General features: G+C 55.0%; 49 protein-coding genes and 2 tRNA genes (1 of these 51 running past the window's edge). 27 read left to right on the top strand and 24 right to left on the bottom strand.

The genetic code is table 11. The features are described 5' to 3' along the window. Window positions 1-147 precede the first annotated feature (147 nt). The 11 genes from ABQ298_08225 to ABQ298_08275 form a co-directional block, all read right to left on the bottom strand. Window positions 148-678 (bottom strand): CBS domain-containing protein, encoded by a 531-nt coding sequence (locus ABQ298_08225; GenBank protein MEQ9824356.1) that lies wholly within the window; start codon window positions 676-678, stop codon window positions 148-150. Further along, on the bottom strand, window positions 653-1726 hold the full coding sequence (locus ABQ298_08230; protein MEQ9824357.1) for a succinylglutamate desuccinylase/aspartoacylase family protein: 1074 nt from the start codon (window positions 1724-1726) through the stop codon (window positions 653-655). The genes ABQ298_08225 and ABQ298_08230 overlap by 26 nt, the downstream gene beginning before the upstream one ends. Further along, window positions 1726-2910, bottom strand: coding sequence for a 30S ribosomal protein S6--L-glutamate ligase (gene rimK, locus ABQ298_08235; GenBank protein MEQ9824358.1), 1185 nt, complete (start codon window positions 2908-2910; stop codon window positions 1726-1728). The genes ABQ298_08230 and rimK overlap by 1 nt, the downstream gene beginning before the upstream one ends. Window positions 2911-2938: 28 nt before the next feature. Further along, window positions 2939-3391 (bottom strand): RimK/LysX family protein, encoded by a 453-nt coding sequence (locus ABQ298_08240; GenBank protein MEQ9824359.1) that lies wholly within the window; start codon window positions 3389-3391, stop codon window positions 2939-2941. Window positions 3392-3465: 74 nt separating this feature from the next. After that, window positions 3466-4524, bottom strand: a complete 1059-nt coding sequence (gene moaA / locus ABQ298_08245; GenBank protein ID MEQ9824360.1) for a GTP 3',8-cyclase MoaA — start codon at window positions 4522-4524, stop codon at window positions 3466-3468. Beyond that, the gene (gene moaC, locus ABQ298_08250; GenBank protein ID MEQ9824361.1) at window positions 4521-5009 is read right to left on the bottom strand and encodes a cyclic pyranopterin monophosphate synthase MoaC; all 489 of its coding nucleotides are present in this window, start codon (window positions 5007-5009) and stop codon (window positions 4521-4523) included. The genes moaA and moaC overlap by 4 nt, the downstream gene beginning before the upstream one ends. A 21-nt stretch (window positions 5010-5030) precedes the next feature. Continuing rightward, a complete protein-coding gene (locus tag ABQ298_08255; protein MEQ9824362.1) occupies window positions 5031-6245 on the bottom strand; it encodes a molybdopterin molybdotransferase MoeA in 1215 nt (404 codons plus the stop codon). A gap of 4 nt (window positions 6246-6249) precedes the next feature. Next, window positions 6250-6774: a molybdopterin adenylyltransferase gene (gene mog, locus ABQ298_08260; GenBank protein ID MEQ9824363.1), complete on the bottom strand. Its 525-nt coding sequence runs from the start codon at window positions 6772-6774 to the stop codon at window positions 6250-6252. A gap of 41 nt (window positions 6775-6815) precedes the next feature. Beyond that, a complete protein-coding gene (locus ABQ298_08265) occupies window positions 6816-7049 on the bottom strand; it encodes a MoaD/ThiS family protein (protein ID MEQ9824364.1) in 234 nt (77 codons plus the stop codon). Window positions 7050-7084: 35 nt separating this feature from the next. Then, complete coding sequence (locus tag ABQ298_08270) at window positions 7085-7471, bottom strand: molybdenum cofactor biosynthesis protein MoaE (protein MEQ9824365.1); 387 nt, start codon at window positions 7469-7471, stop codon at window positions 7085-7087. A gap of 43 nt (window positions 7472-7514) precedes the next feature. Continuing rightward, on the bottom strand, window positions 7515-8525 hold the full coding sequence (locus ABQ298_08275; protein MEQ9824366.1) for an XdhC family protein: 1011 nt from the start codon (window positions 8523-8525) through the stop codon (window positions 7515-7517). Between the two features lie 313 nt (window positions 8526-8838). On the opposite strand from ABQ298_08275, the gene ABQ298_08280 reads away from it, so the two are divergent. The 4 genes from ABQ298_08280 (at window position 8839) to ABQ298_08295 (ending at window position 17332) form a co-directional block, all read left to right on the top strand. Then, a complete protein-coding gene (locus ABQ298_08280; GenBank protein ID MEQ9824367.1) occupies window positions 8839-9801 on the top strand; it encodes an acetylxylan esterase in 963 nt (320 codons plus the stop codon). 203 nt (window positions 9802-10004) lie between these two features. Continuing rightward, on the top strand, window positions 10005-11639 hold the full coding sequence (locus ABQ298_08285; protein ID MEQ9824368.1) for a glycoside hydrolase family 9 protein: 1635 nt from the start codon (window positions 10005-10007) through the stop codon (window positions 11637-11639). A 187-nt stretch (window positions 11640-11826) separates the two neighbouring features. Further along, window positions 11827-15879 (top strand): ATP-binding protein, encoded by a 4053-nt coding sequence (locus ABQ298_08290; protein ID MEQ9824369.1) that lies wholly within the window; start codon window positions 11827-11829, stop codon window positions 15877-15879. A gap of 232 nt (window positions 15880-16111) precedes the next feature. Next, a complete protein-coding gene (locus ABQ298_08295; GenBank protein MEQ9824370.1) occupies window positions 16112-17332 on the top strand; it encodes a substrate-binding domain-containing protein in 1221 nt (406 codons plus the stop codon). 41 nt (window positions 17333-17373) lie between these two features. Here ABQ298_08295 and pepT read toward each other — a convergent pair whose 3' ends face one another. The 4 genes from pepT to ABQ298_08315 form a co-directional block, all read right to left on the bottom strand. Beyond that, window positions 17374-18606 carry a peptidase T gene (pepT, locus tag ABQ298_08300; protein MEQ9824371.1) on the bottom strand — a complete coding sequence of 411 codons (1233 nt, stop codon included), beginning with the start codon at window positions 18604-18606 and terminating at the stop codon, window positions 17374-17376. A gap of 131 nt (window positions 18607-18737) precedes the next feature. Further along, entirely contained in the window at window positions 18738-20873 is a 2136-nt protein-coding gene (locus ABQ298_08305) for a TonB-dependent receptor (GenBank protein ID MEQ9824372.1), read from the bottom strand. Between the two features lie 16 nt (window positions 20874-20889). Then, window positions 20890-21828 (bottom strand): EamA family transporter, encoded by a 939-nt coding sequence (locus ABQ298_08310; GenBank protein ID MEQ9824373.1) that lies wholly within the window; start codon window positions 21826-21828, stop codon window positions 20890-20892. A gap of 97 nt (window positions 21829-21925) precedes the next feature. Continuing rightward, window positions 21926-22315, bottom strand: coding sequence for a hypothetical protein (locus ABQ298_08315; protein ID MEQ9824374.1), 390 nt, complete (start codon window positions 22313-22315; stop codon window positions 21926-21928). Between the two features lie 212 nt (window positions 22316-22527). Here ABQ298_08315 and ABQ298_08320 point away from each other — a divergent pair, with 212 nt between their 5' ends. Continuing rightward, complete coding sequence (locus tag ABQ298_08320) at window positions 22528-24171, top strand: rhamnogalacturonan acetylesterase (GenBank protein MEQ9824375.1); 1644 nt, start codon at window positions 22528-22530, stop codon at window positions 24169-24171. Between the two features lie 85 nt (window positions 24172-24256). On the opposite strand, the gene ABQ298_08325 is transcribed toward ABQ298_08320, so the two are convergent. Beyond that, window positions 24257-24556, bottom strand: coding sequence for a Dabb family protein (locus tag ABQ298_08325; protein MEQ9824376.1), 300 nt, complete (start codon window positions 24554-24556; stop codon window positions 24257-24259). A 70-nt stretch (window positions 24557-24626) separates the two neighbouring features. Here ABQ298_08325 and ABQ298_08330 point away from each other — a divergent pair, with 70 nt between their 5' ends. From ABQ298_08330 to ABQ298_08340, 3 genes are all read left to right on the top strand, one after another. Then, window positions 24627-25616 (top strand): hypothetical protein, encoded by a 990-nt coding sequence (locus ABQ298_08330; protein ID MEQ9824377.1) that lies wholly within the window; start codon window positions 24627-24629, stop codon window positions 25614-25616. Between the two features lie 147 nt (window positions 25617-25763). Next, on the top strand, window positions 25764-26795 hold the full coding sequence (locus tag ABQ298_08335; GenBank protein MEQ9824378.1) for a LacI family DNA-binding transcriptional regulator: 1032 nt from the start codon (window positions 25764-25766) through the stop codon (window positions 26793-26795). A gap of 228 nt (window positions 26796-27023) precedes the next feature. After that, window positions 27024-29402 (top strand): glycoside hydrolase family 9 protein, encoded by a 2379-nt coding sequence (locus ABQ298_08340; protein MEQ9824379.1) that lies wholly within the window; start codon window positions 27024-27026, stop codon window positions 29400-29402. Window positions 29403-29460: 58 nt separating this feature from the next. Here ABQ298_08340 and ABQ298_08345 read toward each other — a convergent pair whose 3' ends face one another. Both ABQ298_08345 and ABQ298_08350 read right to left on the bottom strand, forming a co-directional pair. Then, on the bottom strand, window positions 29461-30627 hold the full coding sequence (locus ABQ298_08345) for a polysaccharide deacetylase family protein (GenBank protein MEQ9824380.1): 1167 nt from the start codon (window positions 30625-30627) through the stop codon (window positions 29461-29463). Window positions 30628-30718: 91 nt separating this feature from the next. Continuing rightward, entirely contained in the window at window positions 30719-31810 is a 1092-nt protein-coding gene (locus ABQ298_08350; GenBank protein MEQ9824381.1) for a crosslink repair DNA glycosylase YcaQ family protein, read from the bottom strand. A gap of 204 nt (window positions 31811-32014) precedes the next feature. On the opposite strand from ABQ298_08350, the gene ABQ298_08355 reads away from it, so the two are divergent. Both ABQ298_08355 and deoC read left to right on the top strand, forming a co-directional pair. Beyond that, a complete protein-coding gene (locus ABQ298_08355; protein MEQ9824382.1) occupies window positions 32015-32785 on the top strand; it encodes a GntR family transcriptional regulator in 771 nt (256 codons plus the stop codon). A 15-nt stretch (window positions 32786-32800) separates the two neighbouring features. Beyond that, window positions 32801-33571 (top strand): deoxyribose-phosphate aldolase, encoded by a 771-nt coding sequence (gene deoC / locus ABQ298_08360; protein MEQ9824383.1) that lies wholly within the window; start codon window positions 32801-32803, stop codon window positions 33569-33571. A 66-nt stretch (window positions 33572-33637) separates the two neighbouring features. Here the strand turns inward: deoC and ABQ298_08365 are convergent, their stop codons facing one another. Then, window positions 33638-34678 (bottom strand): alpha/beta hydrolase, encoded by a 1041-nt coding sequence (locus tag ABQ298_08365; protein ID MEQ9824384.1) that lies wholly within the window; start codon window positions 34676-34678, stop codon window positions 33638-33640. A gap of 257 nt (window positions 34679-34935) precedes the next feature. Further along, window positions 34936-35009: transfer RNA gene (locus ABQ298_08370), tRNA-Gln, on the bottom strand. A gap of 158 nt (window positions 35010-35167) precedes the next feature. Here ABQ298_08370 and pyrH point away from each other — a divergent pair. The 4 genes from pyrH (at window position 35168) to dgt (ending at window position 39076) form a co-directional block, all read left to right on the top strand. Next, window positions 35168-35911 (top strand): UMP kinase, encoded by a 744-nt coding sequence (gene pyrH / locus ABQ298_08375; protein MEQ9824385.1) that lies wholly within the window; start codon window positions 35168-35170, stop codon window positions 35909-35911. A 42-nt stretch (window positions 35912-35953) separates the two neighbouring features. Continuing rightward, window positions 35954-36514, top strand: a complete 561-nt coding sequence (frr, locus tag ABQ298_08380; protein ID MEQ9824386.1) for a ribosome recycling factor — start codon at window positions 35954-35956, stop codon at window positions 36512-36514. 96 nt (window positions 36515-36610) lie between these two features. Further along, window positions 36611-37744 carry a glutamate 5-kinase gene (gene proB, locus ABQ298_08385; protein ID MEQ9824387.1) on the top strand — a complete coding sequence of 378 codons (1134 nt, stop codon included), beginning with the start codon at window positions 36611-36613 and terminating at the stop codon, window positions 37742-37744. A gap of 15 nt (window positions 37745-37759) precedes the next feature. Continuing rightward, on the top strand, window positions 37760-39076 hold the full coding sequence (gene dgt / locus ABQ298_08390; protein MEQ9824388.1) for a dGTP triphosphohydrolase: 1317 nt from the start codon (window positions 37760-37762) through the stop codon (window positions 39074-39076). 42 nt (window positions 39077-39118) lie between these two features. On the opposite strand, the gene ABQ298_08395 is transcribed toward dgt, so the two are convergent. The 4 genes from ABQ298_08395 to ABQ298_08410 form a co-directional block, all read right to left on the bottom strand. After that, window positions 39119-39847, bottom strand: coding sequence for an ion transporter (locus tag ABQ298_08395; GenBank protein MEQ9824389.1), 729 nt, complete (start codon window positions 39845-39847; stop codon window positions 39119-39121). Window positions 39848-39936: 89 nt separating this feature from the next. Then, window positions 39937-40113: a hypothetical protein gene (locus ABQ298_08400; protein ID MEQ9824390.1), complete on the bottom strand. Its 177-nt coding sequence runs from the start codon at window positions 40111-40113 to the stop codon at window positions 39937-39939. A gap of 22 nt (window positions 40114-40135) precedes the next feature. Next, entirely contained in the window at window positions 40136-41563 is a 1428-nt protein-coding gene (locus ABQ298_08405) for a hypothetical protein (GenBank protein ID MEQ9824391.1), read from the bottom strand. A gap of 281 nt (window positions 41564-41844) precedes the next feature. Further along, window positions 41845-41918, bottom strand: a tRNA-Gln gene (locus ABQ298_08410). Window positions 41919-42151: 233 nt separating this feature from the next. Between ABQ298_08410 and ABQ298_08415 the strand changes: the two genes are divergently transcribed. The 13 genes from ABQ298_08415 to ABQ298_08475 form a co-directional block, all read left to right on the top strand. After that, complete coding sequence (locus ABQ298_08415; GenBank protein MEQ9824392.1) at window positions 42152-42688, top strand: DUF4199 domain-containing protein; 537 nt, start codon at window positions 42152-42154, stop codon at window positions 42686-42688. Window positions 42689-42835: 147 nt separating this feature from the next. After that, entirely contained in the window at window positions 42836-44680 is a 1845-nt protein-coding gene (typA, locus tag ABQ298_08420) for a translational GTPase TypA (protein MEQ9824393.1), read from the top strand. Between the two features lie 246 nt (window positions 44681-44926). Continuing rightward, window positions 44927-46171, top strand: coding sequence for a PAS domain-containing protein (locus tag ABQ298_08425; protein ID MEQ9824394.1), 1245 nt, complete (start codon window positions 44927-44929; stop codon window positions 46169-46171). Next, on the top strand, window positions 46164-47858 hold the full coding sequence (locus ABQ298_08430; GenBank protein ID MEQ9824395.1) for a response regulator: 1695 nt from the start codon (window positions 46164-46166) through the stop codon (window positions 47856-47858). The genes ABQ298_08425 and ABQ298_08430 overlap by 8 nt, the downstream gene beginning before the upstream one ends. Window positions 47859-48248: 390 nt before the next feature. Next, entirely contained in the window at window positions 48249-48899 is a 651-nt protein-coding gene (locus ABQ298_08435) for a cytochrome c3 family protein (protein MEQ9824396.1), read from the top strand. Between the two features lie 24 nt (window positions 48900-48923). Next, window positions 48924-52283 carry a TAT-variant-translocated molybdopterin oxidoreductase gene (locus tag ABQ298_08440; GenBank protein ID MEQ9824397.1) on the top strand — a complete coding sequence of 1120 codons (3360 nt, stop codon included), beginning with the start codon at window positions 48924-48926 and terminating at the stop codon, window positions 52281-52283. Between the two features lie 35 nt (window positions 52284-52318). Then, complete coding sequence (gene nrfD / locus ABQ298_08445; protein ID MEQ9824398.1) at window positions 52319-53770, top strand: NrfD/PsrC family molybdoenzyme membrane anchor subunit; 1452 nt, start codon at window positions 52319-52321, stop codon at window positions 53768-53770. 7 nt (window positions 53771-53777) lie between these two features. Continuing rightward, window positions 53778-54320 (top strand): DUF3341 domain-containing protein, encoded by a 543-nt coding sequence (locus tag ABQ298_08450; protein MEQ9824399.1) that lies wholly within the window; start codon window positions 53778-53780, stop codon window positions 54318-54320. A gap of 14 nt (window positions 54321-54334) precedes the next feature. Then, window positions 54335-55000, top strand: coding sequence for a cytochrome c (locus tag ABQ298_08455; protein MEQ9824400.1), 666 nt, complete (start codon window positions 54335-54337; stop codon window positions 54998-55000). Beyond that, window positions 54997-56292 (top strand): hypothetical protein, encoded by a 1296-nt coding sequence (locus tag ABQ298_08460; protein ID MEQ9824401.1) that lies wholly within the window; start codon window positions 54997-54999, stop codon window positions 56290-56292. The genes ABQ298_08455 and ABQ298_08460 overlap by 4 nt, the downstream gene beginning before the upstream one ends. A 2-nt stretch (window positions 56293-56294) precedes the next feature. Continuing rightward, complete coding sequence (locus ABQ298_08465) at window positions 56295-56582, top strand: hypothetical protein (protein MEQ9824402.1); 288 nt, start codon at window positions 56295-56297, stop codon at window positions 56580-56582. A 5-nt stretch (window positions 56583-56587) separates the two neighbouring features. Then, complete coding sequence (locus ABQ298_08470) at window positions 56588-56794, top strand: cbb3-type cytochrome oxidase assembly protein (protein MEQ9824403.1); 207 nt, start codon at window positions 56588-56590, stop codon at window positions 56792-56794. A gap of 50 nt (window positions 56795-56844) precedes the next feature. Further along, window positions 56845-57671, top strand: the 5' portion of a protein-coding gene (locus tag ABQ298_08475; GenBank protein ID MEQ9824404.1) for a cbb3-type cytochrome c oxidase subunit I. It continues 631 nt past the right edge of the window; only the first 827 of its 1458 coding nucleotides appear in the window; its start codon is at window positions 56845-56847; its stop codon lies off the right edge, out of view.

Consider the following 57671-nt stretch of genomic DNA (forward strand, 5'->3'; position numbering starts at 1 on the left):
GGTGCAGTTTTCTCTGCCTTCTTCAGTAGCATGCCCGCATTCTAAGTCCCGTATCGCGGAATTCAAGCCTCAGCCATGGTATTCCGAAATCATGCAAGGGAGCCGCAAACCCGTTTGCCGCCCGGAAGAGTGCTGTCAGAACCCTGTTTACACCCCATAATCGCCACCGGTGATGTAGCGTTCGAGGTGGTTGATGCTCTGAGCCTGGGCATTCAGCACCGACTTGAGCACATCGCCGATGCTCACGATCCCGATGAAGCGGTCCTCCTCCATCACTGGCAGGTAGCGGATGCGTTTTTCGGTCATCAGCTTCATGCAATCCTCCACCGACATGGATGGCGGCACGACCAGTAGCTTGTCCAGCATGGTATCGCGAACGGGAGTTTCACGGGAGGCACGTCCCATCAGGATAACCTTGCGCGAGTAGTCTCGCTCGGTAAACAGTCCTACCAGCTTGTTATTTTCCATGACGAGGATGGCGCCCACATCATGCTTGTCCATCAACTCCAAAGCTTCGAATGTCGTTTTGTCGGGGGAGATCGTGATGCTGACGTGGGGAATTTTTTGATCCAGAATATTGCGCACCGTGTTCATGCGAACAACTAACCACCGGGCATGTTCAAAATCAAGCAGTCTTGCGACATAAACCCCGTCAAGCTCCACCTGCGCTTTCACCATCCACCACATCCACGTTGGTCGCCAGTTCCTGCTCGACGCGCAGGTGTGGATCCCGTGGTCCCTGCTCCAGTTTTTTTCGAAAACGCACGAGCGAGCGCTTGGGTACCAGTCCGATGTGACAGATGGGTTCGCCGGGCTTGATGGCAGGCATGGTGGTCATGCCAATCACGATACCGTCGTGTTTTGAGTGCAGCACATTCTGCTCCTGCCCCAGAATGCTGTAGTTGGTTGCGATGGGTTGGCCGTCTTCCACAAACTGACCGGGGCTGACATGAAACTTGAGTATGCCCCCTACCGCAGCCCGCACCCAGGTGGTTTTGCGAATCAGTGCCTGATACGGTGGCTCGACGGCCTTGCCTTCGAGCATGCCAAAGCGGATGAGCACATTGCGGATGCCCTGCACTCCCAGCTGCAGGATGCCCGGTTCCACTTTCCAGGGTTCGCCCGCTTCGAGGATGATCGTTGGGCAATCACGTTTGGTGCACTCCCTTCGAAACGAACCCACCGGCCCTTTGCCATCGATCACGAGGGCACAGCCAAACGCATTTGCGAGCCGTTTCACATCTGGGCGGGAGAGGTCGGCACGTACGTTTGGGTAGTTGGTGCGATGAAAGGCCGCTGTGTGCAGATCGATCCCAAAATCACAGTTGTCCGCAAATTCCGTGATCAGACGGTGGGCCACCCGACTGGCCAGGCTGCCGTTGGGGGAACCCGGAAAACTGCGGTTGAGATCCCGGCGGTCCGGCAGGTAGCGCTCATGTGCTTCAAATCCAAAGACATTGACCACAGGCGCCAGAATCAGACTCCCGCGCAGCAATTCAATGGGCGAACCGAACAAAAAGTCGTGAATGATGCCGGTTCCGTTGATTTCATCACCATGAATGGCTGCCGTCACAAACACAACGGGCCCCGGGGCAATCGAGCGAATGACCCGAAGCGGCACTCGCACAGGTTCCCCAAAATAGGTTTCTGAGATCTGCAGGCGGAGATCCCGGCTCTCGCCAGGGTTGACCACCTCACCCGCAATATTCAAGGCATGGGAGGGCATCAGTTTTTGGGATTGGGTTTACGTCTCGATTTTTTGCGTCGGCTGTGAGCGTGTTCGGGCAGGAACGCACGAAGCGCGTTCATGTTTCCATAACACATGAGCACATCGCCAGCCATGATTTCACGGTCAAAGCGCGGATTGGCAATTTGCTCACCGCCCCGAACGATGCGAAGCACCACGATGTCGAGCTCACGCAATCCACTTTCAGAAATGGTGCGCCCGACCATGTCGGAATGGGGCTGCACTGTGAACTCTGAGATGGTATAACCCCGTGTCAGGGTGAGGCGCTCGCGCACATCAAAATTGCCAAACTGGATCTGGTCCTCCATGAAACGGATCAACTCACCGGCAATGTCCATGCCAGTGGCAGCTTCGATGCCCTCGAGTCCGGGAGAGGAGTTGACCTCCATGATGACTGGACCATCCTTGCCTTCGAGCATGTCCACTCCCGCAACGTTGAGATTGAGAATCTGAGCCGCACGCACAGCGGTTCGTTCGTATTCCGGGTCGAGCTGAACCACCTGCGTGGTCCCACCCCGGTGCACGTTACTGCGAAATTCCTGGCCCGCCGCAGTGCGCCGCATGGCAGCCACCACCTTGTCGCCGATCACAAATGCACGGATGTCGCGTCCCTTGGATTCTGAAACAAAATTCTGCACAAGCACATCCTGCTTCACACTGCTGAGAGTCTCGATGATCGCTTCTGCAACCTTGTTGCTCTCCGCGAGGATGACACCGATGCCCTGTGTGCCCGACAACAGTTTGATCACCACCGGTGCGCCTCCCATGGAATGGATGGCGTGCAGGATGTCTTTGGGGGAGCGAACAAAAGCGGTGTGGGCAATGCCCAGGTCGTGACGACTGAGTGCCTGCAGGGCCGCCAGTTTGTCCCGGGATGCCAGGATTGCCGAAGCTGTGTTCACGCAGTAAGATCCCATTTGTTCGAACTGCCGCACAACGGAACTGCCAAAGGAAGTGATGGAGTTCCCGATCCGGGGGATCACGGCATCGTAGTGCCGGATGCGCCGACCAGCATAGGTCAAGTCGGGGCCACCCTGTTCCAGATAGAGCGCGAATTTCAAGGTATCGAGCACCTTGACCTTGTGTCCACGCTCAGCAGCAGCCTGCTTGAGCCGAACCGTGGAGTAAAGCCGTGGTCCCCGGGAGAGAATGGCGATGTGCAAAGGTTTCATAGGCGATGAGTCATGCATTTCAGCGAGCTGCGATGCGTGTGGTCAATCGATCCCGCACCCGATAGCGCGACGCTGCGTCCACCCAGAATCTTCCCTCAAGTGCCCGGCGACCCAACAGCATCCGGCAGGTCATACCAGCGCGATTGCTGAGACTCAATTCGACGGGAAAGGTATGCGAACCGATACGCAGATGAGTGCTGACAAAAAATCGCTCAGCCTTCAATCCATTGCTCGATTTCACGTGTCCGATGTGGGTGATCGGCGCGCGTACGCGAAGGAACCGGCTGCGGTCGCGCCGATGCAGCATGAGATTGAACTCGACATGATCATCATCAATCTGACGGATTTCCGTGGCATCGAGGCTGGACCGTCGTGCACCCGTGTCGGATTTGACGACCAGGTGGGAGATTCCCCAATCCGGCAGGTCGACGGTTTCTTTCCATCCGATGAGCATGGGTTCTGGGTGTGACATGGTTTTGGTTCCTCAATGTGGGCAGCTTCCACTGATCGCGCAAACCTGGAACGCATTCGCAGGCAACAATTTCCTCAACCGCCGATATAGGACATTTCCACGCGATGGGCCGGGGAGGTTGTTTCTGTGCGAGCCGCGTCGCGTTGTTCCGAATAGCGGTCACTGCGTTGCAGCCAGACTTCGCGCAATGTGTCGATTACGGCATCCGGTGCTTGATCGGGTGCCAGACTCGGACGCAGATCAGTTCCATGATCACTGAACAGGCAGGTGTAGAGTTTGCCATCCGCCGAAATGCGTGCCCGCACACAACCCCCGCAAAACGGGCGGGTGATCGATGCAATCACGCCCCAGCGACAGTTTGCATGGGATTCCAGTTCATACCTACGCGCGACAGCGCTCCACTCGCATGGCAGTGCACGCACCGGTCCCATTTCTGTGGTAATGCGTTCAAGGATTTCAGATTCGGAAAAAACCTGAGAACGCTGCCACCCATTGCTCGCACCCACATCCATGTATTCAATAAAGCGGACTTCCACGCCTCGCTGCATGGCAAGCTTCAGCAGGGGCAGGATCTGATCGTCATTTACGTTTCGTCGAATCACGCTGTTGATCTTCACCTTCACTCCGGCATCGATGCTTGCATCGAGTGCGGCCAATACCCTTTTCGGATCGCCATATCCTCCCGACATGCGGGAAAATGTGGCAGCATCAAGCGCATCCAGACTCAGGTTCACGCGTTGCAATCCCGCGCGCTTCAAGTCACGCACCCGGTCGGCAAGCAGCAGTCCATTGGTAGTCAGGGCGATGTCACGGACCCCCGTTTCCGCAGCAATGCGTGCGATCAGGATATCGAGCTTGCGGCGCAGCAGGGGTTCGCCTCCGGTGAGTCGCACCTTCTCCACCCCAAGCGTTTCTGCAGCACGGATGATGCGAAGGATCGCATCAAAGGAGAGCAGTTCGCGCTGTTTCAGAAACGGGTAATTTCGGCCAAAGCGCTCTTCGGGCATACAGTAACGACAACGCATGTTGCACTGGTCGATCAGAGAAATGCGCAAATCCCGCATGGTCCGCCCCAACTGATCGTGGGGAGCCGTTGCAGGCAGTGTGTCGGGTTCTGTGGTTTTGGGATTCACCGGGTCTTGTCGATGTTGGCCTTTCCTCCAGACTTCTTCAGAATTTCAATGGAATGCATCACCATGTCCTGCCCGGCACTCTTGCACATGTCATACACGGTAAGCAAGGCGACAGACACTCCGGTTAGCGCCTCCATTTCCACTCCGGTCTTGTGTGTCAGGCTCACCTCACAAGTAAGCTCAAGTTCACAATTTTCCAGAAAGCGATGTGTGAAGTGGATCGACTCCACCGGTAGTGGATGGCAAAATGGAATCAGGTCCGCCGTGCGCTTGACGGCCTGTGTGCCCGCGATGATGGCAGTGTGCAGCACGGAACCCTTGGCGGTGACAAGTTCGCCGGTCAAAGGTTGCAGATCCAGGTTTTCGGGCAATCGGATGCGTCCGCGTGCCACGGCGGAACGATGGGTCGTGCTCTTGTGCCCCACATCGACCATTCGTGGAGTTCCGTCGGGCTGCAGATGGGTTAATTCAGGTGTTTGGCTCATTTCGGTCGGCATGGAATGAACTCAAGTATTCCAGTTGAGGAATTCGAGTGCAGGATGGGGGTCCGATGAACGTTCATTTACAGGGGGGAGGATGAGCAGTCCATCGGAATGGATCACGCTCACCATGTCTCCGGAAGTATTGGTCGGCACGGGGCGAACCCGTATATCGCCCTGCGGCGAACGTTCCATGCGAACTGGCAACAGGCGGGTTTTTTCGGAGTCGTCTGGACCCGGTTCCGCCAGGGGAACCCAGCTGTCCCCAAGTGGGAAACCCGACTGATATTGGAAAATCAGGCGTAGATAGAGGCGACTGCAGACAAGGGATGAGACTGGATTGCCAGGCAAGCCCAACAAACCACACCCCGACGCATGCTTTGCAAAGAGCAGGGGGCCTCCGGGTTTTTGTCGAACCTTGTGAAACAGGATTTCAAAACCGCAGTGCCGTACGCAATCGGGAATGTGGTCAGCCTTGCCCATGGATACCCCGCCCGAGAACACGACCCAGTCCACTTCGCCCAACAGGCGATGCAGCGTCGTCTCAATCACACCAGGGTCGTCGGGCAGGTGAATGCAGGCGTGCAGAGACAGGCCCGCTTTTGCGCATTCAGCCGCGACCACACGGTCATTGCTGCGACGAATCGACTGTGCTCCCGGGATCTCCGACACATCGACCAACTCATTTCCGGTCGAGACAAAGGCAATGCGGGGGAGCCGCTTCACCTGCAACTGAGTGGCACCGACACTCGCACAGAGGGACCATGCTGCTGCGTTCAGCAGGGTGCCTTCTGGAATCAAGGGGTCGCCAGTGCGACAGTCACTGCCCTTTCGGTGAACCATTTGCCCAAATTCCACTGTTGAAGAGGGCAGGAGGTGAAATTCGGATGACTTGCCCTGCAGCCACTCGATCGGGATGACTGTGTCAGCCCCCTCAGGCAGTTGTGTCCCCGTCATGACCTGCACGCAGTCACCGGAATCTTTCAGGCGCAGCGGTGTCTCTCCCGCAAACTGCACCCCACGAACGTGCCAGCATTGCTGCCCTTCCCGATACTGAATGGCAATGCCGTCCATGGTGACGCGATCAAACGCAGGCTGGTCGCGATCCGCGCAGACTGGTGTGGCCAGAACCCGACCCAGTGCCCGGTCGAGTGGGACCGCTTCGGTTCCCAGCGTCGTCACATGCTTCCCTATCAACTCCCGTGCCCGTACGAGGGAAATGTTGCGTTCCGGTTCAGCCATGATCTCAGTCTGGTTTGGGAGCGAAGGCCTGCATCACGGATGCATTCACTTCCATGCTTCCGCCACCGATCAGTTTGATCGCGTAGGGTATGGCAGGAAATACAACCTGCAGGCACTCTTCAATAGCTTTCGGTTTGCCCGGAAGGTTGACAATCAGACAGCGGCCACGGATTCCCGCAGTCTGTCGGGAAAGAATGGCGGTGGGAACAATTTTGAGACTCTCCATGCGCATGGCTTCACCAAATCCCGGCATCATCTTGTCACACACCGCTTCAGTCGCCTCAGGAGTCACATCACGGGGCGCGGGGCCTGTGCCTCCGGTGGTCAGGATCAGGCTGCAACCCTGATCATCCACCATTTTGATCAAAGTGGCCTCGATCTGCGCCTGTTCGTCAGGCACGACGGCATAGATGCACTGCCACGGGGAACACAGGTAGCGCTCAAGCAGTCCGCGCGCAATTTTGCCGGGAATGTCTTCATAGACTCCGGCGCTCGCACGGTCGGAAACGTTGATGATGCCAATATTCATGTTTGCTCTGCTGCAACCCGGGTTGCTCGCCCGTGCAAGACTCAACCGCCCGACACCGGGGGGATGAGTGCCACCTCAACGGCATCCCCGATCGGAGCGTCCCAATCGTGGATGCGTTGATTGACTGCGACCCGACAGAACTGCAGTTCCGACGCATCACCGCACACGCGTTCAATCACGTCGAACACGCGCTCGGCGGGGTCAAATTCAAAGGCTTTCTGTTCAAACCCAACGAGGGTTTTTGCTTGTGCCCAAGCGAGTAGAGTTGCTTTCATTGCGTTGTAAAATCTCCTGCAAACCAAGTCTGTTTTTAATAAGTTGCAACCTTCCAGATCGGTACCTCCTGTTTCAGCTCATCCATAAACGCGATCAGTGCGGCAAAGGCTTCCTTGCGATGGGCAGACCAGATGCGCACCCGAATCGCCTGGCAACCCACGTCCACCGAGCCGATGCGGTGAATCACCTCTGCAGCGAGAAATCCGTGCTTCTGTTGCAGAACTTCCAGACGCTCCCGCATGACGTTCTCCGCCATTGCAGTATAGGCTTCGTAGCGAATCCCGGAGATCTGGCTTCCCTGTTCTTCCGGGCGAATCACGCCCGCAAACTCCACCAATGCTCCATGTCCGGACACTGCTTCGACAGTTGCCGGGCTTTCATAGCTTTCGATCGCTTGCTCGATGAGGTGAATTTCTATCATGGATGCATGCTAGCTTGCACAACTGTGCATGGCGCGCAAGGCGTCACGGGTGAATCGGTTGGCATGCATCCCTCAGCCTGCCTCCGTTTCGTTTGGCAAAGCTTGCCTGAACCTCGGCGATCATGCTGAGCGCGATCTGTTCGCGGGTTTCCGATCCGATGTCGAGTCCGATGGGGCAGTGCAGCTGATCTGCCGCAAGCACCAGGGAAGCATCCCCGAGGTCCATCAAATGATCGAACAGTTCCGCGCGCCGACGGGCTGAGCCTAACATGCCGACGTATGCAAAGCCCGCGTTGAGCACTGCCCGTGCATAGCTGATATCCCGCCCCAAGTGGTGAGTCATGATCACGACTGCGGTGGCAGAGTCGGGCTGGAGGTGCTTTAACAGACTGTCGGCCTCCACGTGAAGCACTTGCACAGCAGGATCCCCCGTGGCAATCCATCCCCTTCGCTGCGCCCCGGGGACCACCTGAATGCACTGCCATGACAGGGATTTTGAAAGATTCACAACTGCGGAAACATCGGTGTGCGCGCCGACCAGCACGATGCGCTTGCGCAGGCCCAGGCTTTGCCGAAAGCCGACACCTTCATCATGGCCTGGGTGCCGAACCTGATCCAGCAAACGCGTTGCACCGGGCTGGCCATCACTTCCACCAGTCACCAGTGTGATGGGCTGGCGTTGCTCCACCGACTGTAGAATGCCCTGTATGCACGCCATCCAGTCCGGGTCCTCCGGCTCCACACACTCGATCCAGAGTGTAATCGTGCCCTGGCATCCAAAAATGGGCCGCGTATCAATGGTATGCTCGGCAAAGCGCTGACCAGACTCCTGCATCCCACGAGCGAGATCGGCGAGATCCTGCTCCAGGCAGCCCCCACTGATCGTCCCCAGGGTTGAACCATCCCGCAGGACAAGCATGCGTGCGCCTGGCTGACGATAGCTCGAACCCGTCTTGCGCACCAGCGTCACCAATGCCACCGCCTGGCCGGGATTTTCCAGCACTCGTTTAGCAATGGCATGCAATTCCGACGGATCGTGGACGATGGCCTTCATGGTGTTGGGTCAGTCCAATTCAATTGGATTGGATTTTCCACGGAAATCCAATCAACGCAAGCTGGCGCAAAGCATCGGTCCGGGATTTACTGGCAAACGCCGAATTCCCCGGGAGTTTACAGCCCACAGTCGACGGTCTCATACTGGTTCTGGTTTTGTTCACTGAACAGAAACGTAGGGTCTTCGCTAGCCGGAGACCTCCGTTACCTCACAAGATGCGGCATCGTGGTGAACGCGATTCCTACGGAAACGTGATTGATGATCAGTGCTTTTGGTTTTGCGGGGTTGTGGAATTGTGTTAGAACCGTGCCCCATGCCAGCCTTTGATTTTCCGCTAGAAACGCTGAAGCAATACCAGGGAAGCAACCCGCGACCCTCAGATTTTGATGCCTACTGGGCACAGGCCCTGCAGGAATTGCACGCCGTGGACGCCCGGGTGGAACTGATTCCCTGCGAAACGTTCAGGCCGCGGGAATCGCAGGCCTTTGACCTGTGGTTCACTGGCGTAGGGGGTGCACGCCTTCATGCCAAATACCTGCGACCCCGCTCTGCAAAGGCCGCGCCAGCGGTGCTTCGCTTTCACGGATACTCCGGCTCCGCCGGAGATTGGTCGGATGGTCTCGCACTGAGTGGTGAAGGCCTGTGTGTGGCGTCGCTGGACTGTCGCGGACAGGGAGGGTGCTCCGAAGATCCGGGTGGAGTGCGAGGCATGACCCTGCGCGGGCACATCGTTCGTGGGTTGGAGGACCCTGACCCGCGCAAGCTGATGTATCGCTCGCATTTTCTCGACACCGTGCAGCTGGCAAGAGTGGTGGCGGCACTGCCCGAGGTGGATGAAACCCGAATGGGTGTGGTGGGAGCTTCGCAGGGTGGAGGACTGGCGGTGGCTTGCGCGGCTCTGGAGCCACGCATTCGGCGGGCGGTGGTGGTGCATCCCTTTTTGAGTGACTATCTGCGGGTCTGGCAGATGGATCTTGCAAAGGATGCCTACGAGGAGTTGCGGTATTTTCTGCGGATGCGGGACCCCATGCATGAACGGGTGCAGGAATTTTTCACGCGCTTGGGATACATTGATGTACACCATCTTGCGGATCGGGTAAAGGCGCGCACGACGTTTTTGATCAGCCTCATGGACATGATTTGTCCGCCCTCCACTCAGTTTGCGGTCTACAACCGTCTTCAATGCGAGAAGCAATGTCGAATCTACCCGGACTACGCGCACGAGTATTTGCCCGGACTTAACGATGTGGTGCTGAAGGAAATGTGGGGTCTGTGACTGTACGCGTGAGTCCGGCCTCACGATTGGGGGTGCCGGAAGCGGCAAAAGCATGCGGATTCAACTGACGCGGATGTTATGCATTCACAAGCATATTCCTGGCATTGCCAGCGGAGTGATGCTGACTAAATTGCGAACCCTGTGAACGAAGTGCACCCTGTGCACGTGAATGAAACCCTGAAAGAATGATCATGAATCGATATATGCAGAGAATCCGAATGCGCGCTCTGGGCGCGGTTTTCATTTCATTGTGGTTAGTCCTAAACCTTTGGGCGGAACCGCATGCCATTCGCCTCAATTCACTGGGATACTATCCCTCTGCGGCCAAAGTGGCCACCGTTGCAGTGGGTGACGCCATCGAATATTCGATTGTGAATGTGGAGGATGGGGAAACGGTCTTTCATGGAAATCTGACACCTTTGGGTGCGGAACATCCAGAACTCAGTGTGGCGGATTTCACTGAACTGGTGACAGAAGGAAACTATCAACTGAGGGTGGGTGACCACGCATCAGGGGCATTTCGAATTGCTTCAGATGTGTACACCGATGCCTTCCGGACCGTGGTGAGAGCCATGTATCTTTGGCGCTGTGGCACGGCTGTTGAAGGGGAGCACAATGGCGAAGTGTTCCAGCATGCAGCGTGTCACCTCGAAGATGGTTACATGGACTACGTGACAGGCAAACATGAATACCGTTACAGCCTTGGAGGGTGGCACGATGCGGGAGACTACAACAAATACGTTTCAAATGCGGGCATTACTGTGTTTTCGATGCTGCGCGCCTGGGAGGAGTTTCAGGAGCAGGTCGAGACCGTTGAGCTGAATCTCCCCGAGAAGGGTGGACCGATCCCGGAGTTGCTTGCGGAGGTAAAGTGGGAACTGGATTGGGTGCTCACCATGCAGGAACCGGATGGTCGTGTGCTGCACAAGCTGAGCACGTTGCGATTTGGTCCCTTCATCAACCCGGAGGACGAAAAGGAACCGCGTTATTTTACCCCGTGGGGGTCAACCTCCACCGCAAATTTTGTGGGCATGATGGCGATGGCTGCCAGAATCTATGAACCCTACGATGCACGGTTTGCGGAGCGTTGCCTGGTGGCGGCCCTCAAGAGCTACGACTATTTGGTCCAGCACCCGGACTACGTTCCAGCAAACATGGAAGGGTTTCACACGGGACCGTATGAGTCTCCGGACGCGGATGATCGCCTGTGGGCGGCGGCGGAGCTGTGGGTCACAACGGGGCAGGCATCAATTTTGGCGGATGTTGAATCCCGGATTCGTGCGGATGCGATGCAATTTGATACCGATTTTGACTGGGGCAATTTAAGGAATTTGGGGCTGATTGCCTATGTCTTTGCGGAGCGCGATGGACGGAACCCGGAACTGGTGGAGGCGCTGCAGCAGGATCTAATCGCAGCGGCTGACCGCATTGTGCAGACCGCTCAGGCACATCCGTACTCCAGGCCGTTGGGGGATCGCTACTACTGGGGCTGCAACGGCACTGTCGCGCGGCAGTTGCATGTGTTGCAGTCGGCGATGCGTGTGCAGGCCAAAGCGGAGTATGAGCACGTTTCCCTCGATGCGATCCATCACCTCTTTGGGCGCAATGTGCATGGGCGCTCCTATGTGACCGGGCTGGGATTTCGTCCGCCGCAGCATCCGCATGACCGCCGCATTGCGGAAGATGGAGTCGATGCACCCTGGCCGGGCTACCTCGTGGGAGGTGCGAATCCGACGGCGCAAGACTGGCTTGACGAGATCGGCAGTTACCGGACGAACGAGATTGCGATCAACTGGAATGGTGCGCTGATTTATGCTCTTGCTGCAGTGTTGCGTTGAGAGCTTGCTCTGAAGATCCCCTGGGAAAGTCAGCAGGCGAATCCCCGGGGTCGACCGTATCGAACTGAACTGCATGGGCTGTGAATTGCCTGTAAATGTTCGGCGTTCATTGCAATTCCTGCTTGGGCTGCAGGAAACCCTGTCGAACAAGAAGTAACCCACCGCGTGGGATGCAAAGGGTCCGACCATGTATCGTTTTTCCAGTCGAACAGACCGCCGCTACTCGAAGCGGTGGTATGCAGACTCGCTCACAGTTGTGATCGGGGTCGGAATGGCGTGCCTGCTTGCTGGAGTTCTGGGTGCTGAGGAGTCTGAGCAGACTGATTTTCTTCAGGCTCGCACGGAAATTCACCGCATCACATCGTCCGACTATCGCGGCCATCCGTCCAATGCCATGGTTCTGGAAGGTCCCAACGGATTTGTCTACAGCCTGACTGAAAATGGTGTATTCGAGTTCAGCAGCAGTGGCAGCCGCCGCATTCTGGACGGAGGCTACAACATTGGGGCATTTGATGAATCGGGAAACCTGTGGTTGGCCGGATTTCGTTCTTTGGTTCGGGCATACCGTACGGAAACCACGGGTTGGCAGTTTGAGAATCTGTATGACGTGATTCGGGATTTTGATTCGGATGGCCACCTGGTGCATTCGATTCTGTTTCGGGATGGCGACGTTTACATCGGATCATTGGATCAGGTATTGCGGTATCGATCCGGGATGCCAAAAGCGGAAATCGTCTTTGAGCACACCTACATCGCTCGCATGTATTGGATGGGCGATGCACTGATTCCGGTGGGTGCGGACAGCACGGTGCTGCGCTATGACGGGAATCGCCTCGAAGCGGTACCCGATACAGAGGTGCTCTATGATACGAACACCCCGGTTGCCAGCGGCCAGCTGGACAATGGAGACCTGATCATTCTCACTTCGGGTGGACGGGTGTGGCAGTTTGATGGAGCGGAGCTGACGCAAGCATCCTATGCCCGCTATACGGGAGATCCAAGCTACGGAGTCAGTTCCATCGTAGTGACTGAGAGTGGTGCACTGCTGATTGCGACGCGCGGTGATGGGCTGTGGATACTGGATGATGAACAATGCCGCAACCTGCGTCAGGAGCATGGATTGGTGAACAATCTGATCAATCGTGTGACCGTGGCCAGTGACGGCACGGTATGGGCGGCGCACAATCGAGGCATCAGTCATTTTAAATTCCCGGAGCGCACGTGGTTCCTGGGTGAAACTCAGGGGCTGGAGGGCAATGTAACGGATGTACTGCTCACCGATACCCACGGCTACATCCTGACCTCGGTGAGCGTATATGAGGTGGACGTGAACGAACTTCGGCATGGATTCAGTGGACGCATGGCTTTCAGGCGCCTTCCCTTTCCATCGGGTCGGACGGGCACCATTGTGAATGGACGTGCACTGATTGGTACCAGTGATGGACTGATGGTCGAAACCGCCACGGGTTGGGTGCGCAAGGGGCAGGGCGATTGCAGCATCGTCATTCGGTCACAGTCATCGAATTGGGTCTATTTTGGAGGATACTCGGGGCTCTATGCCATGTCATGGACCGGAACGGACCAATGGACACCAGAGGTCAAGGTGCTGGATCGCATCAATGTGGTACACGGACTGGGAGAGGATGCGGATGGGATCCTTTGGATTCGCATGGGTCTTGGAAAAGTGGGCAGACTCATCCCGCCCCACGATGGCCGAACCACGGAATGGCTGCTTGAGGAGTTGAGTGAAGAGGCGGGCGTTGCCAACATGTGGATCAATCCTCTCATCATTGAAGGACGCTGTTACATTCCATCCCCCTTGCTGAAGGTCTGGGATGAGGAACAGCGCAAATTTGTCGAGCAACAGCAGTGGCACTATTTTGGAGGAATGGGACCCTTTGCCTTCACTCAGGAGGTATGGAGTGCCTCTCATGGTTACCAGGTTGCCTACTCGGATCTGATAGCCAACGTCGTTCCCAAGCCGATTGGGGATTATGATGAATCCCTTGAGTTCTTTGGGCAGGATCTCGAAAACCGGGCTACCAGCTTTCGGGAATCGGGAAATCTGCGTATGCTTGGGTTTACGGGTGGGGTGATTTTGGAACGTCTGGATATCGAATCGGACTACGAGCCAAAGCCGCTGGAAGTGGTGGTTTCCAGGGTTTCGGATCCAGGAGGCGACAATGTCTGGGCATCGTATTTCAAGGGCGATTCGAAGCTTGGCGAATCGGCCCGACGGGTGTTGGACCCCGAGCACCGGGATTTGAGGTTTGAGTTTACGACGAACCCGCAATTTCTGATCGAGCGCAATGTTTATCGCTTTCATCTGGAAGGATATGAAGAACCCAGCGAGGCATGGGTGTCGACCCGGTCGAAGGATTACACCAATTTGCCTCCGGGCCGGTACCGTTTTGTGATTGAGGCGATGGACTACCACAACCGACAGGCCGGACCCATTGCGTTTTCCTTTGAAATCAAGGCACCCTGGTATCTGACACGAGTGGCCTACGCGGCCTATGGGCTGTTGGCAATAGTACTGATTTATCTCGCGGTGCGCTGGCGTGAGAACAAACTTCGAACTCGCAACCAGTGGTTGACCCGCGTGGTCGAAGCTCGCACGGAGGAAATCCGACAACAGGCTGAGGAGTTGCGAGCGAAAAACGAACACTTGAAGCAGGCACTGGAAGTGTCCCATCAGCTCACGGAGGAATCGAAGGCTGCTTCGCGTGCAAAGAGTCGCTTTCTTGCTTCGATGAGCCATGAGATTCGCACGCCCATGAATGGAGTGATCGGCATGTGCTCCCTGCTCGAGGAAACCAAGCTCGACCGTGAACAGCATGGCTTTCTCCAGACGATCAAATCGTCGGGACAGCATCTGCTCACAATTCTGAACGATATTCTGGATTTTTCCAAAATCGAAGCGGGCAAGATGGAATTATTGGAAGCTCCCTTTGACATGCAGGAGATCGCAGCGACGGTGGTCTCTCTGTTTGCACCGCTGGCGCGGGAAAAAGGGATTGAACTGTCGCTGTATTGCGACCCGGTTATCCAGCGCAAGCGCATGGGCGATGCCGCCCGGCTGCGGCAGATTTTTCTGAATTTGCTCAGCAATGCGATCAAGTTTACCGAGAAGGGCTTTGTGCGGGTGCGCATCAACAGCATTGATTCAAGCCAGCAGCAGGATTGGCTGCGCATTGAGGTGGAAGATTCTGGAGTCGGAATTCCGTTTGAGAAACAGAACCAGCTGTTCGAACCCTTTTCGCAGGTGGACGACGGCAGCATGCGGAAATTGGCGGGATCGGGCCTTGGACTTTCGATTTGCCGCAACCTGACGGAAATGATGGGTGGGGATATCTTTGTGTTCAGCCTGCCTGGGAAAGGTACGATTTTTGGCATAGAGATTCCCCTGCCCGAGCAGGAGGACGATGTGCAGGAATGGCAGGTTCCGTCGCTGCAAGGCATACGGGTCGGTGTGATGTCCAGGGATGAATTCCAAAGCACCACCCTTGAGGCATACCTGGCACACTGTGGGGCGAAGGTCACGGTCTGGGAATCGGAAGTGCAATTTCGGTCAGATGGAGACAGGGATACTGTGGAGGTCGACTTTTGCATCGTGGACCACGCAGATGCCTTTCCTTCACCGGACATGTTGTCCCATTTCAAACAGCAATTTCCCGATACTCCAACTTTGCATCTCACTCACGATCTTGAGCCATCAAATGCGAATGTGCAGGGGATGCGTCTGATCAAACCCTTCGGGTTCCGAACGTTTGCGGAGCAATGTACACGAGTGTTGGCCCACGAACCTGCTACAGCACACTTCCCGGACACAACCCCGGTGAGGCGTGCTCAGGTGGATGAATTCTTCAGCAGCCTTCAGGTGTTGCTGGTAGAAGACAACGTAGTGAACCAGAAAGTTGCGCAACTGATGCTGCAGAAGATGGGGGTTGAGGTGGATGTGGTCACCGATGGGAAACAGGCCATTGATGCCGTTGCAGCAGGCAGCTATGATTTGGTGCTCATGGATATTCAGATGCCGGTAATGGACGGTATCGAGGCGACCAAGTGGATCCGTGAGCAACTACCCGCGCATCGCCAGCCCAAGATCATCGCAATGAGTGCAGGCATCAGCACGTTGAATGACGCATCCATCACACAAGCAGGCATGGATGGGTATGTGGAAAAACCAGTGATTCCCGAGCAGATGTGGATGGAAATTCGAAAAGCGTTCGATTCCTGACCGTTCATTCGCACATGGGACCATGCACCGGGGCTGGGTTGCCGTGATCGCCTGCGAAACGCATTCAGGCAGCAAGCACAAATGACATCCACTGCACTTCCCGAAGTGTCAGTGCTGAAATTCCAGAGTGCATTGGGTTGGTAGATGAGCAATACGATTTCGGGCAGATCCGATAGAGGTATCGAGGCAAGTATCGGGTGTTCCAGTATGGCAAAATGAACAACAGAACGAGATGAAACAGGAGAGACGTGAGCAGGTAGCCGGAACTGTTGCTGTGTTTGCTTCCTTTCAGGGACCTGGACAGCGGGTTTTGAGTGGACTGGTGAAATGGGCACAGCAATATCCGCAGCTCGTATTGCATGCTCTCTGTCCGGCGGAATTTTCATCGATCCAATGCTTCGATGAAACTCCTTTTGATGCAGCGGTGGTGGTCGATACCGGTGATCCTCTTCCAGAATCACTGCAGCAGCTGACAATTCCGGTGGTGAGGGTGTTTGACCGTCCAGCGGGATGCAAGGACACCCTGGTGGGGGTGGACCATCAGGAGATTGGTCATCTGGCTGCGCAGCATCTGCACGGACGGGGTTTCCGGCATGTTGCATTTGTCGGAGGAATGGATGCTCCCTTTGCTAAAGTGCGGTACGAAGCGTTCAAGCGGTATCTGGATCAGCAAGGCGTGAGTTTTCATCTCTTCGGAGAAGGTTTTCCGTCCAGAGACCGTGCGGTGCAGCAGTCCGTGCAGCTCTCAACCTTTCGCGAGCGTTTGAAGGTATGGCTGCGATCCCTGCCAAAACCTGTCGGCATTTGCGCGTTGGATGATTGGAAGGCGTTTGAAACTCAGATGCTGTGTCGCCAACTTGACATTGCCGTTCCGGAACAGGTGGCCCTGGTTGGGGTAAACGATGATGAACTGCCATGCCAACTCAGCCACCCGAACCTGACAAGCATACGGCTTCCCCTTGAATCCATGGGATTTGAGGCAGGTAACTGCATTCATGCGCTGCTGACGACGGGACGCGCCAGTGACAAAATCCTGCGCTGCGTCGGGTTGCTCACGCGCGGGTCTTCCAATACGTTTTCCGTGGGGGATGCAGTGGTGGCTCAGGCCCTGAGATTCATGCAGATGCATTGTCACAAACCCATTCGCATCGAAAATGTGTTGCAGCATGTGGGAGTCAGCCGATCCCTGCTCGAACGCCGCTTTCGCAGCGAGATTGCCCGAACTCCGCTGATGGAATTGCGTCGCCAGCGCGTGGAACGTGCGCGTGAGCTGCTGGCGGATACGGATCTGGCAATTCAGAAAATTGCGGAATTGACCGGGTTTGCGAGCAACATTCGTTTCACAACGGTGTTTCGCGAGCAGATGGGCATCACACCCACGGAGTTTCGCGTGCAGATGCGTGGTTGGGAAGTGGATGACGTCGCAATCGCACGGGAACCGCATCCCGCTTGACGAACTTCGGGTTCTGACTCAAGGCGACTCAGTTTCAGAGGTCACTGCTCGGTCCAGATCCGGGCGATGTGCACCAGCACCTCACTGGCTTTTTGCATATCCTGGACGGAGACCCACTCCTGCTTTGAATGAAAGGCGTGGCCTCCGGTGAAAAGGTTGGGACAGGGAAGTCCCATGAAGGAGAGGCGGGAGCCATCAGTGCCACCACGGATGGGGATTTTTTCCGGTGTGAGTCCTGCACACCGAATGGCGGATTCTGCAATTTCGACCACCTTCGAATGCTGGTTGAGCACTTCCTTCATGTTCCGATACTGCTCGACCACCTTGACCTCTGCCCGCGCACCCGGATAGTCGCGCAGTACGGATTCGAGAATGCGCTGTACCTCAGACTGGTGAGCCTCCAGTTGAGCAGTGTCAAAGTCGCGAATGATGAACTGCAGGTGAATTTCCTCAGCAATCCCCTCGATCCTTGTGGGGTGGACAAATCCCTGTCGACCTTCGGTGCTTTCAGGGCAGAGTCGTTCTCTGGGAAGCGCGGAAAGCAGCGCACCTGCGATTTTGATGGCGTTTTGCAGTCTGCCTTTCGCCATGCCCGGGTGGGCACCCACGCCATGGATGACAATCTCCATTTGATTTGCGGAAAAGGTCTCATCCTGCAATCCTCCCGCGCGTTCTCCATCGACGGTGTAGCCAAAATCCGCTCCAAGTTTGTCCATGTCGACATGCTGCACACCCTTGCCGATTTCTTCGTCGGGAGTGAAGAGAATGCGGATGGGACCATGGGGAATCTCGGGGTGCTGCACCCAGTATTGAACCGCTTCCATGATGGCGCTCAGCCCGGCCTTGTCATCGGCACCGAGCAGGGTGGCTCCACTGGCGGTGATTACGTCGTTTCCGATCTGGTCCAAAAGGTCGGGGTGGTCCTCGGGTTGAATGACAACAGTGGGATCATCGGGCAGTTTGATCGGCTGCCCCTGATAGTTGCGATGCACGATGGGTTTGACGTGGGCACCGCTCACATCGGGTGAGGTGTCCATGTGCGAACAAAAGCAGAGGGTCGGAACATCCAGCGTGGTGGTGGATGGCACTGTGGCGTAGACGTATCCGTATGCGTCAAGTTCTGCATCGGCAATTCCCATGTCCTGCAATTCCTGCACCAGTAGGCGGGCGAGATTTTTTTGCTTGTCAGTGGAGGGATACGATGAGGATTCGGGATCAGATTGGGTATCAATGCTGACGTAGCGAAGGAAGCGTTCGAGAAGGGTTGACTGCATGCACCACAACTTAGCAGCGCGAGGGTAGGGTTGACAATCCTGACTTACTGTTGGGCAGCAGGAATGCATCATGATGGAACCGCGTTGAGGGTGAATGGGTGAGGGTATGAAAGGATCAGCACAGGGGTGCCTCAAAAGCGGTATTCGAGCATGAACTGAAGGTTTCGTCCGGGCAGTGGGATGCGTTCCCCCTCCTGAAACAGGCTTCCGCTCCCTGGGGGGTCACTTGCGGGTAGTTGCAGGTATGGAAACTGCGTGGAATTGAAAAGGTTGTGCAGACTGAAGCTCAGAGACCATGCGCTGATGGCAGTGATTTGCAGGCTCAAGTCAACTTGCTGGTGGGAGCTGCTGTCGCGGTAGATGGGCAGCAGGTGTGGGAGGGGATTGCATTGGGACTCGTACCAATGCCAGCTGCACTCCCACTGCAGTTGATAAGCATCGCCCCATGCTTGTTGATGTTGCAGTGCGATGCGCGCATTTAGGGGAGGCAGTTCCGGCAACCGGTCTCCGCGTTGATAGCCAGTTCCCGTGGATTGGAGTTGTGCATGCACCCCATGCAATTGAAAAGGGAGCTTCCACTGTCCGTCGGGGCTTTGCAGCACTCCAGAGAGTTCTGCACCGATGTGTCGTACCGGCACATTGCGATAGCTGTAAACCGTGTGACCCTGGGGTAGGGACTCCAGACCCGTTGTGGTGCCCACCGCCTTGCGCCAGTGGTAGTCGGTGATTTCGTTTGCGAACATTTCGAAACGCAAATGAAGCTTAGGGTGGGTGACACTCCAGCCAGCGACCACCTCCCATTTCCGTTCGGGTTTGAGTTCAGGATTTCCAATTTCAAATCCGCCACCCAGTGCCTGCAGCAAGGCCCGGTAACGCTCGGTGGCGCCGGGAACCTGAGCAGTTGTGGTCCATCCGACATAGAGTGCCTGCCCGGAGTCAGTGATCCACTGCAGCAAAAGATTTGCACTGGGAACAAGCTCTTGCTGACTTCTGCTTGCAGGAACTTGCGGGTGTTCGGCAAAATGTTGGTAGAGCGATGTGATGGGGTATGAAAATGCCGGGGCGTGCATGCGCTTGGCTCGTGAATGGTGTTGATCCAGGCGAATTCCGGCACGAAAGGTTGAAGTGGGTGCAGGATTGAACTGGTATTCCGTCACAACACCAGCTTGCCAGGTCACAATTTCGGGCCAGATGGAATCGCGGGCAAGCTCACCGCGCTGTCGAATGGAATCCCGGGTTTCGCGGTTGAAATCCAGACCATGGATCAGGGTTCCATGGGAGCCTGCCGGATGGCGCCACCGGACATCCATGTGCTGACTGCGCGTGTGCGCCATGTTGCTGACGGGAAGGGGTGGCATGGTTCGGAAGCGATTGTCGAGCAGGATATCGTGCTTTGACGCTCCGTAGCGTATGCGCAGATTTTGCGCTGCACTGGAGTCGGGTTGAAATTCGTGGACCCATGCACCTGCAGTGAAGTGCGCGCGAATGGTGTCGAGAGGCAGGGAAACATGATCATTTCGCCCCTGCTGATGGTGCAGCACCGCAAGTTGGTGAGTCCAGCCATGAACAGGGCGGGTGCCCAGTAGGAGGGAGCCTGCGAAATGATTCTGCTGTGAAGGAATGATCGCGCCCTCCGGAGTGCGCAGGTTGCCCAGGCTCTGTTGCTGCAAGGAGAGATGAACAGCGGGCTGCTGCAGCAAAGCGGCGCGCTGATGGTGGATTCCGGCACTCCATCCGCTGCGCTCCGGTTGCAGATGAAGTGCCATGGTGGTTGCCGTTGGCACTGCATTGAGGGTATCAGCTGCTGCATCTGCTTCGATTCGACCTCCACTTGCAGGTGCTCCGAGCGTGAGTGAAGGTTGTGCGGAGATGACGTGGATCGGTGCTGCAGAACTGAGCATGAGCTGAGCGGGTGCATGGGTGCGCGTTGGAGAGGCTGGCGGTAGTCGAAGCCCGAAAAAAGAAGTTGCGATGCGTTCGGATGTCATGCCTCGCAGCATGGGTTCGACAGCGCTTCCTCCGCGATCCAGCAGTGCCATGCCGGGAATGCATTGCCATGTCTGACGCATCGAAGCCATCGTGAGCGTGGGTGCAATATCGAAGCGGGGATCAGCAAGCTCCTGTGATGCGTCGGAGGCGAGGATCCACAGGGGTTGCAGATCGATGGGTTCGATATCGGCTGAGCTTTGCACGATTGCGATGACGGGCATGAGCAGATTGATGACCCAGCGCAAGTAGGGATGAATGGGAAACGGTTGGCCGTGCATGACAGTTTTCATTAGCTCAGGCCAGTGCGAGCAGAGCGGTGCCGAAGATCGCGACGGGCGCTCCTATAAAAAATGCGATTCCAATCGGTTCACGCTCCAAGCATCGCGCGATTGGCAGACTGATGAGCGGGGCAGTGGCGGCAATCGACTGGACGATGCCCGGGTTGAGCAGACTGACGGCCCAGAGCCAGCATGTGACTCCCATGACCGGACCCATGAGTGCATTGATGAGCATCCAGGTAAGGGGCTGTTGAAGCAGAGGGGTTTGGGATCGGAACCATCGGAATGCTGAGGCTTCCGGATTCCGGGGTGGATGGGGTTGGTGCCAGTTTCTTCGCCTCAAGGTGAGCAGAATCAGGCAGGCGAGCAACGCTCCCCCGATCAGTCGAATCCAGGCAGCATCCAGTTTATCGATGGGTTCTCCCAATGTTGCACTCTGCAGGAAGACCTGGCGGCTGAGCACCAGGCTGACTGCCTGAGAGGCGGAGGCCAGAATACCAAATCCATAGCCTGCGATTCGATGGTGCAGCTGGGCTGGCTGACTTGCTGCGATCCATCCGGAACCAGCGATTAGGACTCCGGCGAGGATGGTGAGACAGGCCAGGATTTGGGAAACTGCCAGCACATCCCCCAATGCAAACCAGGCCAAAAGTCCGGCCAGCACGGCCGTGCAGCTTTCGACGAGCAGCAGCGCCGTTGGGGTTCCGAGGCGACGCAGGGTCAGCATCATGCAATATCCTCCAATGCCAAATCCGATGGCACCTGCAGCGGCGAAGCGAAGGACTGCAGAAATGCTCATGCCCTGCCAGCGCAGCAGGGCGATTCCGCTGAGTATCAGCAAACCCAGGACAAGACGTCCAACATTTGCGCGCAAGGGACCAGAGTGAAGAGTGGATTGGCGGGCACTGATGCCTGCCAGTGCAAAACACAGGGCCGTCAGCAGCGAAGGGAACATGCATCCATGCTGGTGGGAATGGATGAAGAAGTCGCTATTGAAATGCAGGTGAGGGACGCACCCGATAGCATGGATCGATGATGAAATCGGCGTGGCACTACCTCAACTGAAAGGAAAATGTCTGTGTCAACCATTGTTCGGCTTGCTCAACAGTGGAGAAAACCTGACTTTGCCACGGGCTGTCAGAGGCGTGGTGCGTGTAGGCCTGGAGCAGTTCGCGTGCAGTTTCACTCGGTGCAACGAGAGCCACTTTGATGCGGGGGTTGCTGCGACAAGCGGCCTTGTCCAGATAGGCAATTTTTTGCATATCCCGTTCATTGAGAGAAAGTTCAGTAACTTCAGAGAAATCTGCAATCTGATACCGCAGGGAGTCGAAGCGTGCATCTCCATAAATGTCGAGATTGCTCTGCACACACTCCTGACTTGTGACTTTGCCATAGAAACGCCAACGCAATCCTCGGTCTTCCCAACTGATCTGATACGGCATCGGTGATTGTGGCTGAAGCTTGGGGGTTGGGCCACTGTCGTGTGGTCAATTTCTGTGATTTATAAGCAATGTGAATTGATGCAAAAAGCAAATCTGACATTCCGAAAAAAAAGCAGTTGGAGCCAGGGTGCAACTTGCGCAGACTGGGGTTCATGTTGGGAAGAGGAAGCATATGCAAGTGGAAGCAATCGGCAGTACGCACAAACGTACCAATGCTGCACCGGATTGGAATTGCAGTGGGCTTGTGCCTGGCAATGGGAGCGCTGCCACTGCTCGCGGGAAACCCACCGGATCTGGAGACAAACCCACCTTCACAACAATCGGAGCGGGTGTCAGAACTGCCTGCGGTATTCATCGCAGGTGACTCTACGGCAGCCAAGGGCAAAGGGGCGGTGCAACAGGGATGGGCGGAGCCGTTTCGGCATTATTTTGATCCGACAAAGGTCACTGTATTCAATCGGGCACGTGGCGGACGCAGCAGTCGAACGTTCATCACTGAGGGACTGTGGAAGGAGTTGATCGATGACGTGCGTGCGGGAGATGTGGTGATCCTGCAGTTTGGACACAACGATGGGGGTGCCATTAATGAAGAACCACCGGGGTCGGATCGACCCACTCGTGCGAGGGGTTCCCTTCCGGGACTCGGGGAGGAGTCCGTCGATATTCTGAATGTCGTGACGGGTAAACAAGAGACCGTTTACACCTTTGGGCACTACATGCGGCAGATGATCGATGACGTGCGCGCCCGGAATGCGCATCCGGTCCTTGTCAATCTGACGCTGCGAAACCTGCGGGACGCGCGTGAGCGCCTCGAGCGGGGCAGTGGGTTGTATGGCGGTTGGACCTACCAGCTGGCACGGGAGATGGGGGTACCATTCATTGACCTGACTCATCGCCTAGCGGATCGATTGGATGTGATGGATAAGTCCGAAGTGGATGCATTGTTTGAGCAGGACTACGTGCACTTCAATGAGCGCGGTGCCGAGCTGCACGCCGAGCAAATCCTGTCCGGACTCAAGGGATTGCGTTCGATTGAGATGGAGGCCTGGCTTTCGGAGAAAGGACAAGCGGTGAAAGCGGATACAACGGCATGGTTGCAACTGCCGGTTCCGACGGATCGCACCCTGCCCACAGTGTATCTGATCGGGGATTCGACAGTGCGCAATGGACGAGGAGACGGCAGCAACGGTGAGTGGGGTTGGGGGGATTTCCTGGTGGGATTTGTGGATCGCGCAAGGATCAATGTGGTCAATCGTGCGGTAGGAGGACTGAGCAGCCGCACCTATTTGACTTATGGACACTGGGCCAGAGTTCGAAGCATGCTGCAACCCGGTGATGTGGTCGTGATGCAGTTTGGTCACAATGATTCTGCTCCGATCAATGACACTCACCGGGCAAGGGGCACACTACCTGGGGTGGGGGAGCAAACGGAAGCGATTGAGAATTTGCTGACGGGAGAACCCGAGGTGGTGGGGAGCTATGGTTCCTACCTGCGTACTTTCATCGCAGAGAGCCGAAGTGCTGGTGCAACGCCGGTGGTTTGTTCACCCGTTCCCCGAAAACAGTGGAAGAATCGAGCACTCTTGCGCGATACGGATCGATACCCCTTGTGGGCACGCCAAGTGGCGGAGCAGGAATCCGTTGCATTTGTGGACCTGCACTCGCTTGTGGCTGACCACTATGAGCAGATGGGGCCGCACGATGTGGACCTGCTCTTTGCGGATGCCCATACTCACACGAGTGCTGCCGGGGCGTTGCTCAATGCCAGTGTTTTTGTGAATGCCGCAAAGCAGCTGCCGATGCAGCCAATCCATGCCTGGCTGCATGCAGACGAAGCTTCATCCACTCAGGACTGAGCGTCCACCTGCTTCACGTCCCATTGCAGAAATCCGCAGTCAACACAGGGGTGCTGCGTTTCACCGCAGTCGGTGCTGCCTTGAATCAATCGGCATCGTAAACAACGACGCGCTCCCAGAGATGCTTGTATTTGGAAATAAAAGCATCGTGGATCGCATGTGGGCCGTAGACGTCGTGGCCTGCAACGTCGTCAAAGAGCACGGTCAATGCAGCGTCATAAGAGCTGTCGATCACGGGGCGTGCCGGAGTGGCTGCTGGTGTGCCGACATAAAATCCACGAACTGTCGGGATCGCCTGAAGGCTTTGAAGACCCTGCATGAAGTCGGCTTTCTCTGCTTCGGTCACATGGGGTTTCAGGTAGAAGAATACTGAATGTACTAACATGGCTGTTATTTTTGGAAAAAGCCTTGGCAGAACAAGTGCAATCCCACTGACTGGGTTTTTTCTGGAAGTCATGAAAATTCTGTATCGCGTCAGGACAGGAATGATCCGCTCGGGGAGTGGGATGGTGTTCCTTTGGGCAGGTTTGGCATTGGCTTGTGCGCAGCAAGTCGATCTGGAGAAGCTTGAACCGATTTCGCTGGAGTGGGTGGGGCAGCTCGCGCATGAGCAGATCAACGAATCTTCGGGACTCATTCGAAGTCGCTTGTGGGAAGGGGTGCTATGGACGCATAACGACTCCGGTGATGAAGCGCGACTCTTCGCCGTAGATTTTAAGGGGCAGCCCCTTTTTCCCGACTTTGTAACGCAGCAGAGCTATCAGGGACTTCGAATCGGAGATGCTGTCAATGTGGACTGGGAAGACATCGCCACAGATGGAGACGGCAACCTTTACATTGCTGCATGCGGGAACAACGCGAACATGCGCCGGGATCTCGGCATCTACCGGGTGCGGGAGCCAAACCCGGAATCTGCGATAGTAACGCGAGTTGACCAGTATTTTCGCTTTCAGTGGCCGGATCAGTCCGCATTTCCACCGGAGGAAATGAACTTTGACTGCGAGGCAATTTTTTGGGCCAATGGCAGTCTGTATCTGCTGACAAAACATCGGTCGGACACGTGGACAAAACTGTATCGCATGGATACGCTTGATGCGCTGAGTCTCAATGTTCCCACCCTGATCGCACGCTTTGATGTGGGAGGGATGGTGACGGGTGCCGATGTCACGCCAGATGGACGAAGACTCGCCGTGCTGACCTACGATCATGTATGGGTATTTGAAATGGATTCGACTCTGGAGTCGGAACACCGGTCAACATGGTTTGATGCACGGGTTGGCGTGATTCGCACCGTTCGCGAGCAAGTGCAGCAGTGTGAGGGAATTACCTTTTTGGATGACCAAACGCTGATGATTTCGAACGAACAGCAGGACCTCTTCATCCTCGATCTGAACGCAATGCATTGGGTCGAGGGGGATGCGCACGCCCACCCGCCATCGTCATGATGGAGCTGTTGCGGTTCTGGTGGTGTAAAAGAAGTCGGGCTGGATTTGCAGGAGTGGACAATCTGCACGGATTATCAACAGGCAAGGCACTTGATGGAAATTGCATTGCCCGGCTGAATGGCTTCGCTAGCGTTTGGGCTGGGAACTATGACGAAAAAACGTGTGATCATGAAGGATGTTGCCCAGAAGGCTGGGGTGCATCAGACAACGGTATCGCTTGCGTTGCGTAACGATCCCCGCATCCCGGAAACCACGCGACAGCGCATCCAGCAGATCGCAAAGGAACTGGGTTACGTTCCCGACCCGCTTCTGTCATCCCTGGTGGCCTACCGCCGGACCAGTCAGGTGCCTCTGAAGCGTGAAACCATCGCGTTGATCCTGGATGTGAAACAGAGCCAACGCTTTGAAGAAGGGGACTACCTGCCCACGGTGGTGAAAACCATCATCGAGCGCTCCAGGGAACTTGGATACCAGGTGGAGCGCTTTCAGCGTGGCAGGGATTATGACAGTGTGCGCTCGCTCGAGAGGGTCTTGCATGCCCGCAACATTCACGCCCTGCTGTTTGGGGATGTCGATAACGCGGACTTGAGCTACAAGCTCGATTGGAACCAGTACAGCATGGTGAAAATCACTCAGGCACCGCAGTCGGTACCCATCGACAGTGTGATGGGGAATTATTTTTTTTCGGCACGCACCGTCATGCGCAAGCTCAAAGAGGCCGGGGTGAAACGTCCAGCGCTTGCGGTATCGACGGCCGAAGAGAGTCACACGCGCAACCTTTCACGGGCGGGCTTTGAGTATGGGCAAAGGCGGCATTTTGCGCCAGAGCATCACATTCCGGTCTTTGAATTTGAGCGCAAGCCGGTAGAGCAGATGAATGAGGAGGTCTACGCGTGGATTGCGAAGGAAAAACCGGATGTGCTGTTGAGCTATTGGAACAACTTGGCGATACCCGCGCGACGCCTGACACTGGAGGGGCACTATTGCCGATTTGTATGCCTTGAGGCGGATGAAGAGAGCGTGCAATACGGTGGCATCCGCAACAATTTCCGAAAAATGGCGGAAACTGCAGTGGAGCTGCTCATTTCGAAGATGAAACTCAATCAACGTGGGCTTCCCGAAACACCCACGCTCACGCTGGTCGAGGAGAAGTGGTTTGAACTCGGTCAGTGGCCTTAAGCTTGCTCCTGAGGGTGGAAGAGTTGATGGGGTTGGGTGCGTTGTGACATTTTCTGTCGTGGAACTGACAGGAAAATGGGGTTGGTAGTTGCGATGGATTTGGGGATGTGCGAGCTGGAAGCTCCCGCTACTTTGGGGAGGTGCGAGCTGGAAGCTCCCGCTACTTTGGGGATGGATTGACTTGACACAGGCGGGACTGCAACATGGAAGCAAATCTCAACGACCCCGATGCAATACCCTAAGTGTTTTCTTTTTGTGGTGCTAAGTGCTGCCCTGTCTACAGTGCTGCAGGCTGCGACTGTTTCCGAGCAGATTCTGGTCAATCAAATCGGGTATCGTCCCGGCGCAGAGAAATGGATCATGGTTGCGGATCCCCAGATCGGACAAAACCACGATCAGCAATACGTTCCGGGAAGTACACTGCAATTGAGGCGTAGCTCCGACGATGCGGTTGTGACCTCTGTTCCGCTCACGGCATGGAATGGAGGTGCAGTGCATGCGAGTTCGGGGGACCGGGTCTGGCAGGGACACTTCAGTGACGTGAGTGCACCGGGCAGTTATTATTTGTGGGATCCGCACACAGGGCAACGGTCCTGGGAGTTTGAGATTGGAGAATCCGTCTACAACGGCATGCTGCAAGCGGCGGTCAAATCCTACTACTACCAGCGAAGCGGTACTGCAATCCCGTCGACACATGGAGGACAGTGGACCCATGGTCCAGCGCACTTGGACAATCAGCTACAGGCCCGGTTGTACGATGCTTCGATGGGGGGTGTTCAAGGACCAGAGACTGCGAGGGATGTGACGGGTGGATGGTATGATGCCGGAGATTACCGCAAATACACATCCTGGATGGCGGATATCATCTGGGATTTGGGAATGGCCTATGAGTGGTGGCCTGCTGCATTTGGCGATGCCAGTCAAATTCCGGAAAGTGGAAATGGAGTGCCTGATATTCTGGATGAGATCAAGTGGGAAGTGGACTGGATGCTCAAGATGCAGCGGGAGGACGGAGCGCTGTACTCCGGTGTATTTGTGATCGCATCGGATCAGGGTTACGAGGGAGGCATCGGTGACCCTTCGACAGAGAATCGTCCGTATTATTATGCGAATATTTCGACCAGTGCGACCGCATCCGGTGCTTCATCCTTTGCCATAGCGGCACAGCTGTTTGCGCCGTTTGATGCGGTTTACCCGGGTTACTCCAGTCGGCTTCGACAGGCGGCTGAGCAGGCATGGCATTTCCTGGAAGCCCATCCGGGGCCGATCCACTATGATCACAACGGGTTTGATAACGCGGATGCAAACAAGAGTGATTCGGCAGACTTGCGCATGCGCATTGCAGCGGCAGCGGCACTGTTTCGGCTGACCGGCGCACCCCATTATCGGGACTTTGTGGACATGCATCATGCAGACCCGAATGCTGCCGACGGCGGCCACCAACCCCTCACTCGGGGGTATTTTGAAACTGGCGCTTCAATGGACCTTCAGCGCGGTCTGGTGACCTACGCACTTTCAGAGGGGGCCACGCAGCAGGTGGTATCTGCGATCAAGGCTTCGCTGGAACAGGGAATTCGTCAGCAGCCCTGGGATCGGCGACATGAGGATCCCTACAAATGTTTCATGTGGGACGGGCACTACACCTGGAGTTCCAACGGGATGAAGGCCCATTGGGCAATGCTTCCGCTGTGGGGCGTGAAGCTTGGAGTGAACGCTGCGATGTCGGACTCTTATCAGCGTTTGGCCGAGGAGTACCTTCACTATTATCATGGACGCAACCCGTTGGGGTGGACCTATCTCACTCAGGCTCAACTGTTCGGGGCCGACAAACCCATCACGCGGATTTACCATGGGTGGTTTCACGATGGAACGATTTGGGAGCAAAATCCTGCTCCCGGAATTCTCGCGGGCGGCCCCAATCAGTTTTATCAGCCCGATGCGTCCTATCGTGGGGTCATTGACCCGCCGCAGAATCAACCTCCGATGAAGGCCTATCGGGACTGGAATACCTCCTGGCCCGAAAATTCCTGGTCCGTAACGGAGAATTCAACGGGCTACCAATCGCGATACATCTTCCTGATGGCCGGGTTTGCGGCACCTGCAGCGGACGAGCCAAGATCTGATCCGTCAACAAATGCGCCGGAGGGCATCGCACTTGCTCCGCTCTATCGTTTTCACCGCAAGGATAACAACAGTCATTTTTTCACCGCCATCGAAGCGGAAAAAGCGGCAATCCTCACGAACCTGTCAAGCGACATTTGGACCCTTGAGGGGATTTCTCATCACGTGCTGCTCTCCCAACCGCAAGGGGCGTTACCGGTCTATCGACTGTTCAACCGACGCTCCGGCAGTCACTTCTACACCATGACAGTATCCGAACGGGACCAAGTTCTCACACAGTTGGGCGACATTTTTTCCCTGGAAGGAGTCGCTTTTTTTGCTTTTTCGGGAGCTGTCCATGGTGCGCAACCGGTCTATCGCTTCTATGCTGCACCGACGGGGTCGCACTTTTTCACGATCAGTGAGGCGGAAAAAGACTGGATCATTGCCAATATTCCCACCTCGCGACTCGAGTTTGAAGGCATTGCCTGGTGGGCCTATCCCTGAGACCTCTAAGGGGGTGGACTGGAAAATGTTGTGGCCTGTCAGGATTCTTGCGGATGGATCATGGGGTTTCCCCATGTTGCATGGGCAGCGGATCTTGCAACCATTGGATCAGAGTGTTCGGAGTGACGATGCGAACATCAGAAAAGGAGAGTGCATAGTCGACAAATTGTTCGATGCTCTGGCGGCGTTCGGGATGGGAGGCGGGATACATGGCACTGTGCGCGCCGATCATCATGGGAGCTTTGTTGCCGGAACGCCGTAGATTCAGGTTGTGCTTGAGAATGCCGAGGAATGTGGGTGCGTCGAGTCCTGCCATTTCGAGAACGTTCCAGTCGAGTCCCGAAAGTTTTCCCTGTTCCACTGACCACTGCCAGTTCCAGTGGGTCAGGAGGTGACGGGCAACCCGTTTGCGCAGCCCAGGTTGCAGTCCAAGTTCAGCGCAGGCCGTATCATCGGGAATAATGAAAACGTGAATCGGAATTTCGAACAGGGATGGGTGAGATGCCACATGCTTTGAAGGATTTGATGCAAACTCGGATTGGTTGCCAGGGCTTCCCTCATGGAGTGTGTAAGGCCAGAGAAAGTTTGTGCCATCCTGATCGGATTGGTAACCCTCCTCAATCGTGGAATCGTATTGCAGTCCGACGCGTTCGATGGCTTCGAAAGTAGCGGCGTTGTAAGCGAGAAAGGGAGTGCGAAATCCGGTGACCGCATCATTCGGAATTCCGATCGATGCAAATACCTGCTGACAGTGCTCGATTTCATCGACCCATTCCTGCACGGTGAAATCTTCACCTTGGAAATGTGACTGGGTATGGTTGCCGATCTCGTGGCCCTGTTCCCATGCGCTGCGATGAAGCTCCTGCAGTTCGGGATTTTGCTCCAGGTATTTTCCATTGCTATAAAACGCGACTCGCACGGGGGAACCATCCTGGTGGCTGCGCGAATCCAGAAAATCCAGCAACCACTGCATCGGTTCCGGTTGGGGATTGTCATCAAATCCAAGCAGCACAAATTGAGGAACCTCTTCCGTGCTGAGTCCACCGGGTGGAAGCGGGGAGGCCTGGAGCGGAACAGCATGTCCCTTCCACGGCAGCAACGCAAGTGCGGCACAGCAGAGCAGCAGCAACATCAGAGTTTTTGACGGACTGGCATTCATGGGAAAATTGACGGTGTGACGGGATTCCTGCAAATCCTCGGTGAACAGCATACCACAGAAGGGCATGGCAAAGTTGTGCAGGATTGCGCAGAAGTTTGATGATTCTGATGCGTTGGGGATCGCCACGAGGCAACTGCTTTGCCTGTGATAAGTGGGGTCAGCGCACTCCGAGGAAGCGGGCGAGCGAACGCACTGCCGGGGCGGTTGCGTGCCCACGGGCGACGCGTCGGTTGATCACTTTCAGACGACTGGTCTTGCGGTCGATTTTGGGATCCACATGACCGACCAGTGCATCACCTGAGAGCACGGGGAGCGCGTAGTAGCCGCGCACTCGCTTTGCGGGGGGAGTGTAAACCTCCCAGCTGTAGTCAAAATTCCAGACCCTTGAGGTGATCTTGCGGTCATAGATGAGTGGATCGAGAGGGGCAAGCAGGCGCACATGATCGGGGACATCGATTCTGTTGGCGTGATCCATCAGAGGCAAATCCTCGCGAAGGCAGTAGAGCGGAGTGGGGCACCCTTCAACGCTCAGGTGTTCAACAGCGTCGGCGATGGATGTCAGCATGGCTTTTGGCAGTGCGGCAAGGCGGCGTTGTCGGAGTCGGAGTCGCGCCAGCCAGCGGGCACTTGCTTGTGCATCGCTTGCGGGTTGTTCCCACACCTCCGGGGGAAGAACCCGTTCGGGCAAGTCATAAATGCGGCGAAAATGGTTTCGGGAATGAATGAGAACCCGCCCGTGAAAGAACAGTTTTTCAAGCACAGTCTTCACCGCGCGTGCATGGGTTCCCCAGGCTGAGAGGGCGCGACCATCGTGTTCTATTGCATCCAAACCCAGTGGCCCGCGATCCTGGATTTCCCTGAGCACGAGGTCGGCGATGGCACTTTCTTCGCTACTGAGTTTTCCACCGTATCCGCGACTGGAGGTCCGGCGCGCATGCAAGTGGGGTTGCAGATAAGGCCAGGCTTCAAATGGAAAAGCCACCAGAATCCCCTGACCCGGCAGGTAGTGCTCAAAGCCGACGCGCTCCGGACCCTCCAGTGCGCGGTGCAGGTCGTCTTCGGCATAGGCCTGCACGCGGTTGCGAAGGATGAGATCGTGCATGCGACCGCAGACGCGAATGGGATCAATCTGCACATAGCCGAGATAGTGCAGCGCTTCAGATACGGATGAAAAAGGACTGTCGAGTGCTACAGCATGTGCGTGAAAACGTCGGGCTTGGGCAGCGGTGATGTGGCGCATGGTCGGCATAGAGCGGCATCCTCATTTTGGGAAGCAGTGGTTCATGGCAGCCTTGGTAAAAAGCCGGAAGTTGCGAGTCGAAAATAGGGTTAACCTTTGGAACACATGGAAACGCAAAGACAGTTGCTGTAGGACTGCCTCCAACCCGAAGGGGCAAAGTGGATTCATGCATTTACATTGACAAGTGGCTAGTCCACTGACAACTAGGCATGAATGATTGAAACCCGAACGGTTGGAGAGCAATTGATTCAGCTCTGCCAGGAACAGCTGGTGGCGGGACGGTGGGGCGTTGGGGATCGTTTTCCATCCGAGCGGGATTTGGCGGACACCCATGGCATCAGTCGTGCCACTGCCAACAAGGTGGTTGCCAAGCTGGTCAGTGAAGGATGGTTGGAGATTCGTCGCGGACTTGGCACCTTTGTGGCTGTGCGCCCCGGGTTTTCTGCTGCACTGCATGAACTGGAGAGTTTCACCGATTTTGCCGCGCAACTGGGGCAGGAATGCCATACCCAAGTGCTGCGTTTTGAGCCTGAACTCACGGGGCTGAGCACAATTCGCCGTGAGTTGAAGCTCGCAGAGGGTGAGCACTTGATCGCGTTTGAGCGGGTTCGCAGTCTTGCCGGATCTGCGGTGATTTATGAGCAGCGTTGGGTACCGGAGCGGTTGTTTGAGGGGCTTAACTCTCAAGTCCTTTCCGGCTCATTCTATCGTCTCTGCAGAGAGCAGTATGGCATTTGCATCGAGCGTGAATCCCATCGCGTCATGGCGGTGGAGGCACCCGCTGTTTCGGGGTTTGCAGCCGCAATGCCTGCGCTTTGTCTTGACGGAGTCGGTTTAGCGGCAGGCGATCTGCCCATTTGGAAGCAGCGCGTTTACTATCGCGCCGATGCGTTTTACCTGCAGCAGGATTCGAACGGGATTGGAGGACGCTCCCGCTTCCGTTTTCAACTTCAGGAAGGTTTTTTGGAGCAACTCAACCCTTAACAACACTGACCCATTATGACTCAACCCACCTTGCATGAACTCGCCAAGATGATCGATCATTCGCTGCTGCATCCGACCCTGACGGATGCGGAGGTGAAAGCAGGTTGTGAATTGTCCCGGGACTATGGTGTCGCGACGGCCTGTGTGAAGCCTTATTCCATTCGCCAGGCACTCGAAATTTTTGAAGGCACCGATGTGAGGGTCTGTGCGGTTATCGGATTTCCGCATGGCAACAGTACGACGGGAATCAAGGTCATCGAAGCTGAATCGGCCGCATTGGCGGGAGCCAGAGAGATCGACATGGTCGTGAACATTGGCAAAGTGAAAGGGGGGCAGTGGGACTATGTTTGCCGGGAAGTGCAGCTGATCAATCAGGCTGTGGTTGCTGCGGGGAGCATTTTGAAGGTGATCTTCGAGAATGACTATCTGGAGGATGCGGAAATCATACGCCTGTGTGAGATTTGCTCGGAGGCAAAAGTGGCATTTGTGAAGACATCAACGGGGTATGGGTTTGTAAAAGGAACGGATGGCAGATACAGCTATACGGGAGCAACCTTGCCGCAGCTCAAGTTGATGCGCGCGCACTGCGATCCATCTGTGCAAATCAAGGCAGCGGGAGGCGTGCGATGCCTGGATGACTTGCTTGCGGTGCGGGAGTTCGGCGTAACGCGCATTGGCGCGACAGCTACGAAGGGAATGCTCAACGAGGCGATTGAGCGCGGATTTAGCGGAAAACTGCCGAATCCTCATCTCGATCATGGTTATTCCTCACCAGCAGGATATTGAGACAAGGGCGGTTCGGTCGAGATGGCGATTGATGAGAGATGAGGACCGAAAGTTGCGGTTGATTTATCAGCGAGTTGGGACAGCGGGTTCGGGATCTGCAAGAATTTTGAGCAGCTGCCGAAAAATCTCATCGCGTGCGGGACGTGCTTCATTGAGCAAGTCGTGTTTTTGTCCCGGCCAAAGCTGGATGTGTGCCTGAGGGAATTGCGCCGTTATCCGACGCAGACCAAAGCGCCAGTCCACGACATTGTCCCTGTCACCCTGAAGCACCCACAGGGAGCGTTCGTTGATTGGAGCATCCGCAAACTGTGCAACCCACTGCATTTGCGCGCGCGACCATTGCAACGGAAGTGACCAGGGGGCGAGCGGGTCCGCGTGCATGCGGTTGAGAAAATCAGGATCTGAAGAGGATTTTCGAAAGCATCTTGGTACGGATGAGAGCCAGGGTGACGCGAGCCGGATCCCGAGACAGCTGAGATGCCATAGCTGATTGCGGAGCAGAGGTGCCACCAGAACAATCCTGGCAAAGGGGTCGGCGCATCGGGTGCGCTGGTATTCAAGCCAGGCAGAGGCACCCGTGCTGTGTGCGATCAGGTGCGGTGGAGATGGGAAGTGACAGGCGTGCATTTGCATGACGCTGTCTAGGACGTCCGCATAGTCCTGAAAGGAATCAATTGACGCCCGGTTCCCTTCGGACAGTCCGTGTCCCGGCCAATCCGGAGCGATTACGGCGTATCCCTGTTGCAGCAGAAAGGCAATGCAGGATGCCTGGCACAGGCTGTGCAGCAGGTAGCCGTGCAGCAGTACAATCCAGCCCCTGGCCTGAGGGGGAACCCAACGGTAGACGATGATTTCGCCGGAGTCAGTCTGGATGCTGGACAGCGAGATCTCAGCTCCATCAGGCAGCTCAAGTGGCGCATCGCAAAGGTGCTGTAGCAACGGTTCTGTTTCCGCTCTGGAATCGGCGGTTTTCGAACACATGGGCCAGGTCCAGCTTGCACTGCCGCCCACCTTGTGCAGACAGTGGCGAAGCCATGTGGCCCGCTGAGTGGCTTTTGCGTTGCGACGTGAGGGTTCTGACATCTGTGCTTGTTCCAGTGTGAGCATACCAAAACATTTGCTCGGGAAATGCCAGCTTCACGTTCACAAACCAGCCGTTATTGGACTTTATTCTTAAACTTGCCACTTGAACTTCCAAAGTGGCAGCCCGGTAGGGATTGGCGCGTTGCTTGTGTCGTCGTCCAGCGTGGCTGGCCTCCTCGGTACGAACCCCTGTGGGGTTCTCGTCCCTACCTAAAGTTTGGATCTGGGATCTGCCGCGATAGAGGACTTGAAACTTCAACTTGCCACTTCAACTTCCAAAGTGGCAGCCCGGTAGGGACTCGAACCCCAACTGAATGGACCAAAACCATTTGTGCTACCATTACACCACCAGGCTATACGTGTAAGAAAGGTTAGTTGTTAACAGGAATGAATCAAACGTCAAGTTGTTCTTGCGGGGATTTTTAGGGTCGAGAAAAAGCTGGCAGTTGTGTGTTTTGAAACCGTGCTTTGGATTGACTCAGTCCGCAATTTCGGGTTTCTTTGATTCCCACCATGGGGGAACCAACATCTGAATCAAGCGGTATTAAATTCAAGCGCGTCATCATCAAATTGAGTGGTGAAGTCCTCAAAAATGAGGCGACGGGAGATCCGATCAGCGCTTCGACTCTCAATTCGATTTGTGAGGAGATCAAAGAGATCTACGAAATGGGGGTTCAAATCGGACTGGTGATCGGTGGAGGCAATATTTTTCGCGGAATTCAAGGCATCAAAGGGGCCGGGATTGACCGTGCTACCGGGGATTACATGGGCATGATGGCCACCGTGATCAACTCCATGGCATTGATGGGGACCTTTGAAAGCCTGGGTGTGCCGGTGCGTGTCCTGACCGCAGTGCGGATCGACAAAATTGCAGAACCTTACATCCTGAGGCGTGCGATTCGCCATTTGGAAAAGAAGCGTTTGGTGATTCTCGCTGCCGGTACGGGCAATCCTTACTTTTCGACGGATACGGCCGCTGCACTGCGTGGAAGCGAAATCGGGGCGGATGTCATCATCAAGGCAACCAAGGTGGATGGCGTCTATGACAAAGATCCGATGAAATCTCCCGATGCAAAAAAATACCGTGAAATTTCCTACTATGAAGTCTTGCGTCAACGCCTCAAGGTGATGGACAGCAACGCATTCTCTCTGTGCATGGATAACAAAATCCCCATCCTCGTGCTGAGCATGAAGGAGAAGGGCAACATCCGTCGCGCGATCATGGGCGAACCCATTGGCACGATCGTGCATTCTTAACGATGGTCATTAACGCTCGAAATTATCAAACCCGAAAAACTTATGAATCCAGACGACGTCATCAAAACCCTCAAATCCGACATGAAAAAAGCGGTGGAACACACTGCCAGTGAGTTTTCGACCCTGCACACTGGAAAGGCGAGTCCCTCAATGGTGGATTCGTTGCAGGCAGAGGTTTATGGTTCGCAGATGCGAATTAAGGATATTGCCGCTATCACGACGCCTGATGCGCGCATGATCGTGATCCAGCCCTGGGACAAGACGGCACTCAAACCGATTGAACAGGCAATTTTGACTGCCAACATTGGATTCAATCCGTCCATTGATGGTGAAAAGGTGCGTGTACCGATTCCGGAGTTGAGCCGTGAGCGCCGCGAAAACCTGATCAAGGTGGCTCACAAGATGGCAGAGGACGGACGCATCGGCATCCGGGCTGCACGCCACACGGCTATGGACGCGCTGAAGACCGCTGGCAAGAGCGGTGATATCTCGGAAGATGATCAGAAGCGCTATGAAAAAGAGGTGCAGAAGATCACGGATGAAAAAAATCAGGAGATCGCAAAGATTCTTGAAAACAAGGAGAAAGAGCTGCTGCAGGTCTGAAGTCATTCCCCTTTCCGGCATGAGAGTGGCCAGCTCATTCCGGGCTGGCTTTCTTGTTTGCCCAAGCGCATTGCTTTCTAATTGAGCCTATTTTCTATGGAAACACGGCATTTTCCCTCCGACTTTCATCCCAGGCGCATTGTGGTCAAACTGGGCACCGGCATCCTGACCTCTGGTATTGGCCAGCTGGATCTCGACGTCATTCGCAACATCTGTGAGCAGATTGCGGAGCTGCGTCGTCAGGGCATGACCGTGATTGTGGTCAGCTCTGGAGCGGTGGGACTGGGCATGGGGCGCCTAGGCATGCATCGACGTCCCCGTGATCTGCCAACGCTGCAGGCCTGTGCTTCGGTGGGGCAGAGTATTTTGATCGAAACCTGGCAGAAGGGCTTTGACCCCTGGTCGGTGCATGTGGGGCAGATTTTGCTCACGCGGGACGACCTCTCGATCCGCAAGCGACATGTGGCGGTTCGTGAGACGATCGAACGCCTGTTGCGTGCCGACATTGTCCCGGTGATCAACGAGAATGACTGCATCAGCGTGGATGAATTGAAATTCGGCGACAACGATGTGCTCAGTGCGCTGGTGGCAAGCCTGACCAAGAGTGATTTGCTCATTCTACTGTCGACCATTCCCGGCTTGATGAATCTGGAAACAGGGGAAGTCGTACACACGGTGGACGCACTCAGTGATGCGGTTCGCAGCCTGGCTCAGGGAACGCAGAGTCCCACTGCAGTGGGCGGAATGATTTCAAAGCTCAACGCAGTCCAGATCGCGACCGGATCGAACTGCGGGGTCTTCATTGCCCACGGCAAGGAGCCGGGCATACTGCAGAATCTGCTGGCGGGGGCAATGAAAGGCACCTACTTCGTGCCACAGTCGACCGACCTTCGCTCTCACAAGCGCTGGCTTGCCTATTTTCACCAGACCCATGGTTCGATTTCAGTGGATGCTGGTGCGGCGAAGGCGCTGGTAGAAGGGGGGAAGAGTCTGCTCGCTCGAGGGGTCATCCAGGTTGAGGGCAGTTTTGGCACCGGAGCCGTTGTGGACATCAAGAGTGAGCAGGGCGACGTGATTGCCCGCGGGATCACGCAGTTTGCCTCGGCAGAGTTGGCGGAACTGCTGGGCAAATCGACCTCAGAGATCCGCAAGACCTTCCCTGACCGAAAACATACCGAAGTGATACACCGGGACGCGCTGGCCCTCACCGAGCGCAAACCAGTGCAGTGACAGGGCTCCTCAGTAATGGACAACACCTTCTATCAGGCTTTTGATACGGATCGGCGGCAGGAACCCAGCTCAAATCCGCAGTTTGACGAGATCCGCAGCGCGTTTCAGATTGATCGGGATCGCATCGTATTTTCCTATGCCTTTCGACGCCTGCAGTCGAAAACCCAGGTGTTTCAATCGGGGGAATTTGATTTCTACCGAACGCGACTGACCCACTCGATCGAGGTGGCAAAAATTGCCCGTTCCATTGCGGATTTGCTCAATCGCAGTGCACCGGAACTCAACGATGAATTTCACATCGACACGGATCTGGTGGAAGCGATCGGCATGGCGCACGATCTCGGGCATCCGCCCTTTGGACATATCGGTGAGCGAAAGCTCAACTTCCTGATGCAGGAGCACGGTGGTTTTGAAGGAAACGCGCAGACTCTGCGCATCCTCACCCGGCTGTTTTATGCCCGTAAGGATGGAAGCAAGGGCATGAATCCCAGCCGCGCGTTGCTGGACGGGATCCTCAAATACAAGGTGCTGCAGATGGAAAAGGTTCGAGGCCGCGAGCAGGGAGGATACGAATACCCGGAGCATCATTTTTTGTACAATGAAGACAGGCCCTGGCTTGAGTTTGCACTGGGCGGACGGGAAAAGGAAGTGCGCGAATTCTGTCGGAAGTCACACCTTTCCCTTAACGCCTTCCGCTCTATTGAATGCCAGATCATGGATTGGGCGGACGATACGGCGTATTCGATCAACGACATCATCGATTCGATTCAGGCGGGCTACCTCAATCCGCAGCGCATCGAACGTTGGGCAGAGGTGCAGCAGCTGGATGCGGACGAGCAGGCTGCGCTCGAAGAGTTGCTCGGGGTGATCGTGAGACAGCGGCATGAATCGTTTCTCAATACACAAATTGGTAAGTTCATCCATGCGGTGCGTCTGGTGGAGACGCACAACCCGATGCGGGATCTCAGCAATCGCTATCGCTTCGAGCTGGAAGTGGATGCGCTGCGTCAGAAAACCGCGAGGCTCTACAAGCGCATTGCAGTGGATTTGATCTTTCGCTCACCCCAGATCCATCGCATTGAGTACAAGGGAGGATTGATTCTGGAACAGTTGTTCAACGCATTGGTCGACAACTACATTCACAGTCCTGGCGCTGACCGCCTCAATTTGATCCCGGCTCCGTTTGGAGAGCAGATTCGCAAAGCGGACGATGAGACTGAGGCGATGCGTATTCTGTGTGACAGTGTTGCGGACATGACAGATGCACTGGCGATTCGAACTTACAAGCAGCTGTTTGATCCGGATTTTGGATCGATTCTGGATATCGTGTGAAACACGTTGTGCAGGATCGCAAGGGTGACCCAGGCAGGAATTCTACGGTTCCCGACGGTGTGTTTGGGATCGATCCGGTTCTTCGTCACGCACCTCGGTGAGTGTGGCGGCGATGATGCCACTGGGAACCGCGACAATCGCAAGTCCGATGGACAGGATGAAAAAGGTGAAAATCTTGCCTCCTGTGGTGATCGGATAAACATCCCCGTATCCCACAGTGGTGAGCGTGGCGACAGCCCACCAGAACGATTCCGGAATGCTGCTAAACTTGTCGGGTTGGGCGGTGGATTCGAAAAAGTAGATTCCCACAGATGAGAGATAGATCACAATGATGGCAGTGATCCCAAAGAGGATGAGTTCTTCCCTCGCCCGACGAAATGCTCGTCGGTAGCGCAGCAGTGCGTTGTTGTAGCGCGCGAGTTTGAGCACGCGAAAGATGCGCAGCAGGCGAAAGGCCCTAAGTCCGCGCAGGTCGATTCCCAGAGAGAGGTAAAAGGGCAGAATGGCGAGCAGATCGATGATGCCAAAAAATGTGAAGAGGTAGCGAAAGCCCAATTTGGAGAAGCCGATGCGCAGCAATAGCTCGATGGTGAAAATCGCAACACAGGCATATTCAAGCCAGTGCAGGAGCCGGTAAACCTGCGGACTCAGTCCGGGAACTGTTTCGAACGTGATGCCCAGAATGGAAACGACAATGGCGAACTGAATGAACCAATCGAAGTATTTTCCCGAGCGGGTTTGGGATTCATCGACGAGGTTTCGAAGCTTCATGGTTTGCTGGAAATGTGATCCGTATGCGGGAGCGTAGCGGTGCGATCCTCTTCATCAGGTTTGTGAAGCAACCGGGTGAATTTGCGCCCTCAGGATGTGCGTTTGCGCCCCATCCAGAAGGGAACGGTGGCAAACCAGACCAGTGTGCCAGCGAGCATGAGATTGGACATGGTGGGTTTTTCGATGGAACCCGCGAGGTAGAATATGGGCGGGACCACAACGAGTAGCAGGGCAAGATAAGAAAGTAGTTTGAGCAGTGTTTTCATGGTGTTTGGGTTGAGGGTGGATTCAGGCAACAACGGTTGCGGCGGTGCGATGTTGGCGCTGGATCAGAGCGCTGCACACAAGGTAGAGCAGGGCGGCAACAAACCATCCCGGCAAGCTGACAAAATACAGTCCAATCACGCCCTTGAGCACGAGGGTCACGCAGATCAACAGGGTAAGGATCCAGGCAATACCGGCTGCCCAGTTGAAGGAGATGCCCGAAACTTCTGCAAAGTAAGATTGCAGACGAAATTTGCGCATCAACCAGAAATCGCAGAAAATCACGGCTCCCATGGGCATGAGCACCAAACCGTAAATGGCGACAAATCCGAGCAGTTTCATGGCAATCGCCGGAAACATGCCCGCTGTTGCTGCGATCATACCAATGGCAAACGTGACCTTGAATCGTGAGACTTTGGGCAATACTGCTTGGAAAGCGAGGCCAGCACGGTAGATGGTGGGGTTGGCGGTGGTCCAACCTGCAATGATCACGCAAAGTAGTCCTGCGATACCGCAGGCATTGGAGGCCATGGGACCGGGCAGCACATCTGTGTGCGAGGGATTGAGGTGCAGCTGCAGGGCAAAGAGAATGGATGCAGAGATCCAGGCAACAAAATGTCCGAGATACATGCCAGTGGCGGAGGCGAGGCCATGCCAGGATTTTTTGGCGAATCGAAAGATGGAGAGATCCGACATGCCCACATGCATGGCCATGTTGCAGAACCAGGCGAAAAACAGCACGTGCCAGAATGTGAATTTCACCTGTCCCGGAAGCGGGTCGCCTCCTTTCCAGATCGCGGTTTGGGCAAGGTTCACCAGATCATCCCAGCTCGAAATCTGGGTTTGAGTGGCCAACATGAAATCCTTGAGTCCGATCAGTCCGAAGGCGATGAAGACCAGGACCATCCAGGGTGCGGCCCAATTGGCAAAACGAGCGAGATACTGGTAACCGTTGGCTGCGACCCACGCAATGACTGCGCCCACGCCCAATACCGTAATCACCCAACCCATGCTGTTGGGCGCCCAGTCGTTCAGACCCGGCATTCGGAAACCAAACCACACGCCGAAGGCGGTGGAGGAGACTGTGACCATCGCTCCGGCGAGGAAGCAGAACATCACGCCGTTGGCCAGATTGTACAGCAGGACCAATTTGGAGCCGCAGATTTTTTCAAGTTGATAGTAGAGCGTCAGCCTGGCACGCGTGGCGATGGGAGCGGTGAGCAGAGTCCAGCTCAGCACGGCTAGCAGATTTCCCAGAAGCAGGCCCATGACCAGGTCGAATGCGCTGACTCCAGCAGCGACAAATAGCGGACCCAGCGTCAGCTCAGTGCCAGCTGTATGTTCCCCAGCATACTGGCCGACGAAATTCTTGAATCCCAGACGGTGGGAAGAGGGCACGGGTTCGCGTTCGAATTCAGCGTGATGGGCAGGGGGCGTTTGGGAATCACTCATGGGTTGCAACAGATCAGAATCGAAGGGTTAGGCAAAATCGAGCTTCTGGGTAAGGCTAGGGTTCCGGGGTTTGGGGTTGAAACTCCATTTGCAGGATGCATGCAAACGGGTTTGATCCGGCAAATCAAAACTTTTGTGGAAAGTTGGAAGGGGAAAGGAGAAAGTCGAAAGTTGAAAGTCCGAGTGGAAAGTTGGAGTTGAGCGTCCCTACCTTAAGGTAGGATCTGGAGTCTGCGCGATAGAGGACTTGAAACTTCAACTTGCCACTTCAACTTCCAAAGTGGCAGCCCGGTAGGGACTCGAACCCCAACAAGCAGTGCCAGAAACTGCTGTGCTACCATTACACCACCGGGCTTTGTTCAGGTTCTGAAACGACCTAAAGGAGCATCGAAACAAATTGCATTTGGGAATTCAATCGGAATTTGCGGGAAGCCGACTGTTTTTTCCGGGCATGCACTGTATGGGGAAAATCTGTCCGAATAGACGTTGCACTGAGCGGTTGAATGAGTTAGCGTGCGCGCGTTTTGTCTTCGTCCCCTGTTGGGGATGAGACATCTAATCCTTCTATTCGTCAACACCACCAAACCTATGAGCAATTGTTTCTTCTATGCGTTTGCAACTTCCGTTGTGAGTTTCATCTACACCCTCATCCTCTTCTTCCTTGGATTTCACGGAGAAAAAATGGAGCAGGGTCAACTCCTCGCATGGGGTGGTCTGGTCATTTTGGCTGTAGGGCTATTCCTTGCCGTTCGTGCTGCCAAGGCTGAGAAAGTGGAGGCTGGCGAAGGATTTTCGTATGGAAATGGATTTTCCACGGCCTTTCTGACTAGTGTCTTTGTGGCGGTATTTTCAGCGATCCTGGCATTTGTTTATGCTTCCTACATCAACCCTGAAATGGCGGACCATGCCTGGCGCATTCAGGAGCAGGCGATGATCGAACAGGGAATGTCGGATGAACAGATTGGACAGGTTGAAGGTTTTACCCGGACCATCATGAAACCTGGTCTTCAGGCCGTTTTTGGTTTTTTTGGCAGCTTGGTTACAGGCCTCATTCTCAGCCTGATCATTGCGATTTTCACCCGCAAGAAGGTCGAAGACGACCTGGGAACAAATCCGGCGGGCTGATGCTCACAAGCGTCGGTTGCGAGCACAGGCTGCCCTCGTGTTTGCAATCGACTCTGCTTGCGTGAAATGGGTTTGCACTGAATTCACGCATGATCGCTTTCCTTCTGTCCTCGCAAGTTTTCGCTCGTTTTCGGATGCGAACGTGTCATGCTGCGTCGTTTTGCTCAAAGCGAAGCTATGGAAAAGGGGACTCAATATCGCAACATCGCCATCATCGCCCACGTGGATCATGGCAAAACTACGCTGGTGGATGAACTGCTCAAGCAGAGCGGCACTTTTCGCAGCAATCAGGTCGTCAACGAGCGTGTGATGGACTCCATGGATCTGGAGCGTGAAAAAGGGATCACGATCAAGGCGAAAAACACCTCGGTTCATTGGCGGGACTACGTCATCAATATTGTCGACACACCCGGACACGCGGATTTCGGTGCGGAAGTGGAGCGTGTGATGAAAATGGTGGATGGTGTGCTCATACTGGTCGACGCCTACGAGGGACCTCAGGCGCAGACTCGTTTTGTGCTGAAGAAGGCCCTTGAAAATCATCTCAAGCCCATCGTGGTGATCAATAAGATTGACCGTGAGAACAGCCAGCCCATGCAGGTGCACGACGATGTGCTGGAGCTTTTTCTGGAGCTTGAAGCGACTGAAGATCAGTTTGGTGCACCCTTTGTGTATGGAAGTGCTCGGGATGGGTATATGGTGAACGAACCGGGAGATGAGCCACATGGCATGGAACCCCTGTTTGAGGCAATTGTTAAACACGTTCCACCTCCGGAAGTGGAGCAGGGTGCCTTTCGCATGCTGGTCTCCAATATTGACTGGGATAATTTTGTGGGTCGTGTGGGTGTGGGGCGCGTGCTCAGTGGTTCTGTGAAAGTGGGGGACTCCCTCACTGTGATTTCCAAAAAGCACGGGCGTTCACGGGTCAAAGTGACCAAGGTTTTTGAGTATTCGGGGGTTTCTACCCAGGATTCGGCAAGTGGCGAGGCGGGGAACATCGTGGGCATATCAGGCTTCGGTGAATTGGATATCGGGGACACGCTCTGTGCGGATCCTGAAGCGGAAGCGCTGCCATTTGTGGAAATTGATCCACCGACCATTCAAATGGAATTTGCGGTCAACGACGGACCCTTTGCGGGTCGTGATGGGAAAAAGGTGACGTCGCGTCAAATCCGTGACCGACTGTATCGAGAGGTGCAGTCGAACATCTCGATCATTGTCGAGGATGCGCCCGAATCCGGAAAGTTTCTGGTATCCGCGCGCGGAGCGATGCAAATCGCGGTTCTGGTGGAAACCATGCGGCGCGAGGGATTTGAAGTGCTCGTTTCACGGCCAACCGTGATTCTGAAAGAGATCGACGGGGTCAAAATGGAACCTTGGGAAACGATCTGGCTCGATATTCCGCAAACGGCAACCGGACCCGTGATGCAGCAGCTCTCGGATCGCAAGGCACAGATTCTGAACATGAGTCCGCACGCACACGGGACTACGATTGAGGCCAGTATTTCGACGCGAGGCCTGATCGGGCTTGAGACCGATCTGGTGAACCTTACCAGTGGGGAGGGAGTGATGAGTCACCTGTTTGATTGCTACAAGCCCTACCTTGGCAAATTTACAACTCGCTCGACGGGCACCCTGGTATCGATGGATCAGGGTCAGGCGACCGCATACGCTCTCGATGCACTGCAGGACAGGGGACGGTTGTTTGTAGCGCCGGGTGATGAAGTGTATGTGGGCATGGTTGTGGGAGAGAATCCTCGCCTGCACGATTTGCCGGTCAATCCGACCAAGGGCAAGCAACTGACCAATATCCGTGCGGCTGGCAACGACAAGAGTGCAATCCTTGCACCCCCTGTGCGTTTTTCGCTTGAGCGAGCGATTGAATACATTGGCTCCGACGAATATGTGGAGGCGACTCCCAAAGTGATTCGCCTGCGCAAGCGCATTCTGGATCCCAACCTGCGCAAGCGCCTTGAGCGTCAGCAGGGTTAAGTCAGGATTACGGTTCTGACCACAGGCAGGCGTGATTCTTCGTCTGCCGGAGCTGGACTCGGGGGTTTCGGGAGGGTCTGACTCTTATGTATGCGAAAGATTGGTCAAAGATTTGTAAAAAATCTCAAAAAGATGGATCTTTTGGCCGATCTATGCATTGCTGGGAAGCACGGCTCAAATCCATTTGTTCGCTATGTTCCCCCGACACGTCTCCCCTGTCACCTCTACCGACCTTTATTTGACACCATGATCCGGACTCACGCAGATGCGTATCATTTCCGGAGTCTCATGCAGCACCTTCCGGACGCCATCTATTTCAAGGATCGCGATTCAAAATTTGTCATCTGCAACGCGGTTCAGGTGCAGATGCTGGGGGCAGCGAGCATGGAGGATGTCATTGGGAAGAGTGATGCGGATTTTTTCGGACCTCAGCATGCGAGCAGGGCGAGGGAGGATGAGCTTCGCATCATGGAGAGTGGGCAAGCGCTGAGCAATCAAATCGAAAAAGTGGACATGCCGGATGGCACCATTGCCTGGCACTCCACCTCCAAAGCCCCTCTGGAGGATGATGATGGCAATGTGGTTGGCATTCTCGGAGTATCGCGCAACATTACGGAGAGGAAGCGACTGCAGGATGCGCTCGAAGAGGCCAATCAGGTGATTGCGGAAACCTCCCGCAAGGCTGGCAGGTCTGAGATTGCGTCGATTGTGATTCACAATGTTGGGAACATACTGAACAGCGTGAATGTGACGGCCACGATGATTGAAGAGTTGTCCCGCCAGTATGAAAGTCTCGATCTCGACCGACTGGCCAGCTCGATTCGCGCGCAGCTGGAAAGCCCGGATGGAGATGCACGGGGCTATCTTGGCAAAGTCGCTACTTACATTGAAGCGGCGGGAGAACGGTATCGTCAGAGCTGTGAGGACTTTGAGCAGGAGATTGCCCGCTTGCAACAGGATGTTTCGAATATTCAGCGCATCATCATGCTGCAACAGGACATGGTGAGTTTTTGGAAGCGGGTTCAGCACCGCAGTGTTCGCAGTGTTGTTTCAGATGCACTCGAAATCAATCGCATCGCGCTGCAGCGCCACGGTGTGGTGGTGGAAGCGGATCTGGAGGAGACGGAGGAATGGCAGATTCCCGAATTTCAAACGCTTCAGATTTTGCTCAACTTTCTGAGCAATGGAAAATATGCCTTTGATGCTTCCGGCATTTTGGATCCTTTCATTCGAATTCGTTCATGGGTGGGCGCTGAACACCTGCACCTGAGTGTGCAGGACAACGGACCGGGTGTGGACCCTGCCATCATGGACAGGATTTTTGAGTTGGGGTTCACTACCCGTGAAGGTGGCCATGGCATCGGATTGCACAGCTGTCAGATGGCTGCGAAGGAAGTGGACGGATTTATCGAGGCGAAGAGCGAAGGGATGGGCAAGGGGGCGGAGTTTGTCTTTTCGCTACCACTGACCCGTTGCAAACGTGATGAGTGAGCCGATCTTCAGGTTGTTAGTGGTGGACGACAATCCCCGGATTCACGATGACTTTCGGAAGATTTTTCGGAGTACGAAGGATACGGACGGATTTGATGCGTTGAAGCAGGAGCTTTTTGGCAGCCCTGCCCGGGTGTGCAAGGGTCATTCCTATGAGTTGGACTACCACTTGTCCGGCCAGGTTGCGCTGGATGCGGTCAAATGTGCCAATGAAGCAAATCGGCCCTATTCGGTTGCGTTTATCGACATGCGCATGCCGGGATGGGATGGAATCGAGACAACGCTTCGGCTGTGGGAACTCGATCCCGATATCCAGATCGTGATCTGCACGGCTTACATGGATCACAGCTGGGAGAGCATCGTACAACAGTTGGGTGAGGAACGCTCCTTCCTGATCCTGAAAAAACCCTTTGAGGTGATCGAGGTGAAGCAGCTTGCCCAAATGCTGAGTTCAAAGTGGATGGCGATGCGAACCGAGCGGGAAACGATGGCGGATCTCGGGGCTGCTCTGCGTGCGAAGGATATTTTCATGGCGAGGGTCAGCCATGAACTGCGAACTCCGTTGCATGGCATCATCGGGGTCATTGACCTGATGAAGGAAACCCGGCTTGATGCGCAGCAACTTGAGTTTCTTCAGACCCTGAACAGTTGCGGGGAAAACCTGGACCGCATCATCGATGATATTCTCGACTATTCCGCGCTTGAAGATGGGCGCTTTCAGTTGCAGGTGCAATCGTTTGATCTCGCCGAGTTCATCGGAAGCATACGCAAACAGTTCCGCTTTGAAACGGTTTCACGCGGCATTGAGCTGCTCGTCAATCTCGATCCCAATCTTCCCCAGTGGGTCAAGGGGGATACAACCCGACTGCATCAGATTGTCGGCAATCTGCTGCGCAATGCATTCAAGTTTACCGAAGAAGGGGAGGTGACGCTTTCGGTCCAGGTGGGCAAGCTCGAATCCGACCGCATCCGCATCGAGGTGGAGGTGTGTGACACCGGGGTTGGCATTCCCGAACCCTACATGCGCAATTTATTTGTGCCATTCAGTCAGGCGGAGAATGTGAACCGTCGGCGTTTTGGTGGAAATGGACTGGGACTGGCAATCTGTAAGGCCATCATCGAGTCCATGGACGGCAGCATCGAGGTGAGTAGCGAAGTGGGGCTTGGAACGTCCGTGCGCTTTGAACTTTGCCTGGGACTTTGCACCGACCAGGAGTGCGCAACCTTGGGCAGCCGAAATGATACAGATGTTGTTCATCCTGCGGCACGTGGACTCAAGATTCTCGCTGTCGATGATTCCAGGACGAACCGCAAGGTCATTCAGAACCAGCTCTTCTGGCTGGGACACCGCTGCCAGGCTGTTGGTGGCTGTGAGGAGGCTCTTGAATGCCTTGCCGCGCACAGTTTTGATTTCATTTTCATGGATTGCCAAATGCCAGGCGTTGATGGATTTGAGACCACGGAACGCATACGCTCAAGTCTTCCGCAGTATCGGGATGTTCCCATTGTTGCCCTGACTGCCAATATTGATCGTTCCACCCAGGAACGCTGCGAACGTGTGGGCATGAACGGGTTTGTCTCCAAACCGGCCCGTCGGGCGGATCTTCAGCGAAAAATTGATGAATTGATGCATCTCGTCGGAGTACCTGGCAGTGATGTTACCCCGGGGGCCTCTGTGCAAGGTTGATGCATGAAGCCGGCTGTGAGTTTGGCACGTTCCACCTGGCTAGGGCATGGTGTACGCACATGCTTTTGCTTGTGAATGCATGAAGCTCCGGCACCGAAAGCGGTATCGGTTAGGCTGATTTTTTTGGCTTTGTGGATTCAAAAAGCTGAATCGATTTCCTGTTGATTTTGAGTGGGTTATATTGATTTTGTATCGGGTTTTCTACTATTTAGATTGTATGGGATTAAGAATTTTAATACAGCTTTGCCGCCCTGTTTCCGAAGCCTTGACATGCGTGTCGTTTCGTTGGAGTGTGAGGCTCCGTTCCGGTTCGGCTCCTGTCTCCTCGGATGACACTGCTTGGGTCTGAGGAATGGTTTTTCTTCTGTTAATCAGTAAGTACTTTATCGAATGAGTAATATTTTCCCTGAAGTTGCGAACAGGGTCCCCAAGTGGATCCTGTTTGGTCTGACGTTGAAGGTGCTCGCGATCATCGCGGGGCTTTATTATTACTTCACCCCGAGCTACTCTCGGGCAGGGTATCAACCGGTACAGCCGGTGCCATTCGATCATGCTTTGCATGTCAATCAGGTAGGATTGGACTGTCGCTACTGTCACACGTTTGTGGATCGCTCGGAACATTCGACTATTCCAGCATCCAATACCTGTATGACCTGCCACTCCGTCATTAAGGCGGATTCTGAGCTTCTGGCGCCCGTGCGTGAGAGTTATCAAACTGGCGAACCCGTGCAGTGGGTGAAGATTCACAACACTCCCGACTATGTCTATTTTAACCACTCTGTGCACGTGAATCGGGGTATCAGCTGCGTAGAGTGCCACGGTCAGGTGGACGAGATGGAGGAAGTTTTTCACGCGAAGTCCTTGACGATGGCTTTCTGTCTGGAGTGCCATCGCAATCCTGAAGATTACATCCGTCCGGTGGACAAGGTCTACGATTTGAAGTGGCAGCCAACTGATCCCGACTGGGAAACCACAGCCCAGGAGTTTGTGCACGACTGGAGGGTCATGCCGCCCGAGAGCTGCTCAGGTTGTCATCGCTAATTTATCTAAAGGAAGTCTCAACACATGAATCAACAATCGGGACCTGAATATTGGAAGAGCTTGGACGAAAAGGTGGATTCACCGGAGTTCAAGGAATGGCTTCACCGGGAGTTTCCGGAAGGAGCCTCTGAACTCAACGGTGTGAACCGCCGTAACTTCCTGAAAGTCATGGCAGCTTCGCTGAGTCTTGCGGGTGTGGGAATGGCCGGATGTCGCCAACCACGTCGCCACGTGCTGCCGTATGCAAAGCAACCGGAGAACGTGATCCAGGGGGTTCCCAATTTTTTCAGCTCTTCGATGCCCATGCCTTGGGGCAACATTCCGGTGATTGTCGAAAGCCACCAGGGACGCCCGACCAAGGTGGAGGGCAATCCCAGCTTCACGCGCTACCGGGGAGCAACAGATGCTTTCACGCAGGCCAGTGTGCTCGATCTTTATGATCCAGATCGCCTCAAACGCTGCCAGCGCGGATCCAACCGCATGTCACGTCCGGAGGTGTTGGATTTCCTCAAGAACAAGAGTGACGCAATCGTGGCTGCTGGTGGCAAAGGCGTTGCCATTCTTGCAGAACCCTCTTCATCACCGGCCCGTGCCCAGCTTGTTGCAGAGCTTCAGGCAAAGGCACCTGAACTGCTTTGGGCTGAGTATGAAGCCGTTCCCACACAGGGTTTGGAAGCCGCATCGCAGCGCTATCTGAGCAAGCGCATGCGAGCAGTGCACCACCTGGATCGTGCAAAGCGGGTTCTGTCACTGGATGCGGATTTTATGGGTCTGGAACCCGACGCGATTGGTTTGAATCGCAGTTATGCCAAAGCGCGCAAGGTGCGCAGTGCAAAAGAAGCCGCGAAGATGAATCGCCTCTACTGTGTGGAGTCCAACCTGACGCTTACCGGGGCTGCCGCGGATCACCGTCTGCGACTTTCGAGTTCCCAGATTGATGTGCTCACGGCGCAGATCGCATCCATGCTTCTTGAAAAAGCGGGCTTGAATGAAGCGGCTCGACGCCTGGCTTCGATCAGCTCCAGCGTGCGGGAATATCAGGATTGGGCACTCGCTTGTGCCGAAGATCTCTGGCAACATAAGGGCGAAGCTGTGGTCATGGTGGGGTCCCACCTCTCGGCTACCTCGCAGTTGCTTAGCGTGCTCATCAATGAAGTGCTGGGCGCGGTGGATGCGACGGTTCAGTATCTGGACGTTACCTTGCCCTATGAGAGCAAAGGCCTTCGCGAGCTGACAGATGCACTGAAGGCTGGCTCCATCAAAACGCTGGTTCTGATGGGTGGAAATCCTGTCTTTGACGCTCCGGCGGATCTGGATTTTGACCTGTTTGCGAAAACCATCGACGAGGTGATTCGATTCGCGGGTTATGCTGATGAAACCAGTGCCATCGCTTCAGTGCAGATTGCGGCTTCGCACTATCTGGAATCATGGGGGGATGGACGCACCTACGACGGACAGTATGTTCCGGTGCAGCCGCTGATCGAGCCGCTCTATGAAACCTTCTCGGAATTGGAGTTCCTGGCACGACTTTCAGGTGCGTCCACGACAGATGCATTTGCGCTGGTGAAGCAATCTGCGAGCCGACAGGATTCCTCTCTGTCCAAAGATACCGCATTCAGCGCATTCCTGGCCGAGGGCATTTTGCCGGACTCGGGTTATGAGGCTGCAACGCTTGATACTTCGGGTGTCATCGACGCATTGACTGACGAAATCAGTGCCATGGCGCAATTGAGCAAGCCATCTGCGGATGCGCTTGAGCTGAGGCTGGTTCCCAGCTATCACAGCTATGATGGTCGTTTTGCCAACAACGGCTGGCTGATGGAGTGCCCGGAGCCGCTGACCAAGCTGACGTGGGACAATGCGATTCTGATCAGCCCCAAGTTTGCCAAGGAACTGGAAGCTTCCACGGATCTCAAGATTTTTGCGACTCCGAGTTTTCTGAACAAGCAGGGCGTGCTGCAGCGTGAGAGTGCTATTTTTGTGAAGGGCAAAGAGTCGGCACCGATGGCAAAACTCGTGCTAGGAGATGTCACTCTTGAGGCGCCTGTGCACGTACAGCCGGGGTTGGCCGATTATACGGTGGTGCTGAGCAAGGGATTTGGACGTTCGGTTGGCCGCATTGCGACGGGGACCGGATTTGATGCTTATCCGCTGACGACGCTGGATCATCCCAACTATCGTACCGGTGCCACACTGACGCTGACAGGGGATACATACCAGCTTGCCAATACCCAGCAACACTGGGCCATTGAAGGTCGAGCCATCGTGAGAGAAAACACGGCTGCCGACTACATCAAGGATCCGGAATTTGTGAGCAAGATGGGTGTGGAATCCCATTCACCCAAAATTTATGGAGCGCACGACAAGCAGTCACCGGAATGGAAGGCGGTCAATACACCACGTGGCGGTGGCATGTATGATCCACCCGATTTTACGGTCAAGGACCGCTTCCATCCAACCGACCCGGAAGCCGTCTGGAATCCACAACAATGGGGCATGACCATCGATTTGAACACCTGCACCGGGTGCAATGCCTGTGTCGTGGCGTGTCAGAGCGAAAACAACATCCCCATCGTGGGTAAGGATCAGGTATTGCGGGGCCGCGAGATGCACTGGATTCGTCTGGATCGTTATTTTTCGTCCTATGCGAATGACAAGACGGACATCCCGGATGACGTACAGGTGACCTTTCAGGGCATGGCCTGCACACACTGTGAGCTTGCCCCCTGCGAAACCGTCTGCCCGGTGAATGCAACGGTGCACGATGAGCAGGGACTCAACGTGATGGCCTACAATCGCTGTGTGGGGACTCGCTATTGTGCGAACAACTGCCCCTACAAGGTGCGCCGCTTCAACTTTTTTGATTGGCACAAACGGGAGATCGGCAAGTTCTATCAGGGACCTCTCGGACCCGTGGACGAACCCGAAGTACAGAACCTCGGCCGCAATCCTGATGTCACGGTGCGCATGCGCGGAGTCATGGAGAAGTGTACCTACTGCGTGCAGCGCATTGAAGGTGCGAAAATCCGTCAGAAATCGATCGCGAGGGATTCGGACAATGTCAAGGTTCCCGATGGCACCATCCAGACAGCCTGTCAGCAGGTCTGCCCGACCCAGGCCATTGAATTTGGTGATATCACAGACCCGGAATCGGCGGTCTATCAGGCAAAACAGTCGGACCTCAATTACAGTGTGCTCGGCTATCTGAACATCCGACCCCGCACGACCTATTTGGCGAAGCTGCGCAATCCGAATCCGGAGATGCCGGAGAAATACCGTTATGCATCGCCCTTTACCCGGAAGGAATACAAGTCGAAGTCGCACGGCGGAGACTCCCATGCCGCCCATGGTGCAGAGGTCCATGAGGCACATTCGGGCCATTAATGGCAAGCAGAGCATAGACACAAGAGGATTTGATTATGGCGCACGAAGCACATGATGTAGCGATTCCGGAAGAGGCAAAGGCCCTGATCCAGGAAGCAAAACCCGTTGACGTACCTCGCAGGGTGTTGGTGGAAAACAACCGTGATTACAACTGGATCACCGAAAAAGTCTGCGGCATCGTGGAAGCAAAAACTCCGCTTTGGTGGTGGATCTGCTTCTGCACTGCGGGCATGGTTGCCACCTTTACCCTGTTTGGACTGGTCTATCTGGTCTCCACCGGGGTTGGAGTCTGGGGACTTGCCAACCCGGTGAACTGGGGATGGGCAATCGTCAACTTCGTTTTCTGGATTGGCATTGGGCATGCGGGAACACTGATTTCCGCCATTCTCTGCTTGCTTAAACAGCGATGGAGGACCTCCATCAACCGCACGGCAGAAGCCATGACGATTTTTGCGGTGTGCTGCGCAGGCATTTTTCCGCTCTTCCACGTGGGACGCGTGTGGTTTGCCTGGTGGCTGTTCCCAGTTCCCAACGCCAATGCGATCTGGCCGAATTTTCGAAGCCCGCTGGAGTGGGACGTTTTTGCGGTTTCGACCTATTTTACGGTATCGGCACTTTTCTGGTACATGGGCATGATTCCGGATCTCGGTTTGCTGCGTGACCGCGCAAAGACCCTCTGGCGCAAGTATTTCTATGGAGTACTGGCCATGGGCTGGCGAAACTCGGCAAAACACTGGAAGAACTATGAAATGGCTTACCTGGTACTGGCCGGACTGTCGACACCCCTGGTGCTCTCCGTTCACACCATCGTTTCCTTCGACTTTGCTGCATCCATCCTTCCAGGCTGGCACACGACCATTTTCCCTCCCTACTTTGTGGCGGGTGCGATTTTTTCCGGATTTGGAATGGTGCTGACCCTGATGCTGCCGCTGCGCTCGGTATTCAAGCTGCACGATCTGATCACGCAGTATCACATCGATGCGATGTGCAAAATCACACTGGCGACTGGAAGCATGGTGGGTTACGCCTACGCGATGGAGTTTTTCATCGCCTGGTATGGTGCCAATTCATTTGAGGCCTTTGCCTTTGTGAACCGCGCAGGAGGGCAGTATTTCTGGGCCTACTGGATCATGATTGCCTGCAATGTGATTTCACCGCAGCTCTTCTGGTTCAAATGGGTGCGGGAGAACACAACTCTGGTTTGGGTGATCTCGATTTTTGTGAACGTCGGGATGTGGTTTGAACGCTTTGTGATCACGGTTACCTCGCTGGCCAATGATTTTCTTCCCTCCAGCTGGGGCTATTACTCCCCGACGATTGTGGATATTTACACCTACGTTGGAACCTTCGGGCTATTTTCCGTCCTGTTCCTGTTGTTCCTGCGCTTTCTGCCATTGATTGCGATTGCTGAAATCAAGGCACTGGCTTGCCCGCAGGCCGATCCGCACAACGTGGATCATCCCCTCAACCAGAAAAAATCGAAGTAATTCTGACATGAGCAAAGATACATATGGCATGATTGCGACGTTTGATACGTCCCCCGAGATTTACGAGGCATCGCGGGAAGTGCATGAGGCTGGCTACACTCAATTTGATGTTTTCACGCCTTTCCCGGTACACGGGATCGAGAAGGTCATGGGGGAGAAGCGATCCGTGCTCGGTGGGTTTTCGCTGACAGGAGGTATTCTGGGTTTCCTGCTCGGTTTTGTGATCGTGGCATTCATGAACTATGACTACCCGCTTATCGTGGGTGGAAAGGTCATTTTTGGTCCAATTTTTCCTTTCCCGATCTTCTATGAGTTGACGATCCTGCTGGCCGCTTTTGGCACACTCGGGGGCATGTTCATTCTGAACAATTTGCCGCGGCACAATCACCCCGTTTTTGAATATGAGAACTTTGGCCGCAGCTCGGACGACAAATTCATGCTGGTGATTGAATCCGTTGACCCCAAATATGACGAAGGAGATACCCGGGTGTTTCTGGAACGGCTGGGTGGATACGATGTCACCGTGATTCCCGCCTCAACGAAATCCTGAACCTTGCGAATTTCATGATTAAAAAAATCACCATTGTTTACGTGTTGCTGATCGCACTCGTAGTCTCGGTCCTCGGATTTCGTGGTGCCAAGTCGAGCCGGGAGCCGATTTACATCTTCCCGGACATGGACATCCAGCAGAAGTACTATCCACAGGAAGAGAGCAGGTTTTTTGAGAATGGCATGGCCGACCGCCTTCCGCCGTCCAATACCGTGGAGCGGGGCAATGCCCTGGACCGGAAAGCAGTTTTTGACCCCGCGTTTTCTGCCGATCATCTGAAAGACACCGCACTGCGTTTCGGTCGGGATGAGGATGGAGCGTTTGTCTCTGGGTTCCCGGTGGAAGTGACGCATGAACTCATGCGTAAGGGTAGGGAGCGATATGATATTTTCTGCGCAGCCTGTCATGGCCATGCGGGGGATGGAAATGGAGCGATCAAGAACTTTGCCGGACCCAATCTGGCACCCTCCAACCTGCTCATTCAACTCTACAGGGATCAGTCTGAAGGGGAGATCTACAACACCATTGTGAACGGCAAGAACACGATGAAAGGATACGGCGACCGCCTCAATCTTGAGGAGCGCTGGGCCATCGTGCTCTATGTGCGCGCGTTGCAGAAGGCTGCCAATGCGGGCGTTGATGACGTTCCTGAAGCTGAACGGAGGGCAATGGGACTATGAGTGCGAACGCAAATCCAATTTCAAACATTGTTATGTCGGGAGAACAGAAAGAACGGAATCCATCCCTGATTGCCCTGGTGGTGGGAGTGATCGGCTTGGCTATTGCAATTGCGGGTCTGGTGACTGGCCTCATCGGGTCGGATTCCCGTCCCTGGTTGAGCTGGTTGATTGGCGTTGCCTTTTGGATGTCCATTCTGATCGGAAGTTTGCTCCTGATCCTGATATCGTGGGTATTTGATGCGGGCTGGTCCGTGATTATCCGGCGACAGCTTGAACACATTGTGGGGGCTTTTCCGATTCTGGCTCTTTGTTTTGTTCCCTTCCTGTTGGTGGCATGGTTTTCGAATGAACCGGGCTTGGTATGGAAGTGGCTGGATCTCGATCATGTCCTGCACAACGGCTCCACCGTTGGCGAAGATCCGCTCTATCTCTGGAAGAGTGCCTGGCTCGATATCACCTGGCTGACGGTGCGCACGCTGATCTATTTTACGGTCTTCATCGGACTCGCCACCCTGTTGCGCAAGTTTTCATTTCGACTGGATGAAGATGGCGATGTGCGCTGGGTACACCGCTCCCGCAAGCTGGCTGCGTTTGGATTGTTTGCAGTTGGTCTGGGCCTCACCTTTGCGGCAGTTGACTGGTTCATGAGCTTGGAGTTTCACTGGTTCTCAACCATGTTTGGGGTCTGGTACTTTGCCAGCTCGATCCGGGCTGCGGTCGCCTTCATCATCATTGTCTGTTTTTTCCTTTCGACCCGTGGGTATTTGAAGGGCATCTACGGAAGGGCACACCGCTATGATCTCGGCTGCCTGCTGTTGGCATTTACAATTTTCTGGGCCTATATTTCGTTTTCCCAGATGTTCCTGATCTATCAGGGAAACATTCCCGAAGAAACGTTTTGGTACAACCTGCGCCTGTATCTCATGGACGACAGCGGTTACAGCAGTTGGTGGTATGTGTCGATGGCACTGGTTTTCCTTCACTTCTTTGTGCCGTTTGCCTTCCTACTGTTCTACTCGAGCAAAGTTCATGTCGGACGCCTGCTCTTCATGGCAGGATGGGTGCTGGTTTTCCATGTGCTCGATTTGTATTTCAACATTCTGCCGGGAGAACTCATGACGGAGGATGGCACCTGGATCCTTCGTGGATTCTCCGTCACCCTTTTTGACATTGCCGGATTGGTTGGCATCGGAGGACTGGTGATCTGGTCGTTCCTGCGCAGTGCCGCCAAAGTGAAACCCATTCCGGTGAAGGACCCCCGGATTCTCGAGTCCATTCACCACCACGAATAGTCATGAGCCGAAACGAAACCGAATCCAATTCCAGCCAAATCATCAGCCTGCTTGCGAGTGCCGGAGGCATCCTGCTCTTTGCACTGATTCTGTGGTTGACCTACTTGCCAACCCATTCGGAGAAGGCGGATGCTACCTTGCGTCTCGAACGGGAACAGAAGCTGTCGAGCCTTCGGGCGGGTGCAGCGGACGTTCTGCAAAACTATGATGTGATCAGCGCAGCCGACGGTATCTACCGCATCCCGATTGACAAAGCGATGCAGTTGACTGTGGAAACCTACCAGCAATAAGCATCGTGGCCGAGTCCTGGGATATCGTCATCATTGTATTAATCCTGTTCGGACTGCTGTTCTTTTCCGTGGCGGTTTTTGCATTGTATTGGGCTGCAAAAACTGGTCAATTTGAGCAGTTTGAAAAGGGAGCCAAGAGCATTTTCACTGAGGAAGAACCTGAAGGTGTTCACATCGACTCCTTCCCCAAAAAACGGAAGCGGCGCAGCTAGTGCCGGATGCGAATCCTCGCATTCGACTTCCTCAATTCTTTCATGCAACCATGAGCACAGACACCACCTTTAGCCCCTACCGTTCGGAGGAAATTGCCGAACGCGTCAAACTGAGCCAGATCGATCAATCGATTCGCAAAGCCGGAATTTTCTTTCTGGCTTCGGCGTTGATCTGGCTGATGGTTGGCACCGTGTTGGCGATCATCGCATCCTACAAACTGCACACGCCGGAGTTCCTGGCGCAGTATGAGTGGTTGACTTTTGGCCGGGCACGTTCCGCCCACCTCAATGCCATGATTTTTGGCTGGTCGAACAATGCGATTTTCTGCCTGGGATTGTGGGTGATGGCGCGTCTGAGTCGTGCGGAAGTCCGGCACGATGGCATGTTGCTGATTGCCGGGATTTTTTGGAATGTGGGCGTTACTGTCGGTGTGATTGGCATTCTGTCGGGATGGATGACCTCGGTTGAGTGGCTTGAGATGCCGATCGCAGTGGCACCGATCCTCGCCTTTGCCTATGTGCTGATTGCCATTTGGGGCATTTCGTGTTTTGCGAATCGCAAGTCAGACCACGTCTACGTTTCGCAATGGTATATCCTTGCGGCCCTGTTCTGGTTTCCCTGGCTCTATATCATTGCCGAAGTCATGATCCTGTTTGTACCTGCTCGCGGTGTGGTGCAATCGGTGACAAACTGGTGGTTTGCGCACAATGTGCTGGGGCTTTGGTTGACTCCAGTCGCACTGGGCGTGGCGTATTATCTGATTCCGAAAGTATTGGGGAAGGCGATCTACAGCTATTATCTCTCGGTTCTGGGGTTCTGGTCCCTGGCGTTGTTTTACAACTGGGCAGGAATTCACCACCTCATCGCGGGGCCGAT

The sequence above is a fragment of the Puniceicoccaceae bacterium genome (assembly GCA_040224245.1).
GTDB lineage: Bacteria > Verrucomicrobiota > Verrucomicrobiia > Opitutales > JAFGAQ01 > JAKSBQ01.

What these genes read in the sequence shown, in the direction of transcription:
- ABQ298_08240 (MEQ9824359.1), bottom strand. Translation starts at nt 3,391, where the DNA reads ATGTCACACCCAGAACCCATGCTCATCGGATGGAAAGAAACCGTCGAC.
- ABQ298_08455 (MEQ9824400.1), top strand. Translation starts at nt 54,335, where the DNA reads ATGATTAAAAAAATCACCATTGTTTACGTGTTGCTGATCGCACTCGTA.
- ABQ298_08290 (MEQ9824369.1), top strand. Translation starts at nt 11,827, where the DNA reads ATGTATCGTTTTTCCAGTCGAACAGACCGCCGCTACTCGAAGCGGTGG.
- ABQ298_08340 (MEQ9824379.1), top strand. Translation starts at nt 27,024, where the DNA reads ATGCAATACCCTAAGTGTTTTCTTTTTGTGGTGCTAAGTGCTGCCCTG.
- pepT (MEQ9824371.1), bottom strand. Translation starts at nt 18,606, where the DNA reads ATGCAGTCAACCCTTCTCGAACGCTTCCTTCGCTACGTCAGCATTGAT.
- ABQ298_08425 (MEQ9824394.1), top strand. Translation starts at nt 44,927, where the DNA reads ATGATCCGGACTCACGCAGATGCGTATCATTTCCGGAGTCTCATGCAG.
- ABQ298_08350 (MEQ9824381.1), bottom strand. Translation starts at nt 31,810, where the DNA reads ATGCCGACCATGCGCCACATCACCGCTGCCCAAGCCCGACGTTTTCAC.
- ABQ298_08430 (MEQ9824395.1), top strand. Translation starts at nt 46,164, where the DNA reads ATGAGTGAGCCGATCTTCAGGTTGTTAGTGGTGGACGACAATCCCCGG.
- ABQ298_08325 (MEQ9824376.1), bottom strand. Translation starts at nt 24,556, where the DNA reads ATGTTAGTACATTCAGTATTCTTCTACCTGAAACCCCATGTGACCGAA.
- ABQ298_08415 (MEQ9824392.1), top strand. Translation starts at nt 42,152, where the DNA reads ATGAGCAATTGTTTCTTCTATGCGTTTGCAACTTCCGTTGTGAGTTTC.
- ABQ298_08335 (MEQ9824378.1), top strand. Translation starts at nt 25,764, where the DNA reads ATGACGAAAAAACGTGTGATCATGAAGGATGTTGCCCAGAAGGCTGGG.
- typA (MEQ9824393.1), top strand. Translation starts at nt 42,836, where the DNA reads ATGCTGCGTCGTTTTGCTCAAAGCGAAGCTATGGAAAAGGGGACTCAA.
- moaC (MEQ9824361.1), bottom strand. Translation starts at nt 5,009, where the DNA reads ATGAGCCAAACACCTGAATTAACCCATCTGCAGCCCGACGGAACTCCA.
- ABQ298_08400 (MEQ9824390.1), bottom strand. Translation starts at nt 40,113, where the DNA reads ATGAAAACACTGCTCAAACTACTTTCTTATCTTGCCCTGCTACTCGTT.
- ABQ298_08465 (MEQ9824402.1), top strand. Translation starts at nt 56,295, where the DNA reads ATGAGCCGAAACGAAACCGAATCCAATTCCAGCCAAATCATCAGCCTG.
- ABQ298_08460 (MEQ9824401.1), top strand. Translation starts at nt 54,997, where the DNA reads ATGAGTGCGAACGCAAATCCAATTTCAAACATTGTTATGTCGGGAGAA.
- ABQ298_08365 (MEQ9824384.1), bottom strand. Translation starts at nt 34,678, where the DNA reads ATGCTCACACTGGAACAAGCACAGATGTCAGAACCCTCACGTCGCAAC.
- ABQ298_08450 (MEQ9824399.1), top strand. Translation starts at nt 53,778, where the DNA reads ATGAGCAAAGATACATATGGCATGATTGCGACGTTTGATACGTCCCCC.
- deoC (MEQ9824383.1), top strand. Translation starts at nt 32,801, where the DNA reads ATGACTCAACCCACCTTGCATGAACTCGCCAAGATGATCGATCATTCG.
- frr (MEQ9824386.1), top strand. Translation starts at nt 35,954, where the DNA reads ATGAATCCAGACGACGTCATCAAAACCCTCAAATCCGACATGAAAAAA.
- ABQ298_08440 (MEQ9824397.1), top strand. Translation starts at nt 48,924, where the DNA reads ATGAATCAACAATCGGGACCTGAATATTGGAAGAGCTTGGACGAAAAG.
- ABQ298_08270 (MEQ9824365.1), bottom strand. Translation starts at nt 7,471, where the DNA reads ATGATAGAAATTCACCTCATCGAGCAAGCGATCGAAAGCTATGAAAGC.
- nrfD (MEQ9824398.1), top strand. Translation starts at nt 52,319, where the DNA reads ATGGCGCACGAAGCACATGATGTAGCGATTCCGGAAGAGGCAAAGGCC.
- ABQ298_08275 (MEQ9824366.1), bottom strand. Translation starts at nt 8,525, where the DNA reads ATGAAGGCCATCGTCCACGATCCGTCGGAATTGCATGCCATTGCTAAA.
- ABQ298_08280 (MEQ9824367.1), top strand. Translation starts at nt 8,839, where the DNA reads ATGCCAGCCTTTGATTTTCCGCTAGAAACGCTGAAGCAATACCAGGGA.
- ABQ298_08295 (MEQ9824370.1), top strand. Translation starts at nt 16,112, where the DNA reads ATGAAACAGGAGAGACGTGAGCAGGTAGCCGGAACTGTTGCTGTGTTT.
- ABQ298_08405 (MEQ9824391.1), bottom strand. Translation starts at nt 41,563, where the DNA reads ATGAGTGATTCCCAAACGCCCCCTGCCCATCACGCTGAATTCGAACGC.
- ABQ298_08225 (MEQ9824356.1), bottom strand. Translation starts at nt 678, where the DNA reads ATGGTGAAAGCGCAGGTGGAGCTTGACGGGGTTTATGTCGCAAGACTG.
- ABQ298_08265 (MEQ9824364.1), bottom strand. Translation starts at nt 7,049, where the DNA reads ATGAAAGCAACTCTACTCGCTTGGGCACAAGCAAAAACCCTCGTTGGG.
- proB (MEQ9824387.1), top strand. Translation starts at nt 36,611, where the DNA reads ATGGAAACACGGCATTTTCCCTCCGACTTTCATCCCAGGCGCATTGTG.
- ABQ298_08330 (MEQ9824377.1), top strand. Translation starts at nt 24,627, where the DNA reads ATGAAAATTCTGTATCGCGTCAGGACAGGAATGATCCGCTCGGGGAGT.
- ABQ298_08315 (MEQ9824374.1), bottom strand. Translation starts at nt 22,315, where the DNA reads ATGCCGTATCAGATCAGTTGGGAAGACCGAGGATTGCGTTGGCGTTTC.
- ABQ298_08305 (MEQ9824372.1), bottom strand. Translation starts at nt 20,873, where the DNA reads ATGCACGGCCAACCGTTTCCCATTCATCCCTACTTGCGCTGGGTCATC.
- ABQ298_08255 (MEQ9824362.1), bottom strand. Translation starts at nt 6,245, where the DNA reads ATGGCTGAACCGGAACGCAACATTTCCCTCGTACGGGCACGGGAGTTG.
- pyrH (MEQ9824385.1), top strand. Translation starts at nt 35,168, where the DNA reads ATGGGGGAACCAACATCTGAATCAAGCGGTATTAAATTCAAGCGCGTC.
- ABQ298_08320 (MEQ9824375.1), top strand. Translation starts at nt 22,528, where the DNA reads ATGCTGCACCGGATTGGAATTGCAGTGGGCTTGTGCCTGGCAATGGGA.
- ABQ298_08395 (MEQ9824389.1), bottom strand. Translation starts at nt 39,847, where the DNA reads ATGAAGCTTCGAAACCTCGTCGATGAATCCCAAACCCGCTCGGGAAAA.
- mog (MEQ9824363.1), bottom strand. Translation starts at nt 6,774, where the DNA reads ATGAATATTGGCATCATCAACGTTTCCGACCGTGCGAGCGCCGGAGTC.
- ABQ298_08345 (MEQ9824380.1), bottom strand. Translation starts at nt 30,627, where the DNA reads ATGCCCTTCTGTGGTATGCTGTTCACCGAGGATTTGCAGGAATCCCGT.
- ABQ298_08230 (MEQ9824357.1), bottom strand. Translation starts at nt 1,726, where the DNA reads ATGCCCTCCCATGCCTTGAATATTGCGGGTGAGGTGGTCAACCCTGGC.
- ABQ298_08435 (MEQ9824396.1), top strand. Translation starts at nt 48,249, where the DNA reads ATGAGTAATATTTTCCCTGAAGTTGCGAACAGGGTCCCCAAGTGGATC.
- ABQ298_08355 (MEQ9824382.1), top strand. Translation starts at nt 32,015, where the DNA reads ATGATTGAAACCCGAACGGTTGGAGAGCAATTGATTCAGCTCTGCCAG.
- ABQ298_08285 (MEQ9824368.1), top strand. Translation starts at nt 10,005, where the DNA reads ATGCAGAGAATCCGAATGCGCGCTCTGGGCGCGGTTTTCATTTCATTG.
- dgt (MEQ9824388.1), top strand. Translation starts at nt 37,760, where the DNA reads ATGGACAACACCTTCTATCAGGCTTTTGATACGGATCGGCGGCAGGAA.
- ABQ298_08310 (MEQ9824373.1), bottom strand. Translation starts at nt 21,828, where the DNA reads ATGTTCCCTTCGCTGCTGACGGCCCTGTGTTTTGCACTGGCAGGCATC.